Origin of the sequence: Paenibacillus tyrphae (assembly GCF_000722545.1) — a bacterium.
Taxonomy (GTDB): domain Bacteria; phylum Bacillota; class Bacilli; order Paenibacillales; family NBRC-103111; genus Paenibacillus_G; species Paenibacillus_G tyrfis.
In genome coordinates, this window is sequence record NZ_JNVM01000021.1 from 1 (window position 1) to 57,671 (window position 57,671).

Consider the following 57,671-nt stretch of genomic DNA (forward strand, 5'->3'; position numbering starts at 1 on the left):
CGACGACTCTTTTCGTGCTTTAGACGCTGTTCTACTTCCTGTAATGCTTCCGTGTTGGATTCCATGGTACTTTCACCGCCCGAATAGTGATTCTTACTTATTCGACGTCAAAGACATTGAAATCCTTTCCATAAACAACAGGAGTCTTTAGTTCAACTTATATAGATCTTCTTTGGACAAGGTCGATTTGTTTAAATCTTCAAACTGAACAACTTGGCTAGATGTGGAATCTTTCTTATAACTACTAGGGGGGCCAGCAAAGATAGAAGTAGAGTAGGAAAGAACAAGGGCCATAGACAGAACTGCAGTTACAATTTTCTTCTTCAAAATAACTCCTCGAATGGAAAATTTTAATAACATAATTATAGTATCATATATGGGTATAATTTACAAATTATTTAAGTGCAATTAACTGCGTTCAATATTTGTCTCAAAGCAGCCTAATTTGAAAACCATTTCTAACCGTACCTCGCCATCATCTCGGCCAGCCTCCGCTTGATGTCATCGATCAGCTTCGGCGGGGATTCCACGGTCGCATCGGCACCCAAACCGATGAAGAATTGCGCCAGAAACGGAATGTCCCCCTTCGGCATGCTGCCTTCCAGCCATCCGGTGCCGTCCTCGCGGCGGTGCAGCTTGGTCGCCGACCAATATTCGGCCTCGCATCGATGAACTCCCTCCTCGGTTAGCTCTACATACAGAGTGGTGAATTCCTGCTCCGACGGGAGCAGCGCCTCCCGGTTACCGAGGTGGAGATGCCGGAGGTCGAGCGGCTGCGTTCCGGAAGTGTCCTCCGCCGCGGACTTGATCCGGTCGCACCGGAACAAGCGGATATCTTCGCGAAGGAAGCAGTAGGCGGGACAGTACCATAAGCCGCTGCTGGCATAAATGCCGACTGGCTGGATGAGTCTGGCTGACACGCCTTCGCGCGATTCGTATTCGATGCGGATCACCTTTTGTCGGATGGTTCCGTCCAGCAGGATCGACAAATAGGGGAACTTCGCCTGTCTCGACGGGATCACAAAATCGATCCGGTTCTTCATCTCATCGATCCGGTCGCGGACATCCCCCGACATGTAAAAATAAAATTTGCTCAAGGCGGAGGAAGACTCCGTCTCGAAGGGCAGGTAGGCATAGTGGCGCAGCGCATGACACGCGAAAAAGATCGCGACCGCCTCCTCCTCGGTAAAGGCGATCGGGGGCAAAATCCGTTCGTTCAATACTTGATACCCGCCATGAGGTCCGACCTCCGAATACAACGGCACTCCGAGCTCGCTCAATTCCTGCAAATCGCGCAGAATTGTCCTCGTCGATACGTCAAACTCTAAGGCCAGCTCCTTGACGGTAAATTTCTTCTTTCGGTTGACGGTCATCATCAGATCCATCAGTCGTTTCGATTTGGACATGGCATGGCTCCGATTTATTTTTTTATTTGTGACAATAGTTGTCACTATTATAGGCTACAATAAGAATCAAGTCCAGCTGAATAGCTGTGTTGAACATATCCCAAAACCTAAAGGAGTTGTATTCACGATGACCGTGCAATTGACCGCCTTCTTAATGATGGACGGAAGAGCAAAGCAAGCCATTGAGTTTTACAAAGAAGCCTTGGAGGCAAGCGTCCTTTTCATCCAAACCTATGGTGACGCGCCGGAAAACCCCGAATCCCCTCTGCCAGCACATATGAAGGGTTTGGTGTCACACGCCGTTTTAAAAGTCGGCATGGCCAACATCATGGTTGCCGATATGGAGCCTAGCACCCCTCATCGAAGCGGAAACCAAATTCAAATCTGTATTACGACCGATGAAATAGAGAAAACGAGGAAGTTTTACGAATTGCTGAAGCAAGAAGGTCAAGTGAACATGCCGCTGCTGCAAACTCATTTTAGCCCTGGCGTTGCTGTCGTTACCGACAAATTCGGAGTAGTCTTTCAAATTGTCACGATGACCTCGGAAGAAGCGGTCATTCGAGGACATCAAAAGGACAGTTGATGTTCTAACACGAACGATAAGTAGAAGAAAAGCAGTTGCAGTCTAGGTCTTTCAAAGTGCCTAGTCCGTCACTGCTTTTTTCATCGGCCGAAACAGGGGTATTCAAATTACGCGAAAAGGCGGTAAATAAGTTGGCATCGTCTACGAAATGGATGGCTACCGTAAAAGGGTCAGACCATCAGCAATTAATCAAACGGGTTACGTGGGTCGTTGCGCTCGGCGTTTTACTCAATCCTTTGAATTCCTCCATGATCTCCGTTGCGCTTCTGAACATTGGGGCCGACTTCGGAATAAGCCTAGCGACTGTCACTTGGCTGATATCGAGTTTCTATTTAGCAGCGACGGTAGGCCAGCCACTGATGGGTAAACTTGCGGATTTATTCGGGCCTCGTCGCGTATTCAGCATCGGAATGGCTCTGGTTATCGTCAGCAGTATCCTTTCTGTGTGGGCGCCTTCATTCGGTTGGCTCCTGGTCTTAAGGATCGTGCAGGCATTCGGAACTACGGGCGCCTTTCCGGCAGGTCTGTCCATCTTGCGCTCTGTTTCCCGAACGGCGGACGATACCGAAGGAAAAAGTTCGGCTTCATCGCTCGGTTTAATCTCCATCGCTGCGAATGTCATGGCCGCGTTCGGGCCGACTTTGGGAGGTCTGCTTGTTGCCTATTCGGGATGGCAGTCGATCTTTTGGATCAACATACCGATTGCGTTGCTGGTGCTCCTCCTGGTTTTCAAGTGGGTCCCTGCGGACAGCAAAAATCCGCCTTCGGATGAACGAAAAAGCGTACTACACATGATTGATCTGCCGGGAATCGTCTTGTTCAGCGGGATGTTCACAAGCCTGATGCTTTTCCTGATTTCGCTGGGTAAAGGAACACAGTGGTGGCTGCTGATCATCGTTCCGATTGCCGCGGCACTCCTGATCCTGCGGGAGCTGCGCACGGATAAGCCATTTCTTGACGTAAAGATGCTGGCATCGAATATCCGGCTCACGTCCGTATTTGCCCAGTATGCCGGTCTGAACATGGTCTTCTATTCTCTCTTCTTTGGTTTGCCCTTGTGGTTAGGTCAAGTTAGAGGATATGACCCGCAGATGGTCGGATTATTAATGCTTCCTTTCGCAGGTATCGGTGTGCTTACGACGCCTCTTGCCGTCCGAATGATTGGCCGATCCGGCTATCGGCAGCCCATCATCGTCGGCAGTATCGTGCTTGCGATTGGAACGCTCCTGCTGCTCGTGCTTGGGCCCCATACCCCTATTACCATCATTCTATTTGTCTTTGCAGTCATCGGTATTTCGAATGGAATGAACAACATGGGGCTTTCTACGGCATTGTACAGCATTACAAAGCCGGAAGACACCGGCATTGCTTCCGGGCTGTTTCAGACCTTCCGTTCCGTAGGCAGCATCTTTTCTACAAGCTTGTTAGGGCTTATTTTCGGCGGCTCGGTGACGACTTCAGGTTTGCACATCATTGCCGTCGTGACGGCAGTGATTAGCGCGGGGCTCCTGGCTGTGGGTTGTTCCCGGAGACTTACTTAATTAGGCTTCCGGCTTTTAAACGTGTTTTAAACTGCATTTGCTAAACTGAACCTGTTAGCTACATTCAAGCAGGGAGGTTTATGAAAATGCACCGAAAACTGTTGCCCGCGGCGATTCTCTGCTCCGGGGCCGCGTATCTCATCGCTATGGTGGCCGAGAACCTGCTCTTGCGATGGATTCTGAAACCGGGGACGATGCTGCTCATTATCGCGCTTGCGCTGACAGCCGTTCCCTTTTCCCGCGTATACCGGGGCTTGATGCTTGCCGGGCTTGGCTTCTCCGTCATCGGCGACGCGCTGCTGCTCCTCCCCGGCAATCAATGGTTTGCGCTGGGCGTCGGCTCTTTCTTGATCGCCCACGTGTTCTACATCTTGGCGCTGCTGACCCGCCGCCGTCCGACTCTTGTACGCCTGCTGGCCCTGCTCCCTATTGCCATTTACAGCGTCGGGCTGCTGACCGGACTGCATGACGGCATGTTCGCCAGTCCCGGCAACGGCAGCCTGTGGATTCCTATCGTAGTTTATGTGGCCGTCATTTCCGTTATGGTCTGGGCGGCCGTCCTGAGCGGCAGCCGAAACGCTGCGATCGGCTCGATCCTATTCTTCCTCTCCGATTCGCTGCTCGCATGGAACAAATTCGTGACGCCGATGGCATGGGCCGGATACGGAGTCATGGTCACCTACTATCTGGCCCAATACTTGATGGCCCGAAGCGTGGAAGCGCCGCGCCGTATTCCGAGCAGCGTTCGGGTAATGGGAAGCCGCTAGGGCCGCCGGACATTTGCGCCCGTCCGAAGACGGGCCCGAATGGACAAGCTGTTGCCGGTCAGCGCCGCGGCTTCGTATTGCCGGAGAGCCCCACCTCTTGCTCGCTCCAGGCCCACAGCCTGCGGGCAAGCTCCATGTCTTGGGCCCTGGCCGATACCGGCGCAATCCGTTTGAGGCAAAAGTATTGCCCGCTGATGGAGCTTACCTCCGGACTCGAAGCGAGGTAAACGGTCGTGCGGGCGCCCTCCTCCGGAGTCAGGAAAAACGGCCGCAGCAAGGTGTGAATCCTACGGCCGAAGCCGGTGGTGCGGTCGACGCCGAGGTTGGTGCCGACGGCCCCCGGATGCAGTGAGTTGGCCGTCGCCTTCGTTCCTTTCAGCCGCTCCGCCAGCTCCTTCGTGAACAGAATGTTCGCCAGCTTGGACTGCGCGTAGCCTTTCCACACGCTGTACCCTTTCGTCAAATGCGGATCGTCGAAATGAATGTTTCCGATCTTATGGGCACCGGACGATACGGTGACGATCCGTCCTTGCGGTGAGCGGAGAAGCGGCTTCAGCAGCAGATTGGTCAGCAAAAAGTGTCCCAGATGATTCACGCCCATCATCGCCTCGAAGCCGTCGGCGGTCGTCTGCCGCTTGATTGCGACGACGCCAGCATTATTGATAAGCGCGTCCAGCGTGTCATGCTGTTCATCGAACGCCGCGGCGAAGGCACGGACGGAAGCGAGCGAGCCGAGATCCAGCTGCATCAGCCGCAGCCGGTCCGAGCCGCTCTGCCGCTGCGCTTCCTGCAGCGCCTGTTCGCCGCGTTCCCGGCTGCGGCAGGCCATAATGACATGCGCCCCCAGCCTTGCCAGCTCTACCGTCGCAGCGAGCCCCATTCCGGAGTTGGCCCCCGTTATGATCACGGTGCGGTCCCGCATCCGAATCCCTCCTTTTTTCTATTATTATAGTGCTTCGGCTATCGTTGTAGGTAAAGAATGTTCCGCCCGAGCCGGGTGAGGGGCATTCTTTTTTAGTCGAATTTGGATTTGACACGGACGAAAACCAAGCATAAAATTAAATTGTTTAATTAATATATATATAAAATATTCAACGGTCTATCTAACCGGCATTTTCTGGTGCCGGAGACGGGTCCAAGCGAGTGGAGATGATAATAAAGCATGTTGAAGTTGTTTGCTTATTTGAAGCCGTACCGTGTGCCTATCGCTATCGTGCTGGCTTTGATCTTCCTGCAGTCTTTATCCGACTTGTATCTGCCTACGCTCATGGCCGATATTGTCGATATTGGGGTTGAGCAGGGAGATACATCCTATATTTTGCAGATCGGAGGCTTTATGCTGCTGGTGGCGGCAGCCGGCACGGCCTGTTCCGTGGCGGCGAGCTATTATTCCTCCAAGGTGGCCGCAGGCTTCGGCCAGCGGCTGCGCGGCAGCGTGTTCGAGCATGTGGAGAACTTCTCGCTGCAGGAGTTCGACCGGATCGGCACGGCCTCGCTGATTACGAGAACGACTAACGATATTACGCAAGTACAGCAGGTGCTTACGATGATCCTGCGGATGATGGTCAGCGCGCCGATGCTCTGTATCGGAGGCATTATCATGGCCGTGTCGAAGGACGCCAAGCTGTCGCTTGTGCTGATCGTGATTATTCCCGTGCTGGTCGGAGCGATTTTCTTCATTGCGAGCAGAGGCATTCCGCTGTTCAAAGAGATGCAAAAGAAGCTCGACAAGCTGAATCTGGTGCTGCGCGAAGGACTGACCGGGATTCGTGTCATCCGGGCGTTCAACCGCGCCGGGCACGAGAAGCGCCGGTTTAACGACGCCAACCTCGACCTGACCGGAACGGCGCTGAAGGTGAACCGGATTATGGGGGCCATGATGCCCGTCATGATGCTGACGATGAATTTTGCGACCATCGCGATTATTTGGTTCGGCGGCTTCCGCATCGATAGCGGCGATATGCAGATCGGTTCGCTGATGGCTTTTCTGCAGTACGCGATGCAGATCATGTTCTCGCTGATGATGGTGTCCATGATGTTCGTCATGATTCCGCGTGCATCGGTTTCCGCCGCTCGTATTCGCGAGGTGCTGGACATGGTTCCTACGCTGAACGACCCCGAGCAGGCCAAAGACGGCGGGACGCTTAAAGGTCACATCGAGTTTCAACAGGTATCGTTCAGCTACCCGGGCGCGGAAAAACCGGCGATCGAGGACATCACGTTCAAAGCAGGTCCTGGCGAAGTAACGGCGATCATCGGCGGCACAGGCGCGGGCAAATCGACGCTGATTAGCCTTATCCCGCGGTTTTACGACGTGGCCGGCGGGCGCGTGCTGGTGGACGGCACGGACGTCAGAGAGATGTCGCAGGAAGCGCTGCGCGCCAAGATCGGCTTCGTTCCGCAAAAAGCCGTGCTATTCTCGGGAACGATCCGGGACAATATCCGGTACGGCAAAGAGGATGCGACGGAGGAAGAAACTCGCCATGCGGCCGACATCGCGCAAGCGACGGAATTCGTGAGCGAGATGAAGGACGGCTTCGATTCGGTCATCGCTCAAGGCGGCTCGAACGTATCGGGCGGCCAGAAGCAGCGTCTTTCCATTGCCCGCGCGCTGGTGCGGCAGCCGGATATTTACGTGTTCGACGACAGCTTCTCGGCGCTCGATTTCAAGACGGACGCGAAGCTGCGGGCTGCCCTTCGGGAAGAGACGGGAGAGGCTACCGTGTTGATCGTTGCTCAGAGGGTGAGTACGGTTATTGATGCCGACCGGATCATCGTCTTGGACGAAGGCCAGATTGCGGGCATCGGCCGACACCGGGAGCTGCTGGACACCTGTAAGGTGTACCACGAAATTGTTTCCTCGCAGCTTTCCGAAGACGAGCTTGCCGGAAGCGGCGCGGCCCAGGAACCGGGAAAACCGGATGAAGCCGCGGTCGCTTTGCGAGCCGGAAAGGAGGAAGCCTAATGAGTGAACAACGAAGAGCCCCGGGACCCGGCGGCGGAGGCCCATTCGGAAGAGGCCCGGGGATGCCGGTGCAGAAGGCGAAGGATTTTAAAGGCACCTTGAAACGGTTGACCCGGTATTTGCTGCCCCACAAATTTCAATTGCTGGCCGTATTTGTAGCGGCGATTATCAGCACCATTTTCAGCATTGTCAGTCCGAAGCTGATGGGGAATGCGACGACCAAGCTGTTTGAGGGCTTGATGCAGAAAATGAAGGGCGTGCCGGGTGCGCACATCGATTTCGGCTATGTTCATTATATTCTGCTGATGCTGGCGGTATTATATATCGTGAGTGCGGCGTTCGCTTATGTGCAGCAGTATTTGATGGCCGGCGTAGCGCAGAAGACGGTGTACGACCTGCGCAAAGAAGTGAACGAGAAGCTGGCGCGGCTGCCGCTCAAGTTCTTCGATTCGAAGACGAACGGCGAAATTCTGAGCCGCGTCGTGAACGATGTCGACAACATCAGCAGCACGCTGCAGCAAAGCTTGACGCAGCTCATTACGTCCTTGATCACCCTGGTCGGCGTCATCGTGATGATGCTGACGATCAGCCCGATTATGACGCTGATCGTGTTCCTGACGCTGCCGCTCAGCCTGATCGTGACCAAAGCGGTCGCCTCGCGCTCCCAAGGCTACTTCAAGGAGCAGCAAAAAGCGCTCGGCGAGCTCAACGGGCACGTGGAGGAAATGTACACGGGCCACAAAATCGTCAAAGCGTTCGGCCGCGAGCGCCAGTCGGTCGATACGTTCAACGGCATTAACGGGAAGCTGTACGAATCCGGCTGGAAAGCGCAGTTCATTTCCGGCATCATCATGCCGATGATGAGCTTTATCGGCAATGTCGGCTACGTTCTCGTCAGTGTCGTCGGCGGGCTGCTGGTCACGAAGAGGTCCATCGAGATCGGCGACATTCAGGCGTTTATTCAATATTCCCGGCAGTTCTTCATGCCGATCACCCAGCTGGCGACGATTGCCAACGTCATTCAGTCGACCATCGCTTCGGCGGAACGCGTATTCGAGCTGCTGGACGAATCGGAGGAAGACCCGGAGCATGCCGAGGGAAAACGTCTTGGCGCGGCGAAGGGAGAAGTCCGGTTCGAAGGCGTTCGGTTCGGCTACAAGCCGGATGACGTGCTGATCGAAAACATGAACATCGACGTCAAGCCGGGACAGACGATTGCGATCGTCGGCCCGACCGGCGCAGGCAAAACGACACTGATTAACCTGCTGATGCGCTTCTACGAGGTCGGCGACGGCCGAATTACCGTCGACGGCACGGATATTACGGAGATGAAGCGCGGCGACCTGCGCAGCTTGTTCGGCATGGTGCTTCAGGATACGTGGCTGTTCAACGGGACGATTCGGGACAACATCGCGTACGGCCGCGAAGGCGTAACCGAGGACGAAATCGTGCAGGCCGCACGGGCGGCGCATGCGGACCACTTTATCCGGACGCTGCCGGACGGCTACGATACGGTCTTGAACGAGGAAGCGTCGAACATCTCGCAAGGCCAGAAGCAGCTTCTGACCATTGCCCGTGCGATCCTCGCCGACCCGGCGATTCTGATCCTCGACGAAGCGACCAGCAGCGTCGATACGCGGACGGAGGTTCATATTCAGAAGGCGATGAACGAGCTGATGAAAGGAAGAACCAGCTTCGTCATCGCGCACCGCTTGTCCACCATCCGCGAGGCCGACCTGATTCTCGTCATGAACAAAGGCAGCGTGATCGAGCAGGGCACCCACGAGGAGCTTCTCGCGCAAGGAGGCTTTTACGCCGAGCTGTACCGCAGCCAGTTCACCGGCGGAGGACGGGGACAGGAGGCGGGCTGAGCCGAAGGCTCTACCTGAAGAAACAACCGCAGGCATGTCCTGCGGTTGTTTTTTTGCATGGTTCCACGAAAATCCAGACTTCAAAGTCCTTTGTCTCATTACTAGCTTTGTCTAAATAATGACCGTTAGGTCAAATATTCTTTATTTTTTTGCGCTTTTTCCTAAAATCACTTCCGCTATTTGGTTAGCATATTTCTCAGAATGAGCCTCATCATAATTACTCAATACCGCAATAGTCAAACGTTCTTCCGGGAAACGCATAAAGTGTGAAGCGTAGCCGGCCCAGCCTCCTGAATGCTCCAAGTAATGACGATCAAAATCTTTGCCAATCGACAAGCCAAAAGCATAATCTTCATTGTTAATAATCGCCTCTCCGGATGGAGAAGTTTCCGGACCTATTTCGCCCATTCTTTTAACAAGGTCTTTCCCGCCAACCGTACCTGTAGTGAAGTTTTGTCCCCATTTTACGAAGTCCTCAACATGGGTATGAACGGCTCCATCGCCCGTATGTTCCCAAGGGCTTTCAAAGATTTCATAGGCTCCTTGCCTATTCTTCGAGTAGCCGCGAGCAACGGGGAAATTGGTCGGATAGCGATCCACGATTGAGGTGTCGTTCATGTTTAAAGGTTTAAAAATACGCTCCTTCGAAAATTCACGAAGGCTGTTTCCGCTGGCTTTTTCCACGACTAAAGATAATAAAAAGTATCCTGTATTACTGTAATCATATTTTGTTCCGACTGGAAAATCTGCAATTTGATGATTTTTAAGGTGTTCTAGCGATTGTTCTACAGTTAATTTATCGGTATATTTAATATTCGCAGCTTCAGCCAATTCCATATAATCAACTAATCCGCCAGTGTGATGAATCAGATGCCTTAGTGTTACAGGCTTAGCATATGTTCCAAGAGAAGGCACATACTTTAAAATAGAATCATCCAGATTCAATTTACCTTCTTGCTCTAGCAGTAAAATGGCAAATGCTGTGAATTGTTTAGAGGCTGAAGCAATATTAAAAATTGTTTTTGTCGTTATCGGCAGTTTTTTTTCTATCGAATCTAAACCAACGGCTCCTTTATAAGTTGCGCCATCGTCGAAACTCGCAATATAAGCATAACCGGGTTCATTTGGCGAAATCTTGTTAAATAATTGTTTAATCGCTTCGTCTGTTGCTTGATTGTATCTAGGGTCTATACTGCCATTTGGCTGTTGATTTTGATTATTATTTTGAACAATCGGCATCGAATTTTTTTCCTCCTGCGTTTTTTTGTTTGAAGAAGTGGAACATGCAGATAAAATTAACGAAGACGACAACATAAGCGACACAGTGGATGTAACAATACTTTTTTTGCTCATAGCAAAAAACTCCTTAATTAGGAATATGTACAAATTAGTAGTACGAATATTTTATGTAAGAAGTTTCGCAGTTTTTTCGAGCATTCCCATTAATAAATAGGTGTGTGGTACTATGGCGGAAACAAATTTTTGCCCCTTAATTGTGGATTTGCTTAATTATAAAAGAGATAAATATATGAATGTTGAAGATTATACCTTCCCTGCTTATGAAAATGTGATCAGGCCTTTGTTTGACGCATCCATACAAGCTTTTGTCTACAGAGGGACTTCCAAAGAGCATGAAGGCGCATTTGGAGAGCTGGTGGGTAAGCCCTTAGATATGAAACAAGAAGACACCTTAATTCCCCACAAAGGAAAATATAGATTTGACAAAACAAAAGAATGTATAACAGGACATGAATATTTATGGCATGCAAGAAGCTATAAAAGAGGCTCTATCGTTTTAACGTCCCTCCGAAAGAAGTCTCCCGCTTCTAAATCTTGCGAAGCTTGATGAAAGTGGGAGATGAATTTCGGTAGGCAAAGCCTAAAGTCTTTTTATTGCCACATTTTTGTACGATGCGATATAATCAGTCTTAGATAAAAGAAAGGCTGTTATATTAATGAGATTAGACAACAATAATCATTCAGTGTTCCTATTGTATTATCATCTTGTTTTGGTTGTGAAATTTCGCAGAAAAGTGATGGATGACACCATATCTGACTATGTGAAAGATATGTTTGTTCGTTTGGGTGAAAACTACAATATATCCTTAGTCAAATGGAATCATGATATGGACCATGTGCATATTTTGTTCAAAGCACACCCGAACACCGAATTGTCAAAGTTCATCAATGCGTATAAAAGCGCAAGTTCGAGATTGGTCAAAAAAGAGTTTCCACAAGTAAGAAAGAAGCTTTGGAAAGAATACTTTTGGTCAAGAAGTTTTTGCTTACTTACAACGGGTGGCGCATCTATGGAAGTAATAAAGAAATATATCGAAAATCAGGGAATGAAGTGAGGTGACTGGGCATGGCAAACAAGGCATATAAGTTCCGTTTGTACCCAACGCCTCAACAAGAACAACTGCTTGCAAAAACCTTCGGTTGCGTTCGTTTTGTTTACAACAAAATGTTGGCTGAACGAAAGGAAACCTATGAGCAATTCAAGGATGATAAAGATGCATTGAGGAAACAAAAGTTACCTACACCTGCAAAATACAAGGGTGAGTATCCCTGGCTAAAGGAAGTAGACAGCCTTGCGTTAGCAAACGCTCAACTTCATCTGCAAAAGGCGTACCAAAACTTCTTTTCCGGACGTGCTGCATTTCCGAAGTTCAAAAGTCGCAAAGCAAGACAGTCCTATACAACAAACGTGGTCAACGGAAACATTATGCTCTTGGATGGCTGTATCAAATTACCGAAACTGAAACTTGTAAAAATGAAGCAGCATCGAGAAATTCCGTCATATCACGTCATCAAGTCTTGTACGGTTTTTCGAACAAAAACAGGAAAACACTATATTTCTATTCTTACCGAATACGAACATCAACCTGTACAAAAAGAAGTACAAGCTGTTGTTGGCTTGGATTTTTCCATGAATGGTTTATTTGTTGATAGCGAAGAGGGTAAGACAGCCAATTACCCTCATTTCTATCGTCAAGCCTTGGAAAAATTAGCGAAGGAACAGCGTATTCTATCACNNCAAATTAGCGAAACGGTATGATGGCGTGGTTATTGAAGATCTCAACATGAAGGGAATGTCACGAACCCTTAACTTCGGCAAAAGCGTTGCCGATAATGCATGGGGCATGTTCACGACATTTCTCCAATACAAGTTAGAGGAACAAGGGAAAAGGCTTATCAAAATAGATAAGTGGTTTCCCTCATCCAAAACTTGTTCATGTTGCGGTCGAGTGAAGGAGTTTCTATCTCTTTCTGAGCGTACATTCCACTGCGATTGTGGTTTTGTTGCAGATCGAGACTGGAATGCTTCGATCAATATCAAGCGTGAAGGATTGCGATTGTTAGCATAATCAATTATATAGAGCATGGAACAGGCTCGATAGCTAAATCAATTTCGTACCGCTAGGTACGATTACCTTAGAAGCCCCCACCCCTAAGCAAAGCGTAGGTGGCGGGTAGTTCACTTCTGCCGAATGATTTCGACTTTAGCGTTGTATTTAGATATTGTTACTTGCCAAGTTTTGATGAAACCCCCCATATGGGACAATCCCCCGGAGCCGTTAAATTATGCAGAGAAACAAAAAATACTCATATTGCAGTTATTTTTAGTGCGTCCAACGGTATTGAGAATATGGGAATATATGCTTCTGATGAAATACTAAACAAAATTGCCTATTTGTTATCAGCAACCGTGTCCGATGCAGTTGACTTTTGGATAAGCGTATGTTTCAATGGAACTAATTTGCGGGGGGACTACTTGGTAGTTGAGAAGGTTAAAACCTGACCCTTTGAACCTGTCGGTTAATACCGGCGTAGGGAAGCGAATCATTACATCTATATGTATATGATTAGGGCGCTTTCCACGAACGAGAGAGCGCTCTATTTTTGTACGCTAAAACTGAATATGGCTTATTGTTTGCGGGGGGACTACTTGGTAGTTGAGAAGGTTAAAACCTGACCCTTTGAACCTGTTAGTTCATACTGGCGTAGGGAAGCAAATAACGATTCATCGTGTTATTTTGCCCTTGTCGTAAATAGGATAAGGGCTTTTTATTTTATCAATGTAACGGAGCGGAGAGGATAGAATTGAAAAAAGTACTCACGATTGCCGGTTCGGATTGCAGCGGAGGTGCCGGCATTCAAGCCGACTTAAAAACGTTCTCGGCGCATGGCGTGTTTGGCATGAGCGTCATTGTTTCGGTGGTCGCCGAAAATACGAGCCGCGTCATTGACATTCAGGATGTCAGGCCGGATATGATCGAAAAACAAATCGACGCCGTGTTTGAGGATATTGATGTGGACGCGGTGAAGATCGGGATGCTTTCCCAGCCCGATTGCATGGAGGCCGTCGCAGGAAAGCTCAAGCAATACGCTCCCGCCAATATTGTTCTCGATCCCGTGATGTATGCCAAAAACGGCTGTCCGCTTATGAATCCCGACGCTATAGACACGCTGATCGAAAAGGTGATTCCGTTTGCCGACCTCCTGACTCCCAATATTCCGGAAGCGGAGAAAATCGCCGGTATGTCCATTCACAATGTCGAAGATATGAAAAAATCGGCTGAAGCGATTTACCGCATGGGTTGCAAAAACGTCCTTGTCAAAGGTGGTCATGCGTCAGGAAGTGCACTGGATATTTTGTTTGACGGGGAGCGGTTTTATACGTTCGACGCAGAGCGTATTGATACCAAAAATACGCATGGCACAGGCTGCACCTACTCAGCCGCTATTGCATCCAACCTCGCATTGGGGTGCAGCTTACAGGAAGCGGTGCAACGGGCAAAGGAATATATCACAACGGCCATTCGGCATTCCTTGTCGATCGGAAAGGGCAACGGGCCCACGCATCATTTTTACGAGCTTTACAAAAACGGATTAATGAAAGGATCTGAGTGAGATCGATGGACAATAACTTAACCTCAAGTATCGGCAATTTAGTGAACAGCGTCCGGCAAACCAAGCCTTTGGTTCATCATCTTACCAATTATGTGACGGTCAACGACTGCGCCAACGTTACGCTGGCCATCGGCGCTTCGCCCATTATGGCTGACGATATCGAGGAAGCCGCTGACATTACCGCGATATCCTCTGCGCTTGTGTTGAATATAGGGACATTGAATAGCCGAACCGTGGAATCTATGCTTGCCGCCGGGAAGCAGGCGAATGAGATGGGCATCCCCGTCGTTTTGGACCCCGTGGGCGCGGGCGCGTCGAAGCTCCGCAATCAGACGGTTAGGATGTTGCTTGAACAGTTACAATTCAGCGTCATCCGCGGCAATATGTCCGAAATTCGTTATATCGCCGGGCTCGTCGCAACAACGAAGGGGGTGGACGCTTCCGAAGCAGACTTGGAAAACGGTCTGCAAAGCGGCATCGATATTGCGAACGGATTGGCGGAGCAATATCACTGTGCGGTTGCAATCACCGGTGCGACCGATATCGTATCTGATGGCAAAAGCGTAATTTGCATTGAGAACGGGCATCCCATGCTCGGCTCTATAACCGGTACAGGATGTATGAGTACGTCCCTTATCGGCTCATTCTGCGGCGTTACGGCGGATTACCGCATGGCGGCCGTCGCCGGTCTTTTGTGCATGGGTATTGCAGGGGAGATCGCTTACGAAACGACCGGTCAACTAGGAAACGGCAGCTACCGTGTTGCTCTCATCGATGAGATAAGTAAAATGAACTCCCAGACGATGCACGAGAGGGCTAAAGTATACGAAGCCTGAGCAGGATGGCAGCCCTTGATTTGGTTACGATCGGGAGCCTCTAGTATTTTGTCAAAACTACAAAGCCCGCCATTCCCGAAGGGGAGCGGCGGGCTTTTGACCTTACGCCGCGCATCAGGCCAAGGACCGCAGCAGCCCGGCCAGCAGCTGGACGCCCTCGCGCAGCTGGTTTTCATTGGCATAGGAGTAACTCAAGCGAATCCGGTCGTCGAACTCCGCGAGCGGATCGCAGATCGTGCCGGGCACGAACGTGAGCGAGTGCTCCATACCCTTCGCCAGCAGCGGTCCCGCTTTGATTCCGTCGGGCAGCTTGATCCATAAGTTCAAGCCGCCCGCGGGCCTGGTCCACGACAAGCCGGTGCCGGACAACGCTTCCTCCATTATGCTCATCCGCACGTGCAGCGCGATGCGGAGCTTCTCCAAGTGCCGCTGCATCCGGTCGGAGAAGAAGAGGAGCAGAAAAATCTTTTGATTCAACAGCGGCGTCCCGTTATCGGCGAGCGACTTGGCGGTTAGCAGATTGCCGATGACCGGCTGTCGGGCCGCTACGGCGGCGATGCGCAAGCCGGGAGCGATATACTTGCTGAAGCTGCGAATGTAGGCGACATACCCTTCCGTATCGTAGGCGAACAGCGGCGGCGGCGGTGGCTGCTTGAAGTAAATATCGTGAAACGGATCGTCCTCCACCAGAAGGCAGCGGTGCTCCGCCGCCAGCTCGACCAGGCGCTTCCGCTGCTCTGCGGACACAGTATAGCCCGTTGGGTTATGGAATGTCGGGTTGAGATAAAAGAAGCGGGGCTTGCGCTCCTTCATCAGCCGGGCCACCTGCTCCAAATCATAGCCGTGCGGGTGAATGTCCACGGCGGCCAGCTGCGCGCCGTAGCTGCGGAAAATATCCATCGCCGCGCCGTAGGTCGGACGGTCTACGAGCACGACGTCCCGCGGCTTGAGCAGCGTTTTGGCCAGCAGGTCCAGCGCCTGCTGCGCCCCGGAAGTGATCAGCAGCTCCCCGGGCGTTAGAACAAGGCGGTGTTGTACAGCCAAGTACTCGGCCATCGCTTCACGCAGTTCCTCATCGCCTTGGACGGGGGCGTAGGTTCCGAGCACTTTGGGATACAGATCGAAGGCTTGCTTGACGTAAGCCGAGAGGTATTGATTCGGCAGCAGATTCGGATCGAGCAGCGCCTGGGAGAACTGGTAAACTACCGGAACCCGCTGAATATCCGATAGCGGATTTTGCTGAATATGAGAATGCACGGCAGGCATCGCCGTCAGGTCGGACGGCAAGCTGCCGGTGTTGAGATAATAGCCGGATTTGTCTTTCACGTATGCTTTGCCGCTCTGCTTCAACAGCTGGTAGGCTTTGAACACGGTCAGCCGGTGAACGCCCAGCTCCTGGGCGAGCTCGCGGATCGAAGGAAGCTTGCCGCGCTCGTTCCATTCCCCCCGGTCGATTCGTTTCAGGATGTCGTCGCAGACGCTCTCGTACAGCCGGGCAGGCTGGGCAGCGGATGGGTAGATTTTGCTCACGCGTCGTACGCTCCTTTCTTTATCTCCATTGTAGCACTTTTTTTGCCATCTGTTCTGCGATATTTGATCTGTTCTGCGCCCCTTCTTCTATGATGGAGAAATAGAAGGAGGAGAGAGACATGGTGTGGTTGGGCTATACTGTCATGTGTTTGATTTTCGGCACGACGTTTTTGATGATCAAGGTAGGGATCGACGCGGGACTTTCTCCGTTCTTCTCGGCCGGCTTACGGTTCCTGCTTGCGGGCGTCCTGATCTTTGTCTGGGCGTTGGCGACGGGAAAAGTGCGCTTCTCGCTATTGTGGCGCAAGGACCTGCTGCCGACGGGGATCGGGCTGACGTTCGGCACGTTCGCGACGTTGTATTGGGCCGAGCAGTATGTGAGCTCCGGACTGGCGGCGATTTTATCCGCGACGGGGCCGATTTTCTTATTGCTGATTCAAAGCATTGTGCTGCGGAGCAAGGCAAGCCGCAGCTCCGTTATCGGGTGCGTGCTTGGCTTTGCGGGAGTGGGGCTGCTGGTAGCACCTAACCTGTCCGTGGAGACGAATCTGTTCTGGGTGGTGGGCTGCGGCGCGATTCTGATCGGGGAACTGTTCTATGCGTCGGGTGCGCTCTATGCCAAGCGGGCGCTCGTGCGGTACCCGGAGACGTCGCCGCTGGCATTGAACGCTATACAAATGATGCACGGGGGAATTCTGCTGCTCGTTCTGTCCCTGTTCACGGAGCGCGAACCGATGACTGCTTTGACAACGGGGCAGGGAATCGGAGCGCTGCTGTATTTGACCGTGGTCGGGTCGATGATGGGGCACAGCTTGTTTTACTGGCTCGTGGCGCGGACGAATCCGTTCTTCCCGACCACGTGGCTCTATATTTCGCCGTTAATCGCCTTTGCGTTAGGCGCTCTGCTGTACGGGGAAGCGGTCACTTGGGAAGCTATCGCGGGAGGGGCTACGATCATCGTCGGCATTCTGCTGGTGAACCTCGACACCATCCGCGGGGCGAGGTCGGCCAAGAGGACGCAAGGAGCGGTTCGAGCGAAGCAGGCGGGGTAACGGGGGGCGGACGGGTGAGCGGTGTTCAGGCTGCACGAGGGACCGGAGTCTCTGACTGACAGGTTGAAGTTTCCCTCCTTTGATCTATTTTCTACCAGAAAATTGAAATCTATCATGGTAAATGGTATAATAGGGATGATTTTACAAATATCATCCATTGGAGGGAAATTATGAACAAGAAAATCGTATCTGCCGCATTATCGACGGCTCTGGTGCTGTCCTTCTCCGCCTCGATTATGGCAAGCAGTCCAACGGACATCGGTACTGCCGCACCTAGCAGCTATGCGAATTTGGAAGCAAGAGAGGTTGTAAAATATTACTCGCTGATTTCTTACGAGGAAACCGAGAAAGAAGCTTTTGTCTTGAAGAAAGGCGAAGAGCTTACCGTTTTCGTCTATAACTCGGGGTTCCCCATTACTTATACCGTGTATGACGCCGACGGTCAAGCGCTCGGCACGTATAATACGAATACCCCTTACGGACGTATTTTTACAGCGCAAAAGAACGGTACGCTGTACGTTCAGTTTAAGGCCGGGGCGAACAGCTCCTTTGTGAAAAAAATGAACTTCTCCGCTAAGTTTTCCATTTCGTAACGATACCCGTCTCCGGCACGCAGCTTGACCTTCACCGCCGGTCGTTCCCATGGTTATATTTTCCATCGAGAGCGGCCGGTTTCTTTGTTGTCCGCGTCCGTCACCTGTCGACACCATCGACAGGCCGTTTCGACATCCGGACTGCAAAAGAGCGGCCATGATGTCGATAATTAAGGATAAATTTACCATTTACCGAAAATGAACTAGTCAAGTCGTCGTATAAAATAATTGCTCCCTACTAGTTCTATCAACTCATCTCAGCCGCTAGGCCATCCCTTATACTAAAAGAGAAGTAAAAATGAGGGAGGTATGGTAAATTGAAGAAATTGACATGCGGTTTAATTATTTCAGCTTTGGCCTACTTCGGCACCGCATCGGTGAGCTTGGGGGTTCCGGCTTATGGCGGAACGGAAGTGTACAAGCAGCCGACAGGGGAGACGTTTCAAGCGGCTCTGCAGGGTGACGAATGGCTGAACTGGACGAAGGGGATGGATGACGAAGTATTAGTGCGGGACAAGAACGGTTTTTGGAATTATGCTGAAATTGATGGCATCGAATTGAAGCCGAGCGGGGCAAAAGTGAACATTGACCCGAAACCGGCGCAGGCGCTCAAGCAAGAGCAGCTGATGGAGTGGGCGAAGGAACAGCAGATCGTGGAGAAGATCAAATCCAATGTCGCGCCGTTTCTCGGCGAGCCCGATCCCGGCCCGTCCCTGGCGCCGATCAACACCGGTAGCTCCCGTAAGCTGCTTGTGCTGCTCGTGGATTTCACCGATATCGGTATGAAATATTCCGATAGCGAGTGGAGCGACCGCTTCTTTGGCGATAAGGAAGGCACGGTCAAGCACTACTACAAAGAGGTCAGTGCAGGTAAAATGACGATCGGCCCTGCGGAGGAATCCTACGGTGTAAAAGGCGACGGCATCGTTCATGTCAAGCTCGACTATCCGCATCCGAATACGGGAGGCAGCACCGGAGCAGCTAACCAAAAAATCGTCAGAGACGCCATAGCGGCTGCCGATCCGTACGTCAATTTTGCCAGCTTCGACACGAACAACGACGGCAAAGTCACAAGGGACGAGCTGTTTCTGGTTACCGTCACGGCTGGTTATGAAACCGCTTACGGCGGTGACCAAGCGCCGAGCCCGAGTCTGTGGGCGCACCGCTGGTCGGCGGGAACATGGCAGGGAGACGGCAAAACGGTGAATCTGGAATATATCCAGCAAGGCGAAATCCACAGTAAGCCCGGTAATGTCGACCATATGGCGACGATGGGCGTGCTCGTTCACGAGACCGGTCATTTGTTCGGTCTGCCCGATCTGTACGACACGAACTACAAGTCCATGGGTGTCGGTCCGCACAGCCTGATGGCCGGCGGGTCGTGGGGCTCATACGGGAACAACTACGCGGGCTCCACGCCGGTTCATATGGACGCTTGGTCCAAATACCGGCTCGGATGGGTGAAGCCGACGGAAGTGAGCACGAACGGCTCATATAACTATACGCTCAACACGGTTCAGCCGTCGAACCCGAATGCATACAACGTCGTCAAAATCAACACAAGCACGCCGGGACAGTTTTTCCTGCTGGAAAACCGCGGCTTTGTGGGATATGACCGGGCGCTGGAAAAGTCGCTCAATGGCGGCAAGCCGGGCATCGCGATCTGGCACGTGGATGAGACGCAGAGCGGCAATACGAATGTGCAGCGGAAGCTGGTCGATCTCGAAGAAGCCAATGAAGGCACGCTCGGCTACAGCCAGCTCGACACGAACAAGAAAGGGGAAAGATACGACCACTATTACGGAAGCGGTTTCAATACATCGTTCGGCCCGAAGACGAAGCCTTCGAGCGCGACTTACGAAGGAACCGATACGAAAATTTCCGTGGACGTGAATGTCCCCGGCAGCAGCGCCATGAAGGTTGGCGTCAAAATCGGCAATGCGAGCGGATCGGTGAAGGCGACCGGCGTTCCCGGTTCCCCCAGCTTAAGCCACAACAACTGGAACAACGAAAAGGACTATGCGATCACGATGAACATGTGGTGGGGTAATAACGGCGACACGTGGAGATTGTATGAAAACGATACGCTCATCTATGAGGAAGAGCTGACGGACAACAGCTCGCAAGCGCAGAAGGCGGTCAAAACCTTCACGAACCAAAAGCCCGGAACGTATACTTATACGTGCGAGCTGGTGAACTCTTTCGGTACCACGAAATCTTCCCCGCTTAAAGTCCTCGTAAAGTAAAACATAAGGGAGCCGGCTATGCCGCGCTCCCTTCCCCTCGTCACCGAACCGAATCTACAATCGAATGTCAATCGTTGTCCCACGGCCGACCTCGCTATGAATTGCTATCTCTCCACCGTGCTCTTGGATAATATCTTTGGCTATCGCCATGCCAAGTCCGGAGCCTTTATGCGCGTCTCCGGTGTTGGTGCCGCGGTAATAGCGATCGAAAATTTTGTCGAGCTCCTCTTTTCGGATGCCTTTGCCGTTATCTTGGATGACGATGTGAATCCGATCGGTCTTTTCAATCCGGACGGTGATGTTCACGTTGGCGTCATTATGGATAAGCGCGTTATAAATTAAATTGTGGATCGCTCTCCGCACGAGAATTTCATCCACCTCTGCCGGGATGTGCTCTTGATTGGCATGAAATTCTATATGCCGCTTGGCGTATTTCGGGTCGTTGACGATATCGATCACGATATCTCGCAATAACACGACCAGATTGGTCGCTTTTTTATTTAACGTCAGTTCTTTGTTCTTCAATCTTGTCGTTAAGCTTAAATCCTCAATGACCTCTTTGATATAAAGCGACTTTTTCTCGATAATGTCGGCGTATTCCCTGATTTCGTCTTCGGTAAAGCGGTAATCCGGGTCCTTCATCATTTCGGCAAAGCCTTGAATTGAGGCCAGAGGCGTTTTAATATCGTGGGAAATATTGGTGACCCATTCCTCTTTCATCTGGTCCAATTTTTTGCGTTCTGACTCATTCGCCTTAAGCTGATTGGACAAATGATTGATATTCGAGAATACTTGCTTAAAGACGCCAGCCGGCCGGGCATGAAAATATTCATTGCTTGCCAGTCGTTTGATCCCGTCGATTAGCGTATATAGCGGCTTGGTCAGCTGTTTACTCAAGAAATACCCGATCAGTAACGTAATTAAAATATCGATAATGAGAACGATGCCACCGACCTTCACCATGCCAAACAACGATTGATTATCGTACAAAATAAAATACCGGTTGATATCGCGGTTTTCCATCCCGATCAAATAGCTGTAGGCGCGGCCGCCCGCTTTCTTTTCTCCGACAAAAACCGTCGTCTCGCCATTCACTTCCTTGTACTTGTACATCTGCACAATTTCTGAGGGAGTGTAGCTTTTCTTTAACCCTCCCGGCGCCCTGTAGCTGAAGAGCTCCTTGCCGGTTTCATCCAAAATTTGAATCCACGCGTTCCTGCTGCTTAGCTCTTCCTTGCCTGCATCGGCAATCGTCGGTGCATCGCCGGAAATTACGATCTGCTCCTGAAACTGTCTTGTAAATTGCTCGGGAGAGTATTCCTCTTCTTGAAAGATGGGGATATTTAACACAGATTGAGCCGTGAACAGAGCAAGCGTAAGGAACAGGTTTACGAAAATAATGAAGATAACGACGAAGACAACCGAGATCAGATATCTTACTGTTAACTTCCATTTCATAACCTATTCATCCTCTACGGCCAGTTTGTAGCCCAAGCCTTTGACGGTAATTAAATAGCGAGGCTGCGAAGGCTGCTCTTCAATCTTTTCCCGCAGCCTCCGAATATGGACCATAACCGTATTGTCGATGCCGATAAAATCCTCCCCCCAGACAGCGTCGTAAAGCCTTTCTTTGCTGATCACTTTATTGACGTGCTGGAGGAAGTACTTCATTAATCCGAGCTCTTTCGGCTTTAATTCAATGCTAATCCCGTTCTTTAACAATTCTGCTTTTTGTTCGTTTAATGCAAAAGGGCCCGCCGTTAAGACAGTATCCTTCACAGCCTCCGGCAGCATGTAATCGGCTCGGCGCAATTGAGCCTTGACGCGGTAAGCCAGCTCTTTGGGGCTGAACGGCTTGGTGATATAATCGTCGCCGCCGATGGCAAAGCCTAAAATTTTGTCGATTTCCTCCGTCTTGGCCGATAGGAATAAAATTGGAGCCTTCGAGATCGCTCGAATTTGCCTGCACACGTCATAGCCTTCCCCATCCGGCAGCATAATGTCCAGCAGCACCAGATCTGGCTGCTTAAGCTGGAATTGAGCGAATCCGTCTTCCGCCGTCGCGGCCGTGATGACATGCTCGATGCCTTCTTTGCGCAGAACGGTTGCCACAAGCTTCAAAATCGCTTCCTCATCGTCTATAATCAAAACCTTTTTATTGATCGACATGTCATCGTGCCTCCTGGGAAGGGAAAGGTTTAATGTACCACTGTTTATGTGTGAGTATGCGGCACTTTTTTTCATTTATCAAGCGGGTATGAAACAAATGCGCAAGAAAGCCATGCTGCATCGGCTTTTTTGCGCATTATCGGGATTTATTTGGCGGTTTGTTTTTTGCCGTACGTCATGAACCGCCATGCTTTTTCCAACGGGCCCATCTTAAAATAGCGGAACCACAGGCTGCTGTAGACGAGCTGCACGATCATAATCAGGCAGGCGATGAGGACCACATTGACGGGAGATACCGTCTCCAGGCCCATGAGCGAGATGAACAACGATCCGATTAAGCTTTGCGCGACATAATTGGTCAGCGCCATCTGGCCCACCCGTGCGAAGGGCTGAAGGATCATCCGGGCTGTCCGGTGCTCAAGCAGCAGAAACATCGATGTGACATACAGTAAGACCCCGGGAATGGCGCTCAAGGAAATGATGAGCTTCAAGTCATCCGTTCCATGCTGAGCGGCCGTCCAGATCCAGACCGACAACCCGGCAAAGACCGGTAAGGACCCGAGCTGCACCAAGCGAAGCCGCTTTTTCAATTCTCCGATCCGTCTGATCCACTCGGCCTTCGCCGCCAGAAATCCGGCCAAGAACATGATGAAGATTAAAGTCATATCGGAGATCACAAAATCGACCACGCTAGATAGCGGAACTGCGGCTCCCAGAGCCAGTTTCGAGATGAGCGCAAGCAAGTACACTCCGGCGATTCCGCCAAGCCAATTGCGGATCGTCGTCACCTTGGCCCGGTAGAAAGGAAGCAGAAGCAGACCGATCAACGCGTAACCCGGCAGGATGGTGCCCCAGAAGATAAAGGCATGAATAATGCCGATGAGGAGGAGCACTAGCAAGCGGCGGGCAAACCGCCAAAGCGGCTTGTCCCCCCGGCGCTCGGCGCGCGAGGCGAAGATGTAAAATCCGACGCCGAACAGGAATGAGAAGATGGAGAAAAATTTCTTTTCCACGAGCATGAGAATCAGGGTGTCGATCACTTGATTAATTCCGGTGTACTCCGGTATGATCATCCCTTCGGTGAGGACGATATATCCTTTGATATTGATAAACAAGATTCCGAATAACGCAAGCCCCCGAATGATATCTAGGGCTGCGATCCTTTCTTGCTGTGGGATGGATGGGTTCATAGTGGTTGGCTCCTTACGATCGTTCGATTTACTGCAATTGCTGACTTGCTTTCCCGGGAAGCTCTTCTTTCGTTACTTCCTCGTAGGAGGTCACGCCTTTTCCGTCCTTCACAAACAAACTGAGGTACGCTTTCTCCCGAAGCTGCTTCGGGGCGGAGAACTTAAACGTCTTTTGCTGCCCATTTTTATCAAAAGCCGGCAGCTCGTATTCGTATCTGACCATGATTTCTCCGTTATCGATTTTATCTTCAAGCTTCTTTCCTTGCCCTTGAACCTGCGTATAATAGACGTCCGCTCCTAGCCGGTTCAGATTGACGTTCTGTAGGAAGAATAAGCCTCCGACTAAAAGAGCCGCGATGACAATGCAAGAAATGATGAGTTTTTTCATAGGTCCTCTCCCGTTCCATGTTATGCATTCGATTTGGTTACGATTTTGTAGTAGGTGTTGACGGTTAAAAAGTAATAAACGATGTACATGCAGGCGTAAGCGCCTATGCAGATCAAGACGGGAATCACCAGATTCGTTTGAATCAGTCTTGATAAAGCAGTTAATGCGACGGTGCAATGCGCGATTCCCGCGATTAACGGCAGGGCGAAGACGAATAAGATTTGTTTGGCGATCGATTTGCGAATTTCTCTTTTATTCACGCCGATTTTGTGCAAAATGACGTAACGGTCCTTGTCCGCGTTGGCTTCCGTGAGCTGTTTAAAGTAAATGATGCTTCCCGTGGCGGCGAGAAAAACTAACCCCAGGAACCCGCCCATAAAAATGATGAGCCCGCTTGATTCCATACCGGCGGCATAATCCGTGTAGAAGCTGGAAAAGTGCGCTTCCCGCGGCAGCATGGATTGAATCTCGCTCGTTAATGACTTCGCGTCGTCCTCGTGCGTAATCTTGTAAGCTTCCATATTCACGAGAGGGGTTTCCTTTTGCAATCTGGCAAAAACCTCATCGCTGACGACGACTGTCGTATTCGCTGTCCGAAGATTGAGGACGTTGTACCGCTTCAAGCTTGTGAAGGTAACGTTCTCCGCATGCTCCTTCGCCTTCAAGGACACCGTCGAGCCTACGTATTCGGGCGACAGCCCTTCGTAATACCCCGCATCCAATACGGCCGCTTCTTGTCCTTGCAGCGACAGCGAATCTTTTCGTTGCTGGACTTCCGCCAGTTTGTTAAAAGCTGTATTGGAAATGAGGGTATAGCTCACGATATCGCTGGAAATTTTACTGTTAAGGCTCGTAATATCTACCTTCATCTGCAGGCCCGGAATGCGCTCATGATAAACAACCTCATGCTTCTTATCGCGCGAAATCCGGTCTTGGACTTCATTTGCTATGCGTTGATCGTTCGCGATAAACATCATGCTGTTCGGATCGGCAAGTGCGACGCTGCTTCGGTTGTTGTAATAAAAGCTGTACGCCGTTCCGACGGCCGTCAGTGTCGTTGCGCTCAGGACGGCGATGATCGTTAACGTGCGTGCGTTTCCTTTCATGCGGTACAGAAGCTGGGAAGTGCTGATGAGTTGGACGCCGTTCCAAAATCTTTTTTTGTTTTTCCGGGCCATCTTCAGCAGGTACACGATGAAGGTGCTGTACAATAAATAAGTGCCGATGATCACGGCGACAACAATCACGAGCGGCGTCACCATGAAGCCCATTTTTCGCCAAGCGGTGGAGTCCAATATGTTTTGAAGCGCCAGCCAGTAGCCGATGCCAATGCACAGTACGGCTAACAGCGCCATCACCAAGGAGGCTTTCGGTTCTTGCTCCCCTTCTTTGTCCGCCTGGAACAGCTCGATTAATTTGAACCGGTAAATCAATCGGTACCCGTGGAACGACGTAATGACGGTAATCACGGTGAATACGATGATCGTATTGATTACCGCTTGCAGCGAAATATGAAAATTCGCCATCGCGTCATAGCCCATGACCTTCATCAAAAGCGTCACAAATCCTCGGGACAATAACGACCCGAGCAGGATGCCGATCACGAGAGCCAAGAGGCCCATCATCAAGTTTTCGTAGAACAGCATCCGGCCGATTTGCTTCTTCCGCACACCGAGCAGCGAGTACAGGCCGACTTCTTTTTTACGCTTGCGGGTGAAGAAGGCATTGGAGTACCAGATGAAAATGGCGACGAAAATCATTAAAACCGCCGAAGCCCCGGTAAAGGCGGAGCTGATTTTGGGCGACGTGTCCGACGTGGCCAAGATCGTCGAATCGTATTTTAACGAAACGAACGTAAGGTAGATGACGATGCTGAAAATCATCGAAGCAAAGTACAGAAAGTAGTTGGTGAAGTTTTTCCGGATGTTTTTTCCGGCAAGCTGAACTAACGTCATTTACTGCCCACCTCCAAGCGAAGCGAGGACATCCAATATTTTTTGGAAAAACTCCTGCCGCGATTGCTGGAGCTTATGAATTTCGGCATACATTTTGCCGTCTTTAATAAATACGATTCGTTTGCAGAAGCTTGCGGCGAACGCATCGTGCGTGACCATCATGATCGTCGATCGATGCCGTTCGTTGAGCAGAGTCAAGCTTTCGAGCAGGCTGGTGGCCGATTTCGAATCCAATGCGCCCGTCGGCTCGTCCGCGAGGATCAAGCTCGGATTGGCGACAATAGCGCGCGACGCGGCCGTCCGCTGCTTCTGGCCCCCGGAGATGTGATAGGGATATTTGTCGAGAATGTCCCGGATGCCGAACGTATCGGCGATTTCATGGACGCGCGCTTCGATTTCCTTGACCGGAACTTTCGATAGGGCAAGCGGCAGCAGGATATTTTCCTTGACCGTCAGCGTATCGAGAAGGTTATAGTCCTGAAAAATAAAGCCGAGCTGATTGCGGCGGAAGTCCGACAATTGTTCCTCGTTCATCTTGACGATATTTTGACCGGCGATGACGATTTCACCGGACGACGGGGTATCAATGGTGGACAAAATATTGAGCAAGGTGGATTTCCCTGCCCCCGAAGGCCCCATGATGCCGATAAACTCGCTTTCCTTCACTTCCAGATCGATATCTTCCAGCGCTTTGTATTGATTTTCCTTCGTGCCGTATATTTTTTGAACGTTGCTTGCTTGTAAGATAGTTTTCATAAAGCAATCCTCCTTGTATTTCTACAAGAACGATTATAGTTCGCCGTACCTTACAGCGTTTTAATAGGAACCTTACAGGAACCTTAAAAAAAGCAGGGGGGGGAAGAGGGGGAAACAAGCTGTGAAGGAATTTTTGGTAATTTGTCGAAAATAGTTTAGCATGTCAAACTTCGACAAAAAAAGAATAGGCGGGTCAAGAAAAATGCGGCGATATATTGTTATACTTATCATTTTCCTGATGTCGGTCATGCTTGAGGATTCGCTGCGAACGGCTCATGCGGAAGAACAGCGGATCGAGGTCATCCTGGACGGCGAGCGAATTACATTTCCTACGGACCCGGTGCTCATCGACGGTTCGGTGTTCGTCCCCATGCGCACTTTGTTCGAAAACCTCGGGTACCGTGTGGAATGGTTTCCGAAAATGCAGTTCATTTCCGCGGAAAAACAAGGCAAAACACTGGATATGGGAATAGATTTGCCCTATGCGTCTTTGGACAATCAACAAATAATTCCCTTGTCCTTGCCGCCGCGCTTGATCGATGGCAGCGCCTATGTGCCTTTGCGGTTTGTCGGTGAAGTTTCGGGCATGCGTGTGAAGTGGGACGCCGCATCGAAAACGGTATTCATTCAAGATATTACAGACGAAACACTCGGGGAGGCGCTGACCGACATGCTCAAGCCCGATTCGTACGAAGAGCAAGGTGTGCTTCCCTACCATAATCTAACGATGGACTTTGACAAACAAAAACGCTCGATCACGTTTACGATCGAGCTAAATGACGGTCGTCTGAAGTCCAGCTCCTCCGCAGGGGCGAGCCATCCGTTTGCTCAGTACATATCCCTTGCCGAAAAACGCTTGCCCGAAACAGCGATGTCTTTGTATCGAAAAGTATCAAAATGGGCGAAGGAAGTACACATTCGAGTCGTGTACGAGAACCGCTTGCTTCAGCAATATCCGGTCCCCAATCCCAATGAGATGAACGAGCCTGATCCTGGTTTTGTCGTCGAAGCGAACGGCGCCGGCCAAATCGAGCTAAAATATTTTGAAGAAGGAAGATGGCTCAGCCTCTCTCCTCCCGCAGGCATGGATCTGAGTGAGGAGTCCAAGATTGCTTCGACGGTCGCAGCTCACCTGAAGGCGATTCGTGAGGGAGATGCCGGCCTCTACCTGAGCACGATCAGTGATACAAGCGACCAGAAGGCTGCTAAGGCTAACGCCGACTATCTCCAGGCGCATCCAATAGACGTCACACCAGAGAAGATGGCCTTTCTTCACATGACCGATCGAATGGCAATCGTCACCGTTTCAGAGCAGTACCGGATCGGTTCAAAACTGCGAAAGCGCGAGCCGTATTACGTGCTGGTCCGGACGACAGATGGCGATTGGAAGATGGAAGGGAATGATTTCTCCCAACTTGACCCCTACTGGGACGGTGAAATTTCCAAAGACGGCTATGAACTTGAACCTTTTACCGATAAGGACAAGAGCGAGGTTAGCAAACTGCTTGAGGCAAGGTTATCCGCCATGAATGCCGAGGATATGAAAGCCTATGAAGCAACCAACGACCCTGCCTCCCTGAACTCCAACAGGATCCCGATGGCCGAACAGTTTAAAAAATCCGAGCTGGAGTACCAACTGTTCCCTGAGGACTTGACTTTTATCGGAACAAAAATAGCGCCAGTCAACCTTTTAGCCAGCACGGATACTGTCCGACTGTATTATGTGGTGGGGCATGTGCTGTATAAGACAAAACCATCGGACACTTCGTATTTCCGGAGCCAGCATCGGTTTGTGTTGTATGCGCTGAGCAAGAAGGAGGACGGCCGGTTCTACGTGTGGGAAACATCGGAGCTCGGAGTCCGCTACGCCAGCATGTATCCTCTGGAACCCGCGGCACGCTTGTTGGATCCGAATTACAATCCGTTGAAAGGGCACGAGATCAAGCAGTAACCGACGCAAGGATACGTCGGCAAGCATAACAGATAATTTCAAGTAAGCTTTTAAAGTATTAGACCGGAATCTCTTATGGTATAAGGAGTTCCGGTCTTCTAGCGAGGCCACCCCATTCATCCCCCATATGAACTCAATTGGAACAGTCGTGTGATTTCATCCAAACACGAAGTGGACCTATGGATGCCCACCCAGATAAGAGAGCTGCTGTAAGATCATCACCGTTTTCATATCCAACCATCTGTATCCCAGGGAAATAGCTTGAAACAATTGGAGCAATATCTGACCAAATGTTTTTATTGGTGTTTGAAAATACATTCGATATCCCCACTGCATTGGCACTCAAGTTAACAATGAATCCCGATAGTTCACCATTATTTTCGTGCAAAAAGAGTTTCACATCTTTCCGCTCTAATAGCTTTGGTTTTAATACTTTCTGCAATCCGCTTGCGCAGGTCCACTTTGCTAAATCTTCTTCAGTTGATACAACGGTCCATTCTGATTGAACGTGATCAACATCAGCAACCGGGTCATGACAAATCCATTCTGCATCAAATAATACTGTAAAACCATATGGCACCATATTAAGATTAGCAAAACTATCTTTTATACTGAATATTTCTCGATTACCAATAAAACGATGAACTTCATCACTTGTTGTATGCCTGCTTGAAGTAATGATATCGGGGTATAGTTCGGGTGCTTTAGAACGCAATCCCCATACACGTTCACTTGAAATTTGAATTAATCCATGTGACTCACAAACAATCCCACACCAAGCAATATTATTTAATACCGCATTATCTACTTCAATCAATGAAATTCCCCCCCCTATTACAAACATTCTAACAGTTAGCTTAATACGATTATTGTACAAAATGGCTACCAGTTTACAACTTTATTATCTCTACACAGGTGTCCCCAAAGCTATGAAAATGGCTGAGGGCACCTCTTTTGTGTCGAAAAAACGAAAATATTAATTTAAGTGTAAATATTTAACCATAGAATAATATGCCATTAATCTAATTTTAATGTCACTGCGCTAGAATAATCTTGTTCCGCAGGAAAAACGCACCAATCAGGCTCAACATCACACAATTCCTACAAGGAGGATTGAATTATGAAACTCTCGCTTCGAGAGCAAGAGAAATTAATGATTGTGGTAGCGGCTGACTTGGCAAGGCGCCGGAAGGAGAGAGGGCTTAAGCTGAATTATCCCGAAGCGATTGCGTTGATCACTTATGAAATTCTGGAAGGAGCGCGGGACGGGAAAACCGTTGCGGAGCTTATGAGAGAGGGCACGAAGGTGCTATCGCGTGAGGATGTTATGGAAGGTGTTCCCGAAATGATCCATGACGTGCAAGTGGAAGCTACTTTCCCGGACGGGACGAAGCTTGTAACGGTTCATGAACCGATCAAATAGTTTTTATCTAGCCATCCATCATTCAGAAGAGAAGGAGAAATGGATATGATCCCAGGGGAATATATTTTGCGGAATGATGACATCATTTGCAATGCGGGAAAAAAGAGTATCACCCTCGAGGTGCTTAACACGGGGGATCGTCCTATTCAGGTAGGCTCTCATTACCATTTCTACGAAGTAAACACAGCTCTCGAGTTCGATCGGGAAGCTGCATTTGGCATGCGGCTCAACATCCCGGCCGGTGCAGCCGTGCGCTTCGAGCCCGGCGATTCAAAAAAGATAGAGCTGATCCCCTTTGCCGGAGAACGCCGTGTGTATGGATTCAATAACAAAACCGAAGGCTCAGTGAACAGATAGACGTACGCGGTCAGCATCGCACAGTTTACAGCAGAAGTATAAGGGAGGAATAATGATGAGTTTCAGTATGTCAAGAAGACAATATGCAGATATGTACGGACCGACAACTGGAGATGCCGTCCGTTTGGCGGATACAGAGCTGTTCATTGAGATCGAAAAAGATTATACACAGTACGGGGAAGAAGCTAAATTTGGCGGCGGGAAGTCGGTACGCGACGGTATGGGACAGCATCCGCTGGCGGTGCGCGCAGAAGGTGTTATGGATGTCGTCATAACCAATGCGATTATCTTGGACTATACCGGGATCTATAAAGCGGATATTGGCATCCGCGACGGGAAAATTGCCGGCATCGGCAAAAGCGGCAACCCCTTGGTGATGGATGGCGTGGACCTTATCATCGGTGCAGGGACCGAAATCATTGCCGGCGAGGGCAAAATCGTAACGGCAGGCGGCATCGATACCCATGTCCACTTTATTAACCCGATGCAAGTCGAAGCTGCCCTATCTTCCGGTGTGACTACGCTGATCGGCGGAGGGACAGGCCCTGCGGAAGGCACGAAGGCGACGACGTGTACACCCGGAGAGTGGAACATCTATCGTATGCTTGAAGCTGCGGAAGGTTTCCCGATCAATGTCGGCTTCTTGGGCAAAGGGAACGGATCAGCCGAAGAGCCGCTGGCCGAGCAGGTGCGTGCCGGAGCGATCGGCTTGAAAATCCATGAAGACTGGGGCGCTACGGCCTCAACCATCGATCATGCGCTGCGTGTCGCAGACGAATATGATGTTCAGGTGGCGATCCACACCGATACGCTGAATGAGTTCGGCTTTGTCGAGGATACGATTGCTGCGATTAATGGCCGTGTCATCCATACTTTCCATACGGAAGGTGCCGGAGGCGGACATGCCCCGGATATTATCAAGATGGCAGGTTATGCCAATGTCCTCCCCGCCTCAACGAATCCGACCCGTCCGTTCACGGTCAATACGATCGACGAGCATCTGGATATGCTGATGGTCTGCCATCATCTAAGCCCCAAGGTGCCTGAAGATATCGCCTTCGCCGATTCGCGGATACGCAAAGAGACGATCGCTGCCGAAGATATACTGCATGATCTTGGCATTATCAGCATTATGAGCTCCGATTCTCAGGCGATGGGCCGGGTAGCGGAAGTCGTTATGCGGACCTGGCAGACCGCCGACAAAATGAAGAAGCAAAGAGGCAAGCTGCCGGGAGATGTCGGTGTTGGCGACAACGAGCGGGTCAAGCGGTATGTAGCCAAATATACAATTAACCCTGCTATCGCTCAAGGTATCGGCAGCTATGTAGGTTCCATCGAAGAAGGTAAAATTGCGGACCTCGTATTCTGGGAACCGGCCTTTTTCGGGGTGAAGCCGGAGATGGTCATGAAGAACGGCATGGTCGTCCACAGCCTGATGGGAGACGCTAACGCCTCCATTCCGACGCCGCAGCCGATTTTATACCGCCCTATGTTTGCATCCTACGGCAAAGCGCTGCAAAGCAGCTCCATCACCTTTGTATCCCAGGCAGCTTATGATCTTGGCGTTCATGAGAAACTGGGCTTGCAAAAAATGGTGCTGCCGGTTCACGGCATTCGCCATGTAAGCAAAAAAGATATGAAGCATAACGCCGAAACGCCGGAGATCACGGTTGATGCGCAAACGTATGAGGTGCGCGTGGACGGCGAGCTGTTGACCTGCGAGCCCGTTGATGTTGTACCGATGGCTCAGCGCTATTTCCTATTCTGAGGTGAACCCGATGATTATTGAACAAGTTGTAACCCATGTCGATCTGCTAAGCGGCGAAGAGCTGAAGAAGCGTCATATTGAAAAAGTATATCTGGAAAGCAGCGATCTGGTAAAAAGAATCCAACGCGTGACAACCGACCATGGCAAGGAGCTGGGCATTCGCTTGAAGGAAGCGAAAGACCTCGTAGCCGGAGACATTCTGTACATGGATGATCATAACCTCATCATGATCGATGTGGTTCCGGATGATCTTCTTGTCATCCGTCCGCGGACACTGCAGGAGATGGGCGATATTGCCCATAAGCTTGGTAACCGCCATCTGCCGGCTCAATTCGAAGGAGATGCGATGCTGATCCAATATGATTATCTGGTGGAAGAGCTTCTGCAGGAGCAGGGCATTCCATTTTCCCGCGAGAAGAGGCAGGTCAAGCGGGCATTCCGCCATATCGGCCACAGCCATGGATAAGCAATGGCTTACTTTGCTTCAATGGTGTGACTCGAATTTGCCGACCGGGGCGTTCAGTCATTCCTTTGGGCTGGAAACGTACATGCAGGAAGGCAAGGTTACGGACAAACACAGCTTCAAAAAGTGGCTTGAAGTCTACATTCGGGAGCAGCTCATCTACTCAGATGGGCTGGCTTTCCGCCTTGTATCCGAAGCGCTTCAGGCGGGCGAGCCGGAGAAGGTCTGGGAGATTGACCGCATCCTGTTCGCCCAGCTTCTTCCGAGGGAGGTTCGAGAGGCGAGCCAGCGAATGGGGGAGCGGATGCTGAAGCTTGGCAACGATCTGTACCAGGCGCCTTCTCTGGCTGACTACCAGCGGCGGGTCCGGGAAGGGCTTTCCTTCGGTCATCCGGCTATTGTATTCGCTCTGCTGGCAAGGCATTTTGAAATTTCACCATCCCAGGCGCTGCTGTCTTACTTATTCTCATGCACGACCAGTTTAATTCAAAATGGCGTCAGAGGCATTCCGCTTGGGCAAACCGACGGGCAGCAGCTCATTCATGAGCTTCAGGAAGAACTGTCCCAGGCGCTGGACAGAATCGGACAATTAGAGCCGGACGATCTGGGCATCGCATCACCGGGCCTTGAATGCTCGCAAATGATCCATGAGCGTTTGCACGTGCGATTGTTTATGTCCTAGAGGCATCGGCATTAACATCATACCATCACAGAAAGCAGGGAACGGATATGAAAGCAATCAGAATCGGAGTCGGCGGTCCTGTCGGCGCCGGAAAAACCATGCTTGTCGAGAAATTAACCCGGTACATGAGCGAAGACATTAGCATGGCTGTCGTCACCAACGATATTTACACCAAGGAAGATGCGAAGTTCCTGATGGAAAACGGCGTGCTGCCGACAGACCGGATCATTGGCGTGGAGACAGGCGGCTGCCCGCATACCGCGATCCGGGAGGATGCGTCGATGAACTTCGCGGCCATTGATGAGCTTGTGAAGCGGCATCCGGAGGTTCAGCTTATATTCGTGGAAAGCGGCGGCGACAACCTGGCGGCGACGTTCAGCCCTGAGCTGGTAGACTTCTCCATCTATATTATCGACGTGGCGCAAGGCGAGAAGATTCCGCGTAAAGGCGGACAGGGCATGATCAAATCCGATCTGTTCATTATCAACAAGATCGATTTGGCGCCTTACGTCGGCGCAAGCCTGGAAGTGATGGCTAAGGACACCCATACGTTCCGGGGGAACAAGCCGTTTGTATTCACCAATCTGAAGGACAACCAGGGTCTTGATGAAGTAATCCAATGGATCAAGGACAATGCTATGCTGGCAGGCTTGGAATAACAATGAAATGGACGGGATATCTGCGGCTGGCGGTTGCTCCTAAGCATGGGAAGACCATAGCGACGGATTTGTACTATGAAAATGCATTCAAGCTGACTCGCCCACTGTATCCCGATGAATCCGGACAGCCGCATTACTATATTTTAAATCCGGGTGGCGGGTATGTGGACGGTGACCGGTACAAGCTGGATATCGAGCTCGCCGAAGACGCCAAACTGCTGCTCACGACCCAATCGTCGACCAAAGTATACAAGACCCGAAATACGGCGCCGGTTCAGGATATGGAAATCCGGATGAAAAAGGGCAGCTTCCTTGAATATGTGCCCGATCCGCTCATTGCTTACCGGCATGCACAGTACAAGCAAAAGACAACGATTCGGATGGAGCGGGGCTCAACGCTCATCTTCAGTGATATCGTAACACCGGGATGGTCGCCGGATGGCGAATTATTCAGCTACGACAAGCTGAGATTGAAGACGGAAATTTATGTAGACGGTGATCTGGCCGTATACGATCAGGTGAGACTGAATCCTTCGGAGCAAGACCTGACAGGCATTGGTTTGCTGGAGGGGTATACTCATTTCGGGTCGCTGATCGTCGTTGGTGAGCAGATGACTTCGGATTTTCTGGATCAGCTCTATGAGGCCATGGACGCCGAGACAGTGCCGTGCAGAATGGGGCTGTCCATGCTTCCCGTCTCTGGGTTTTCGGTGCGTGTACTCGCTTCGTCCACACAGGATATTGAGCGGCTATTTGCGGCCTGCCAAAGGTTGGTTCGCGAGCAATGGCTGGGGCTTAAGCCTGTGTTTCTCAGAAAATATTAAATTTACGCCTGAGGAGCCGTGAAATGATGTTGCTACGACGTACACTATCAGGCAAACCCTGGATGAAATATTTTGGGAGCGTTGTGGGCCTTCATATCATCGGAATAGCATTCCTGCTCGTCACCCTTCCGCATCACCCGGCCATGCTGGGACTTGGCGTACTAGCTTATACCCTTGGGCTTCGTCATGCCTTTGATGCGGATCATATCGTGGCGATCGATAACACGGTTCGCAAGCTTATTGAGCAAAAGAGGGACCCGGCAGGCGTAGGCTTTTATTTTTCGCTTGGCCACTCTACCGTTGTCCTGTTGTTAACTGTCGGGGTTGTCTTCTCCATGAACTGGGTAAAAAGCAATTTGCCGATGATGGAGCAATGGGGAGGCGTGATCGGCTCAACCGTCTCCGGCATATTTCTGCTGCTGATCGGGCTCATCAACTTGTTCATTCTGGTGCAGATGTACCGGGTATTCAGGCAGCTGAAACAGATGCCCGGCCAGGAAGAGAAAATGGAGGAGCTTCTGGATTCAAGAGGCTTCATAGCTCGCTTGACCGGTCCTCTGTTCAAACTGGTTGGCCGCAGCTGGCATATTTATTTTATTGGCTTCCTGTTTGGTCTGGGCTTCGATACGGCTTCGGAGATCGGACTGCTCGCCATGTCCCAGAATGCGGCCAGCAGTTCCATTTCGTGGCTCGGCGTCCTGTCGCTGCCGATTTTATTTGCCTCCGGCATGAGTTTGATGGATACGGCGGATGGCGTGTTTATGACGTCCAGCTACCAATGGGCTTTTAACAAGCCGATACGCAAAATGTATTATAACCTGACGGTTACGGCCATGTCCGTTATTGCCGCCCTGTTCGTTGCATTCGTTGAAATTATGCAAACCTCGGCAGAGCAATTCAGCCTGGAGGGCACTTTCTGGAGCTATATGCAAAATCTGGACCTGGGCTCGGTCGGTTATATCCTGGTCGTCCTTTTCATTCTGACGTGGTCGGTCTCGTATGGCATATGGAGGGTATTCAGAATTGAGGAGAAGTGGGGTTAGAAAGGAGGAATTTATATACTGAACAGACAGCTTCAGGCTGATGCGCTAAATCTGAAATGGAACCCGGTTCCTTTTATCCTTGCATCCTTAAAAGGTGTCTCCCAAGTGATCCTGATCGAGAATGCCTGGACAGGCCTCATTATTGTCATCGCCTTGGCGACTGTTCATGTCAAGCTGGGCGTGATCGCCCTTCTGTCCGCCATGATCGGCACCTTGGTCGCCTATCTGGGCGGGGCCGACAAGTCGGCCGTTCATCAGGGATTGTTCGGATTTAATGCCGTTCTGACCGGACTTGGCTTATCCGTCTTCCTGACGGCCAATCTCGCCACGGTGCTGGGGGCAGCCGCTCTCGGCACGTTATGTACGGCTGCGTTCATGCATTTGTTCAAGCGTACCAACATACCGGTCCTTACCTTCCCATATACGGTGGTGACCTGGCTCTTCCTGCTGGCATCGTATCATTTGAATGCGCTTCGGCTTGACCCGGGGCTGATTCCCCAGGATCTCGCCCACTGGCATATGAACACCGCCGGGATGATCGATCTGGCTTCGGGCTTGCTCAACGGGATTGATCAGGTCTATTTCCAGACGGGCTTCTTGTCCGGAATTCTCATACTTCTTGGCATATTCTTGGCAAGTTGGCGCTTGGGGCTATTGGCGGTCGTGGGAACCGCCATCGCCTGGCTGACGGCCTACTTGATGGGAGCGGAAATTACGAATCTAAACCTCGGGATATTCGGGTATAACGCAGTTTTGACGATGATGGCGGTATCCTCTGTATTCCACACCAGGGAGCGTCCGGCGCTGCTGGTTGGCCTATTGGCTGCCGTCAGTACCGTACCCGTGACGGCTGGATTGAATACGTGGTTTCAGGCGTATGGACTGCCGATCCTGACGCTGCCTTTTGTTATTGTGACTTGGATTTTTCTCGGTGCCCGACAGGTGCTGCCGAAATTATAACGGGCAGTAAAGCCCGACAACAGACATTTGATGCAATGGTGCTGTTGCCGGGTTTTTCCAAGTGCAAATAAAGTAAATAATTGTAAACAAAACCAAATTATATAGGAAAATGAGCCTATTCTTATTTTCAATCTCTTATGCTATTTTTAATTAGGATAAAAATTATTTATTTGGATTTAATTACATTTATTGGTTCGGGCGTTTCGCAGCCTCGATGGGATAGGGGGCGTTTTAAGGTTGGAACAAACAAGAGCGGCGGTAAATCTCCAAGAAGTTACCAAACGATACGGGTCAGTGACTTCCGTTGAAAATCTTACCTTGCGGATTGAGGAGGGAGAAATTTTCGGCATTCTCGGTCCGAACGGGGCGGGAAAGACGACGACGCTCGAGAGCATCGTCGGCATGAGAAACCCGACCAGCGGAACCATTCGCATTTTTGAATGGGATGCACAGTCGGACCGCAAAGCGATCAAAAAAATAATAGGCGTACAGCCCCAGGAGGCCAGTCTTTTGCCTCATTTAACGGTGAAGGAGACCTTAAAGCTTTTTTCAAGCTTTTACGGACATGGCCCGGATTACCGCGAACTGATTCCGCTAACCGGTCTGGAAGATAAAGCGGACACCTTAGTCAAAAATTTATCGGGCGGACAGAAGCAAAGAGTGCTGATTGCCGTTGCTTTAGTTTCCGACCCGAAAATTTTATTTTTGGACGAGCCCACCAGCTCGCTCGACCCCAGAGCAAGACGCGATCTATGGGAGGCGATTTTGGCGTTTCGAAAGAGAAAGCGGACGGTCGTTTTGACCACCCACTCGATGGAAGAAGCCGAAGCGCTGTGTAATCGGGTGGCGATTATGAATCAAGGGAGGATGATCGCCTTAGGCACGCCGGACGAGTTAATCCATACCTACTGTTCTGAAAAAATCGTTCAGTTCTACACGGAAGACGAGTGCGATATGAAATGGGTTGAATCGTTTCCCGAAATTAGCTCAGCCGATCAGGACCGCGCTTCCGGCAGGACAAGGGTATCTTTGGTCTCGACGAATTCGGACGCTACCGTAGCGCGCTTGTGCAGTGGCCAGTTCCATATCGGGAGCTGGATGCATTTGCTGATCAAACGGGGAAATCTGGAGGACGTCTTTTTGGAGCTGACGGGCAAATCTCTTACAGGAGAGGGAGCATGAACAAAGCGAATATCAAGACGAACTGGAATGCATTTATCCAACTGTTTCTTATGAATTATCGGGAATTGGTACGCGATAAGACGACGTTTTTCTTTGTGCTGGTCTTTCCCTTTATGTTTATTGCTTTATTTGCTTTCATTTCTTATCAATCCCAGCCTGCCCCTATCAAGGTAGGGATCGTTATGGAATCCGGCAGTGACGCGAGGGTACAAAGCGTGACGGAACAGCTTCGGCAGCATGACCGGTTTCAGGTATCGAATGTCGAAGAAGCGGAGCTGAACGCCAAATTTGCGAAGAAAGAGCTGGATGCCGCCGTTGTATTGCCGCGCACGCTGGACGCGCAAGGATCGGTCAGACTGGTCTACGACCGGAATAAAGAAGATCTCGTTCTGATTTTGAAAAGCCTATTGTACGATAAGCTCCATCCGACCGGCGGACCGCAGATGGTAACAGAGCCGATAGGGGATGAAAGGAAGCCGTTCGACATATTGAAGTTTACCTTCCCATCCGTCTTGATTCTGGCTTTTCTTTCCTTAAGCCTTACGGGAACTTCCGTTCCGATTATTCAAATGAGGCAAAGAGGGAGCTTGCGGTTGTTTGCCCTGACGCCGGTGAACCGGTTTAACCTGATTGCTTCGCAAATTTTGGTCAGGGCCGTCATTGCAATGATTCAAGTGGCCATCATGCTGGTCTACAGTTTTCAAACCGGCATTTTGACCGCCGATGCGGTGCCCGGAATATTAATGGTCTCCGGTTTTGGGCTGCTGATGTTTTTTTCTTTGGGCTATATGCTCGGAGGAATGCTCCGCTCCCAGGAAGCGGTTAACGGCGTCATCGGACTGATTATGGGACCTTTAATGATTGTTTGCGGGTTATTTTACCCGCTGGAATGGATGCCGCCTTTGATTAGAACGTTCTCGCAGTACGTGCCCTTAACTTATTTCGGCGACGGCTTAAGGAAATTCGTCAATACCGGGACGGAAGCGATGGCATCTTTATTTGTCGATTGTTTGGTGATGACGGCGACGGCAGCGCTGTTTCTGGTCATCGCCCTGTATACTTTTCAGTGGGACGACCGTTCCAATCAAGAAAGAGCCCGTCGTAAGGACGCCCGCAAAAATGCCAAAAAATTGTTCCGGATCGGAGGATGACCATGGATTTTGTCGAAAAGCTCGTTCAACCCATCGGCGGGCTGCTGCAAAACGTGATTTCCTTACCCGCGCTGCCGGGTGAACCTTCTTATGAAGTGTATAGCGGATTAACGGGAAATATATCCGCCGTAATTCCTACGATGGCTTTCTCCGCCGACGGTGCGGGCAGCGGCTTGACCGGGGAGGAGGCCAGATTAAGAGCGGTTGCTGAAACGTTGGAGCGTTATGCGAGCTGTGTCTACGACGAGAAGCAAATGATTTGGGCGACGGGCCTGGAGCTGGAAGGAGAAGCTTTGGATTTGGACCGTATCCCTAGGTGCTCGGATTCGGAGCTGCGCCATCCGCGATGTCCGCTGCAAAAGCCTGATAAGAATCTCCCCATCCGATGGGTGCGGGGCCTTTCCTTAACCGACGGGCGATTGGTTTGGCTGCCGGCGATTATGGTCTATCTTAACTTCGATACGATGAGTGCGGGGGAGAAAATATGGCTGCCGATCTCTACCGGCTGTGCGGCCCACAGGACTCTGGAACAGGCGCTGCTAGGCGCCATCTGCGAAGTGATCGAGCGCGATGCGATTGCGGTCACTTGGCTGCAGCAATTGGAGCTGCCCAAGCTTCGCCTGGATGCTTATCCGGAATGGGTGCAGCCCTATCTGGACAATTTGAAGCGAAATCGACACGTTCAACAAATTTTTTTCGATGCCACGACCGACATTGGAATCCCTACGTTTTACAGCGTTCAGCTTGCCCCTCACAATAAGCAATTAGCCGCCATGGTTATGTGCTCCACTGAACTCAATCCCTATCAAGCTTTGACAAAATTAATGAGAGAATCCGCATCATCCCGCATCGCGTTGCAAAACGGAATGAAGCACCCGGAACATCTGGACGATTTTATGAAAGTGTACGATGGCGCCACCTATATGGGTAGTCATGAAAGATTATCGGCCTATGACTTTCTGCTCCAAAGCCCAGCAAGCAAGAATTTGTCCGGAATTCGCGCGCTGGATACAGGGCATCCGGGAACCGATCTTGCGAATCTGGTGAACCGGCTGAAGTCCAAAGGACACGAGGTGTTTGCGGTAGATTTGACCACGGATGAAGCCAAAAGAGCGGGATTATATGCCGTACGGGTGATTATTCCGACCTTGATGCCCCTGTCGTTCAGCTATCGGGCCCGCTTTTTAGGAACTCCCCGTTTATATGACGCACCCAAATTCATGGGGCATGCCGTACGAGGGGAACAAGAACTTAACGCTTGGCCGCAGCCATTTGCGTAAGGAGTGAAGCGGAAAATGGAAACGATTCATATCATAGCTGTGGGCGCTTTTGGAATGGAAGTCGCCCGGAGGCTCGAAGCCAAAATGCAGGATATCGTGATTACACAAGCGGACGAAAACGGGATGTATTACCCTGCCAGTTGGCCGCATGCCCGGCTCCATATCGTAGCTTCATGGCGTCCGGTATCCTCGCTTGGCCGATTAATGGACAAGCTGTCTGGCGCTTGGAAAACGCCATGGGTCCCGATCATCATGGATCACCCCGCCCTAACGATCGGTCCGGTCGTCGTCCCCGGACAAGAAGGATGCTACGCCTGTTTTACCAAACGGCAAATTCAGCATGCTCCATACGGGAAATATATCCTTGAATCCCAGGATATATATGTCCGAGATTTCCGGTTGGGTCCCCAAGGCTTCCTGCAGGCGCATGCCGGAATGGCGGTCCACTTGTTTTTGGATATAGAGCGCCGGATGCGGTGCGACACGAAGAATGAGGCGGGTACCGTCTACGAGATTCATGTGATCCGGGGAACGACCCGCAAAGGAAAAGTGACAGGGTTCCACGGCTGTCCACATTGCGGCTTGCAAAGGGAGGAGGCGACGCGAAGCTATGACGTGCTGCTGGATAAGTATGAGTCCATATTTACTCAAGGGTGAGGTGCCGAGCCAATGATAACAGCCCATAAGATTGATGCGGTGCATATGGCCAACGCCATTCGGAACGATATGCAATTTCGTGTGCCGGTTTACCCGCGGTTTCTTCAGGAAGTCGCGATGCTTCCGCTTTCCGGCCAGAAATTTCTCTTTGAAGGGACGGAGGAACGGCAAGTTTTGGGCGGCAAATCGACCGGTACCCTTTTGCCGATTTTATTGCCGCTGCTGGACGGAACCCGGACTCTGGACGACCTGCAAAATGCGCTTCCTGCTTGCAGCAAGGATATTTTGTATCAAACCGTTGTTTTTTTGTATGCGCGGGGGTTATTGGAGGATGCGGCGGCAGATCACGCTATCGATACAAGCCGATACGACAAGGAGACGCTGGACTATTTCCGGCGGCATGTGGATACGACCCGAGTCAACCGAAGCGGGGCCGAGGCCATATACCGACTGTCGCAAGCGAAACTGGAAATCTTCGCGCCTTCTCCATGGGGGGGCCTGCTTGAACAGGAGCTCAGGCAGATCGGATTGACCGATGTTCGCGTTCGTTTGCCGGAAGAAGCCGTTCCTCTGAAGGGGGAGGCTTCGCTGATGGTTGTGTTTAACGACGGCTCTTTTCAGCCGGAGCGGTTGCGGGAGCTGGATCAATTTTGCGCCGAGCATCGTATTCGCTGGCTGCTTAGCGAAGTATCCGGGGAAAAAGGGGAGCTGTTTTACTTCGAGCGGGGAGAGACCCCTTGTTATTGCTGCGTTGAGAAGGTTCACCCGCGCATGCATCGGACGATCAGGCAGGAATCCGACATGACGGAGTTCTGGGTCTGCGTCACCCTCCAGGAAATCATCTACTGCCTCAGCCGGATCAATTCTCTATTTTCCGGCCAGTATGTTTATGAGCTCGATTTCAGGAATTGGGAAGCCTGTCAGCTTCGACTGCCTTTTGTTCCCGGATGCCGCTGCCGTCCCATCGATCGTTTCATATGCGAAGAAGTGCCTCTGGCCGTCGTCTATGAACATTCGGTCGCATTTCCATCGCACAACCTGACCACGCCCAAAAGTCATCAGATCCACTATAGAGTGAGCAATACTGAGCTGATACGAAGCTTTAAGCGAGTCACGAATTTTCCCACGATAGACCTGCCGCCTTACCGCGAGCTTCCAAAGCCAGAGAAAAGAACGCTGCCAAGCTTGGCGAACGGACAAGCCTCGTCAACACTGTCGCCACCGGTTACGCTGCCTCAGCTTGCACTGCTCGCCCTGTACGGCGCGGGGATCAAATCACAGGAGAACGGACAGGTCAATCGATGGTCCGCCACAGGTGGCAATTTAGGCTCGGTCGAGCTTTATCTGATCGTTCGCCGCGTGGAAGGGGCGGGGGCGGGAATATATTTTTACGAGTCCGAGAAGCATTTGCTAGCCTGTATCGAGGTGTTGTCCGGAGAACAAGCGGAGGCCCTGATTAGGGAAGCGGTTGAAACCGCAACGGTAAATGCGCCTGCCGTATTGCTCGTCGCGGCTTCCAACGTAGGAAAGGTATCCGTGAAATACAACTCCTTTAGCTATCGCATCGCATGCCTGGACGCGGGAGTCGCCTTGGCTCAGATGAGCGTAACCGCCAATGGCTTGGACTTGCCTAACGAAGTGATTACCCGATGGGACGATTACGTTCTTGCCGACCGCTTGCGGCTTATGCCGAAAAGCGAGACGGTTTCGGGAGCGCTGGCGATCTATTAGAAGGAGGTGTTTTTTACTTGCGTTTCGAACCTTACCGGATTGTTACGGACTTGATCGAGGATACGAAAACGGCCTTGCCCAAACAAGCCTTTTCCGAAATCCCTCCGGCTTTATTGGGCCGCGGAGAAGCGCGTTCGTTGGGGGATCTGACTGCTGACGCGCCGATTCGTGAAGGCTCTTCCGTCTATCGGGCGATCGAAGCCAGAGAAGCTCTCCGCCATTGGAGCGACAGGCCTGTCGAAAAAGCGGATCTCTTAACGATCCTGCATTCCGCTTATCAGGGAGACGCTGCCGATTGGCGGGAAGAGCACGAAGCCGGATTGGACATTGGCTTTGTCGTATACGTTAGCAATGTGGAAAATGTCGCCTCGGCGCTTTACCGGTACTGTCCGTATCGTCAGGAATTGGAGAGGGCTGGAGCGATGGAGCCGGGAAAGCTGGAGCACATGGTTTTGCAGCGGGAATTTTCGTTAGCCCCGGCGATTGTCGTCATTACCGGAAAACTGGGCGCGGTCTTATGCCGGCAGGGCAGCTCGGGACATCGCCAACTGCTGGTGCGGGGAGGAATGGCAGCCCAACGGATGTGGTTGGCCTCCATGTCGTTAGGCTATGGCGGATGCATCTTTGCGGGGATCGTTCAAAAATATCTTTATGAAACCGCGAAAATCGACGGGTATCAAGAAATGCAGCTTGTCGCCTACGCTTTTGGCAATCTCCCTCGGGAAAGGAGGTGAGAACATGGAGAAGGAGCTGGAACTGGATCTGTATGCGGAGGAGCTCTCCGAGCAATTGGATACGGCTATCATTCTAGGTTGTTTGGGTACGGCGGGTACTCTCGGTACCGGAGGCGGATGCTTTGGTTCCGTAGGGACTTACGGCTGCCACGATTTTTAGGCGAACCGACGACAGGAAGTTTGAATAAAGGGAGGTGAGAACTATGCAAAAGGAAATGGATCTGGAATTGGATCTGTATGCGGAAGAACTCCCGGAGCAACTGGATGCCGCCGTCATCCTCGGTTGTTTGGGGACGGCGGGCAGTTTGGGGACGCTTGGGGGCTCCTTTGGCACCGCCGGTACTTACGGTTCCTGGTAACGGTTGCTTTAAGAAAAGAGCGGCTTAATCTTTGAATGAAGTTTTCGAAACGGTGCTTCCAGGATGATAAAGTTCTGGAGGCACTTTCCTTGTTCGTTTTTTATTCTCCGGACAGGAGGGGGGACCCTAAGGAATGCAGGCGCAAAAGGTTCGGGAGCAGGCCGACGATCAGACCCGACTGGCGGATGGCGTTGAGCTTGTCTATGGAATGAATGATCAGCCCATGCTCTACAATCCCAACGCAGGAAATTATGTGAGAATATCTCCTTTAGGCATAAAAGTAGTGGAATGGATCAATCAGTCGCTTACCGTTGACGAGGTAATCGAGCGGTTGACGAAAGATTACCGTAAACCCTCCGAGGAGGTTAAGCCTGCGGTCGATAAATTTTTCGAACAGCTCAGACAGGCCCACATGTTGAATACGGACCCGATTCCCCAGGAAGGGGTACGTCGTTCCGTCGGCTGCTTGCAGAGGCGGCCTGTGCTTCGAATTCCGCTCATTACTTCCGCCAGAGCATTCCCCGCTCCGCTCGCGAATAGGCTGGAGCTTATACCGAGAAACTTACTTTATTTGGCTTGCGGCTCTATCGCGTTGCTCGCGGTTTGTATGGTTGCGTTTTATTTCGGTTACCGCGGTTTTCCGGTAGTATCCGGTAGTCTGTCTTGGCCGGTTATTATTCCTGCGCTCATGTTTCACTTGTGCTTACATGAAATGGCGCATGCAGTCGTTTTGCAAAAATTTGGAATCCAAATTCGCCAAGCGGGTATCGGGCTGTTGTACTATATTTTTCCTATTGCCTATGTGGATACAACGGATACCTACCGATTGCGGAATAAATACGACCGGGCCATGGCAGCGTGGGTCGGACCCGTTTTTGACCTGGCCGGAGCGGCAATATCCGCGGTAATTTCTCTTTCGAGCAGCGGTTGGTGGGGGGATCAGTTCCAGGTATTGCTGGGTATTCAATTGACGATCTTTTTGTTTAACGTCAATCCGCTGCTGCCCAGTGACGGACTCCGCGCGATCGAAGCCCTGATGGGCGAATTCAATTTGCGAAGAAGGGCGCTTCATTATTTGCTCTGTAAGGCCGCCTTCCGACCCTTGCCGAATTATTTAGTTCATCTCCCCAAATCCAAAAAAATCCAGTACGCGCTTTATTCGACCTTGAGCATCGCCTACTTTATCGGCTTATTGTACATGATCGCCTTGTATTCCATGAAAGCCTGCCTATCTTTTCAATGAACACGATTACTTTCTGCAGGACGGCCGGCTTCTTTTTTTCGGATCGCCGAATAAAAGAAGCGGACAGCCAATAAATTGATAAAGAGAAGATGGACATGGCCCCGGGGAAGACTGCTTGTCTCGCGGGCCGCTGTCGAGAACCGAAGCGTCCGACAAGGAGGGAACTGCCGATGCTTCACTTGGTCGCCTGTATCAAGCAGGTGCCGGATACGAAAATCATCAAGATGAACCCGAAAACGAACACGATGGACCGCTCCAGCGCGCCGGCCATCCTCAATCCGTACGATGCGCATGCCGTCGAAGAAGCGGTGCGACTCAAGCAGCGGTACGGAGGAACGGTATCCGTCGTGACGATGGGGCCGCCGCCCGCGGTCAAGGCGATCCGCAAATGCATCGAGATCGGCGCGGACGAAGGCTACCTGATCACCGACCGCGCATTCGCCGGGGCGGATACGCTGGCGACCAGCTATTCGCTGACGAAGGCGATCGACAAAATCGCCAAGATCAAGCCGATCGATATGATCCTCTGCGGCAAAATGACGATCGACGGCGACACCGGCCAGGTCGGTCCGGGCATTGCCCGCAGACTGGATATTCCACCGCTGACGAACGTCCGCAAGATCGTCGAGATTAACAAGGACGAAGGCTACGTCATCATCCACCGCAAGCTGGAGGACGGCTACGAGGTCGTCCGTTCGACGCTGCCGTGCCTGTTCTCCGTCGAAAAGGACATCAACGACATCCCGTATTCGCCGCTGCCCAACATGCTGCGGGCGGCGCGGTACCAGCCGGTCGTCTGGTCCGTGGACGATTTGGAGGGGGTGGACCGCACGAAGCTCGGCCTCAAAGGCTCCCCGACAATCGTCGCCAAAGTATGGCCGCCGGAGAAGCCGAAGGGCGGAGAGCTGCTGGAGGGAACCCCTGCGGAGCAGGCGGGCAAGCTGCTCTCGATTTTGCTGGAGAAAAAAGAGCTCTTCCGCGTCCAGAACGGAGGTGAAAGCGGATGAACCTTCAGGATTACCGCGGCGTGTGGGTGTTCATCGAGCAGAAGAACGGCGCGATTGCGCCGGTGTCGCTGGAGCTGCTGGGGGCCGGGCGGAAGCTCGCGGATAAGCGCGGTGTGCCGCTGGCGGGCATCCTCATCGGCGACGGCGTCCGGCCTCTGGCCGCGGATGTCATCGCTTACGGGGCGGACACCGTGTACTTGTACGATGATCCGATTTTCCATCATTACCGGACGGAATCGTTCATGCGGGCCGTCATCGAGGCTTGCCAGAAGCACAAGCCGGAAATTTTCCTGTTCGGCGCAACGTCGACGGGCAAGGATCTCGCCAGCGCCGTGGCGACGGATCTCGCGACGGGGCTGACGGCGGATACGACGCAGCTGGACGTCGATGCGGAGACCGGACTGCTGGAAGCGAGCCGTCCGGCGTTCGGGGGCAACATTATGGCCACGATTTTGTGCAAAAAGGACCGCCCGCAAATGGCTACCGTTCGCCCGAAGGTCATGAAGCGGCTGGCCCCGGATCTGAAGCGCAAGGGGGAGATCGTCGAGGAAGCCGTCTCCGTCCGCGAAGAGGACCTGCGCACGAAGGTGCTGGAGATCGTCCGCGATACGACGCAGCGGGTACGGATCGACGAAGCGGACGTGATCGTCGCCGGAGGCAAAGGGCTCGGCGGCCCCGCCGGCTTCGAGCTGATTCACCGGCTGGCGGAGACGCTAGGCGCTTCGGTCGGGGCGAGCCGCGATGCGGTGGAGGCCGGCTGGGTTGAGCATCATCATCAGGTGGGGCAGACGGGCGTCACCGTGACGCCAAAAATTTATTTTGCCATCGGCATTTCCGGGGCGATCCAGCATTTGGTCGGGATGCAGAACTCGGGGCTCATTATCGCCATCAACAAGGACCCCGCCGCGCCGATCTTCGGGTCCTGCCATTACGGCATCGTCGGCGATGCGTTCGTCATCGTCCCGCTGCTGATCGAAGCGTTCCAAAAAGCGCTGCAAAGCGAGGTGCCTCAATATGGCTGAAAAATTCGACGTCATCGTGGTCGGCGCAGGTCCGGCCGGGACTTCGTGCGCCTATACGTTAGCCAAGGCCGGTGTAAACGTTCTGCTCATCGAAAGGGGAGAGTACCCCGGCTCGAAAAACGTCATGGGCGGCGTCCTGTACCGGAAAACGATGGAAGACATCGTTCCGGGATTTTACAAGGATGCGCCGGTGGAGCGGCCGATCGTCGAGCAGCGGTTCATGATGCTGGATAAAGAATCGGCGGTTACCTTCAGCTACAAGGGGATGGAGTGGGGGCAGGAGCCGTACAACAATTTCACCGTGCTGCGGGCCAAGTTCGATCAATGGTTCGCGGAGAAAGCGGTGCAGCAGGGCGCGCTGCTGGTCAACGAGACGGTCGTGCTCGAATGCATCACCCAAGACGGGCGCGTCGTCGGCGTTCGTACCGACCGCCCGGATGGGGACCTGTATGCCGACGTCGTGGTGCTCGCGGATGGCGTCAATTCGCTGCTCGCCAAGTCGCTCGGCTTCCATAAGGAATTTCGCCCGGATGAAGTGGCGCTGGCGGTCATGGAAGTGCTGAAGCTGGACCGCAAAATTATTGAAGACCGGTTCAGCTTGGAAGGCGACCAAGGCTGCACGTTCGAGATTTTCGGCGATTCGACCCATGGCATTCTCGGCACGGCGTGGCTGTATACGAACAAAGACAGCTTGAACATCGGCGTTGGAGCGATGCTGTCTGGGCTGATCAAGCGCAAGCTGAAGCCGTATGAGCTGCTGGAGTATGTCAAGACGCATCCGATCCTGCGGCCGTATATCCAGGGCAGCGAGCAGCAGGAATATTTGGCCCACTTGATCCCGGAGGGTGGCTACCGCTCCATGCCGAAGGTCGTCGGAGACGGCGTGATCGTAATCGGGGACGCGGCTCAGCTCGTCAACGCCATTCACCGCGAGGGCTCGAATATGGCGATGGCATCCGGCGTGCTGGCGGCGGAGACGATTCTGGAAGCGAAGGAAGCGGGTGATTATTCCGCCGCGCGGCTCGATAAGTATCGGGCCCGGCTGCTGGACGGCTTCGTCGGCCAAGACTTGAAGAAGTACAAGGACGCCACGCATCATTTTGAGAAATACCCGCATTACTTCGAAAAATATATCCCGCTCATGAACCGGACGGCGGGCGAGCTGTTCACCGTCGACGGGACGAGCAAGAGAGAGAAGCAGCGCAAAATCTGGCAGGGCATCGGCACCGCCGGCGAGAAGTTCAAGATCGCCCAAGATTTGTTCAAGGCATGGAGGGTGATGAAATGAGCGACCAGCCCAAGGGAAAAGGGCAGACCATCGAAGAGAAGCAGTACTTGATCCGGTTCAAGGCGGATACGAACTCCCATCTCCACGTGCTCGACTACGATATCTGCGCGACGAAGTGCCCCGACAAGATTTGTACGATTTTTTGCCCGGCCGAAGTGTACAAATGGGAAGAGATCCGGATGCATGTCGGATACGAGGGCTGTCACGAGTGCGGAAGCTGCCGCATCGGCTGTCCGCATCAGAACATCAAGTGGGAATATCCCAAAGGCGGCCACGGGATCATCTTCCGGCTGGGGTAACTGCACATGTTTGCGGTGGGGGACTGCGTCATCTTTATCCCGGATGGGGCGAGGGGAACGGTGATCGCCGTCAACGGGTCGTTCTGTCACATCGTTTGGGAGGATTGGTTCACGAGCTGGGAGAAAGCCGAGGAGCTGCGGAAAGAAGAAGAATGAAGCATCAGATATGGGTCGATCTACGGAGGAAGAGAAGGAGCTTTCCTTCTCTTTTTTACTTGGGCAGCGTTTTATAAATGATATTCCCGTCTTTATTTTTGGCTTGAATATCAATCGGTTCTCTAATATCCTCCGACAAACTGTAGAACATTTTCTCATGATTATATTGTATTATTTTTAGGTCTTGTGATTTAGTTCCATTTACCTTAAGAGATTCGATCGCATCGTTCAATCTCCCAGATAATAGAAAATAATTTAACTGCGGGTTCTTAGAAATTTGCCAATCAACAATCTTTTCATTCAAGGGTGCATTTACAAACGATGTGGAAGTAAGAACTTTATTGTTCTTTAGTAGAAAAATGTGAGTTTTTTGCATTTTATCAGTACAGACAACAACTTCAAATTTATCTTCCGGATATGTCTGAAGAGAGTCTTTGTCAAAGGTTACGTTAGTGTTAACATAGGCGGCAATAATATCGAATTTATCGTTCTGGTTGAAATTTAAATACAGTATGGTAACGATGCCCACGAATAGTAAGCCCCAAATAATCCAAGCTTTTCTTTTATTCATGTGCCCTCCTAAAAGATCGTTCGAACCAGAGCAGTCTTTTGTTTGCTTTAGTTACCTAGACACTTTTATTTACGGTCCCCGGTTACAACCTGAAGGCCTTACTGGGGATCGCCGTCCTTCAGAATAGCTTTGTCGAACAGGCTTATCAGTTCGGCGCTGTAGGACTCCAAGTTGATTTTACCGGAAATGCCTGAAGTCATCGTATATTCCCCGATCGCTCCCCGGATCGCGGTTGCCATGACTTGAACGTTGAACTCGCGGAATTCACCCTTCATTTGCCCGTCAAGCAATAGCTGTTGAAGCTCGAGGACAAGCGGCTCCTCTTCGTCGTCGCCCAGCTTGTAATATGGAACGTTATCCGGCGTCCGGGCATGAAAAACAATCTCGATTAACGCCGTGTTGTGCTTGGGACGGGTGCCCTGGTAACCGAGGCTGGCTGCGATGTAGGCGTGCAGCTTTTCCCGGGGAGTTGCCGCAGCCCGTGTTTTTGTCAATACGTAGGAGGCGGTGTCGGCGACCAGCATCATCAGCATCTGGTCCATCAGATCGGTTTTGTCCTTAAAATGGTAAGAGATTAAAGCGGTGCTGATTCCGGCTCGTTTGGCGATCTGAGCGAGACTCGCATGAACATATCCGATTTCGTCCAGTGTCGAGATGGCCGCTTCGATGATCTGCGCACGTCTGGCCTCGGCAATGAACGTTTGCTTTTCGTCCGCTTTTTTATCACTCATTGGTTTTCTCCTTCGGTGGTTTTACGAATTTACCGGCTCCGGATGCCGGCAAGCGCCATCAGAGGGACTGTAACCAATCATACCAGCGAAGCCTGACATCGTCCAATGCATCGTTGCGGTAAAGCCGGCCTTGCTCGAAAGATGACGGCGTCTTCTGCCGCACGGATCGGCATGACTATGCTCATACGCTTTCCTACGACTCGATTCTACGCGTTTTGCGAGCAGCCAACATCAGCAATACGATCGCGCCCAAGGAAAAAATGATGTTGCCGATCCGGTCGATCGGACCCGTGTTGCCGACGAAGGTCGCACATACGAACCCGCCCCAGACGTAGGTGAGCAGCGTACCGCCGGTCAGGGCGAACCGATGGCGCGCTCCCCAACCCGCTTGGCCGGACCATAGCGTAACGGCAACCGCCATTGCGGCGATGAGCCCTGTCTTCACCGCGACGTGCTGCCAATTCCCGCCGAGGAGGAAGAAGAGGCCGGACGCGATGAACGCAGCCACGCCGACCAGCCACGGATTCGGAGCCGGGCGGTCGGATGTCCTGCGCGGCAGCCGCCGGACGGCAAAGGCGGCCCCGACCAAGCCGAGCACTACGGCAATCGAGACGGCAAACTGCGGCATGGATGGGAGAAAGCGCTGCGAGTTCACCGCCCACAGGAAGACGATCGCACCGCCCAAAAGGTACAGCACGCCGGTAACCGTCAGGCCGATTCGACCCAGCCAGGGCGTCTTCCTCCGGTCGGGCACGAGCATCTCGACGATGGCGATCGGCACGCTAATACTCCAAACCGCATGTCCTACGCAGAAGGCTAAGGCATTCGAAACGCTGATACCAAGAGCGGGAACGTACGTAGCGTCCCCGAAGTCGTAACCCTCGAACGACGCATTGAAAAGCGAGTGGTCGAACAGCGCCGGCTCGGCCACGCCGTAAGCCAACGCAAGCAGCAGGATGGTCGGCCAGCCGCGCCCGGTGCGGCGCACGACCTCCCGGATGAGGAGCGCGCCGCCGCCGTACATCGGAGAGAGGAGCAGCAGGGCCATGGGCTCCTTGATCGAAATGCTGCCGAGCAAGTACTCCCCGACCAGCGGAGCAAGGAGGAACAGCCCGAGAGCGGGGGCGATGCGTAACCAAAAGCTTCGGCGCCGATCCACCCCGTTCTCCGGCGGTATTTTGAGTGAAAGCTCGTTTTCCATTGGGATTCCTCCTTATATTGAATGACTGATTGTTTGATCAAAAATATGATTGTTTGATCAAATTATAGCTTTCGGGTGAAATCATGTCAAATGGCGAAGCGAAAAAGCCGTGAAGATGGACTCCATGCTGTCGAACGGGGGAGGCAGGTAAAGTTGAAAATGAAAATAGGCTGTAACCCCATGAAAAAAGAGAAGGAGCGTCGCGCATCCTTCTCTTTTTTTGCACAATTTTATCCCCTAAAAAATGGAATGTATCCCTTACTGCCCTGCCGAAGCCATGGTTAAATGAGAGTACGAGCCCAGTTCGAAAGGGGGTGAACCTGCCGCAGTCGTCGTCGTTTGATGGAGGATGTTCCGGTAGTTTTTATCCATATTTCAGGAGGGATTGATGAATGAGCTTTGCGCAAATCGCGCTTCGGCGCACGTTTAGGAAAGCGTTTTCGTTGACCATAATCGCTGTGCTCCTGCTTAGTCTGATTCCGGCGATGGCGCTCGGCGCGGCCGAGTGGCAGCCGAACACCGCCTACAAAGCGGGCGACGTAGTTACCTACTCAGGACAGACGTACACCTGCTTGCAACCGCATACATCACTGACCGGCTGGGAGCCGCCGAACGTCCCGGCCTTGTGGAAGGCCGGCGGCAGCGGCGGAACGGATACGCAGCCGCCGACCGCTCCGTCCGGCTTGAAGGCGACCGGCAAAACGTCCAACAGCGTGACCCTCGCGTGGAATGCTTCGACGGATAACGTAGGCGTCACCGGCTACGACGTGTACAACGGGTCTGCGGTCGCGGCGAGCGTGACGGGAACGACCGCCACGATTGGCGGGCTGTCGGCGAACACGGCGTATACGTTTACGGTGAAAGCGAAGGACGCAGCAGGCAACGTGTCTGCTGCAAGCCAAGCGGTCACTGTGACGACGGACCCGGCGTCCGGCGATACGCAGCCGCCGACGGCACCGACGAATCTAACCGTTACCGGGAAAACGTCGTCCAGCATCTCGCTGTCCTGGACGGCTTCCACGGATAACGTGGGCGTCACCGGTTATACGGTGGAGTACGGCTCCGGCAGCCTGAGCGTCGCGGGTACTACGGCGACGGTAGCCGGGCTTGCTGCCGATACGACGTATACGTTTACCGTGAAGGCGAAGGACGCAGCCGGCAACGTCTCGGCCGGAGCGAGCGTGCAAGGGAAGACCGAACCGGCGCCGTCCGGAGGCGGGGGCAAGATCGTCGTTGGCTACTGGCACAACTTCGATAACGGTTCCTCGGTGCTCAAGCTGCGGGACGTCTCGAATAAATACGACGTGATCAACGTCGCTTTTGCCGAGCCGGTTTCTCCGGGCAGCGGTACGATTGCCTTTACGCCATTCAATGCGACGGTGGACGAATTCAAAGCGGATGTCGCGTATTTGAAGAGCCAAGGTAAAAAGGTGCTGATCTCCCTGGGCGGCGCCAATGGCACGGTTACGCTGACCGATGCGACGAAGAAGCAGCAATTTATCAGCACGATGACTTCGATTATCCAGACGTACGGTTTCGACGGGATCGATATCGACCTGGAAGGCAGCTCGGTCGCGCTGAACGGCAGCGATACGGACTTCAAAAACCCGACCACGCCGGGAATCGTGAACCTGATCGACGCGGTCCGCACGCTCAGCGGCACGTTCGGCAGCGGCTTCGTGCTGACGATGGCGCCGGAGACGGCGTACGTGCAAGGCGGGATGGGCGCTTACGGCGGTCCTTGGGGCGCGTATCTGCCGATCATCCATGCGCTGCGCGACAAGCTGACGTATATTCATGTTCAGCATTACAACAGCGGCTCGATGACGGGGCTTGACGGCCGCTCTTACGCTCAAGGCACGGCCGACTTCCACGTCGCCATGGCCGAGATGCTGCTGAAGGGCTTCCCTGTCAATAACAATGCGAACAACGTATTCCCGGCCCTGCGTCCGGAGCAGGTCGCCATCGGCGTACCTGCGGTGCCGAGCGCGGCGGGAGGCGGATATACATCGGCGGCCGAGGTGCAGAGGGCGATCACGTATCTCGTCAAGGGCACGTCGTTCGGCGGCAGCTACAAGCTGCAAAACCCGGCCGGCTATCCCGGCTTCAAAGGACTGATGACTTGGTCCATCAACTGGGATGCGGCAAGCGGCTACGGCTTTGTCAACAGCCACCGTCCTTTCTTGGACGGCTTGAAATAACGTAACTTAAAAAAGCCTCCGGCTCCTATGGACTCAGCATCCATAGGCTCGCCGGAGGCTTTATTCGTGCGACCGATCAATGACCGGCGGTATAAGTGTCGGGGGAAGCGCCGTCCAGAAACGGGCTCCGACGGCCGATATGGTACACGTACAGCTCGTGCATCGCCCGCGTGCAGGCCGTGTAGAACAGCTTGCGCTCGGCTTCCCGGCCGTATTGCTCCATCGAGGCGTTGTAGATGACGACCGCGTCGAACTCGACGCCCTTGGCCAAGTACGACGGGATCACCAGCACGCCGGGCTCGAAGGAGGCTGTCTCCGTCCCGACGAGGCGAAGCGGGACCCCTGCGGCTTGCAGCGCATCGTAAGCTTCCCGGCTCTCCGCCGCCGTCTTGCAGATGACGCCGATCGTCTTGTGGCCGTCCGCCAGCAGGACCTGGATGCGCCCGGCGACCTTGGTGCCCAGATCGGCCCGATCCGCCGCTTCCGTGACGACCGGCAGGCTGCCGCCGCGGTTGAACGGCTCGATAGCCGTGCCGTCCGCCAGCAGGCCGCGGGTGAATTCGACGATCTCCCGCGTCGAGCGGTAGCTTCGCGTCAGCACGTTCGTCTCCGTATGCTCCGGTCCGTATAGCGAGGTCAGCGGCGCGAAGCCGTCCGTATTGGCGGAGGCGTGCGCGTAGATGGCTTGGTTCCAGTCGCCGAGCACGGTCATTTTGCTGCGCGGGAACAGCCGCCGGATGAATGCGAATTGGAACGGCGTGTAGTCCTGTCCTTCGTCGATGAAGACGTGGCGGACCGTGTTGTTCGTCTGGAAGCCCTCGATCCGCTCTTTCAAGTACAAGTACGGCGCCCCGTCCTCGCTGGCCAGCTCGCCGCGCTCCAGCTTCTCCGCCGTCTGCTTGCATATATCCTCCCAATGCGGCGGCAGGCCGTCTTCGGGCGCGAGGTCCGCGAAGCGTCCCGGCTCGGCGAACAGCTGCCGGTACACGGCGGGGATGTCGATGAATTTGAGCCGCTTGGCGCTCACGCGGAGCGGCTTGAAATGTTCTTGGACGACCATGACGGACAGCAGCTCCTGCTCGCGCTGGAAGTCGTTGAACGTGTCTTCGGCATACTGTTTTTTGCGCTGCAATTGATGGTAGGCTTGCAGGTACGCTTCCTTGTCGAGCAGCTCGATCTCGTCCTCGACCCACGGCTTGGATCGCTCCCGCCGCCCCAGCCGCCTCAGCTCCTTCAGCAGCCATTCGGAGGTCAGGATCATCCGGTTCGGAATCGGCAGCGCCGGATCGAGGCTGTAGAAATAGTCTGCGATCTGTCCGCCCGCGACGATAGGCTCCCCGCGGAAGCTCACGTCCTTGAATAGCAGACCTTCTCTGCCGAGCCGCTCCGCATACCGCTCCAGCATATGCATGAAGGAAGTGCCCGCTTTGAACAAAATCCCTTCGATTCGCGCGTCATAGCCGGAGTCTCCGGCCGTCGTCAGCGTGTATTCCGCTTGCTCGAACGGGTCTTCCACCCGGAACGTATCGCCGAGACGGTGCTCCAAATATTCCTGGAACGTCGTCTGCTGCATGTTTTCCTCTCCGAGCTCGGGCAGCACGGTAGAGACGTAGCTGTTGAACATCGGATTGGGCGAGAAGAGCACGATCTGCTCCGCGCTCAGCGTTTCCCGGTACCGGTACAGGAGGTACGCGACCCGCTGCAGGGCGGCCGACGTTTTGCCGCTGCCCGCCGCGCCTTGCACGATCAGCAGCCGGCTGCGCTCGTTGCGGATGATCCGGTTCTGCTCCTTCTGTATCGTGGCGACGATGCTCTTCATCTGGGCATCCGAATGCTTGCCGAGCACTTCCTGAAGCAGCTCGTCGCCGATGGTGACGCCGGTGTCGAACAAGCTGCGGATGACCGCGTCGCGAATAATATATTGCCGCTTCAGCTCCATCTCACCGGAGATGAGGCCGCCGGGTGTCTCATACTGCGCCGGCCCCGGCGGGTAGTCGTAGTAAAGGCTTGATACGGGAGCGCGCCAGTCGTAGATCAGGAACTGCTCGCCGCTCTCGTCCAGGAACGATCCGATGCCCAAGTACACGGCTTCGGCACGCTGCTCCCCGTCTTCCAGAAAATCGATGCGCCCGAAATACGGGGTCGTCTGCAATCGTTTCAGCTTCGTCAGTTGCTTCTGGGCGTGCCGGTGGCTGTGCTCGCGGCCGGTGAGCACCTCCGCTTGCTGCTTCAAGCTTGCGTACGTTTCTGCGACTTCGTCGGGAGCGTCCAGATTGACGGTCACATCGTCCCAAAAATGCTTGCGGATATCGACGATATCCGACCTCAGCTCGCCGACCTCCCGCTGGAGGGTATCGATGCGCTTGCCGATGTCCCGGGTTACCCGTTCGACCCGCTCCTGCTCTTCCTGCCACGCTTGCTGCATGTTAACCACGTTACCGCCCCTTTTTTCAAAAGATTTGACAAATCGCCGATGCATGTGTTAATATGATAGTGGGTAAATTTAAAGAGTGGAACCACAATATAGGTGGCGACCAATCTCCATTTTAGCATGGATCTGCATGCAATTCAATAGAAGTACATCATCGCACGCTAACAAACGGAGACGCACATGACGCCTCCGTTTTTTTGTTGCAGTCCCCCGCGCACCGCCAAGACGGAGAACCAGCCCGAACAAGGCAAGCGGCGAGGTGCCGTACCTTCCGCTTTCGCTAAGCCACTTCAACGCGCCATCAGAATAAAGCGAACATGAAAGTTAGTTTCCCTATTCACTATCGCCGCTCTTGTGGCGAAGTATACTATATACATATCGTTGTACAAGGGAATCGCACATTCCTTATGTCACGTTGGAAGAGGGTGGGGGTATGTCGCTAAGTAACTACATTATGGAGTCCAAGTCATTTTGTGATCATGCGGGGATGAATCCGAAAGAGATTCCGTTTCCCAGAGTCGTGATGACGCCGAAAGAGCTGGAGGACAAGCGTCAGGACTACGAGGAAATCTTGTCCGTCGTCCAGTTTTTTGGAAACAAAATTTTGGATTCGATGAAGGGCACGCCGATCTTGTTGTCGGTTGCCGACGCACGGGGATTCATCCTGCATATGATGGGGGATGAAACCATCAAGAACATGATCAATCAGCTCGGCATCCGCACCGGCATTCAATTCTCCGAGGAAGTCATGGGCACCAATGTGGTGAACCTCTCTTTGAAGCACAGCGGCTACGCCATCCAATTGATCGGCCCCGATCATTACCACGAATACCTGCATCAAACCGCCTGCTACGCCGTAGCTTTTCATTATACCGATGCCAACAATCTGCTCGGAAGCCTCATCATTATGACGGCGCTCGAATATCAGAATCCGCTGATGGTGACCATGCTGTCCACCACCGTGGACTCGATCGAGAGGGAGCTGATGCTTCGCAAGCAGAACCGCAAGCTGGACATTATGAATCAGATTCTGATGGACAATACGCGCAACGGCATTATTATCACCGATAAAGAGGGGGAAATTACGGATTTTAATCACTTTGCTCAAGATCTTACAGGTCTGTTTAAAGAGCAAACGCTAGGGAGGTCGGTGCTGTGTCTTGAACCCATGGGGCAATACATCTACGATGTGATCCGCCACGGGAAAAAGTACGAAGATATTCAAATCAGCTTCGAGCGCAAGGGGAGCGGGACGCGCACGGTGTGCCTGTTCGACGCGTTCCCGATCTATGACGAGTACAAACGGCTCATTGGCGCCTTCGGCCAGTTCCGGAACATTACGGACCGGTACGAGGCGGAGGAGAAATACAATTATTTGGCCAACCACGACGATCTGACCAAGCTGCCCAACCGCAGGTACTACAAGCAAGTGCTTGTCCCTCTGCTGGAGCGGGCGAAGCGGGGGCTGCATCCGTCCGGTATCGCCATTATGTATCTGGATCTCGACCGCTTCAAGCTGGTCAATGACACGT

53 protein-coding genes, 1 pseudogene and 2 riboswitches (1 of these 56 running past the window's edge) are annotated in these 57,671 nt (G+C 52.4%); of the genes and pseudogenes, 39 read left to right on the plus strand and 15 right to left on the minus strand.

Features of this window, described 5'->3' with window-relative positions:
* Window positions 1–458: 458 nt before the first annotated feature.
* Window positions 459–1,406 carry a helix-turn-helix transcriptional regulator gene (locus ET33_RS23975; protein ID WP_036687845.1) on the minus strand — a complete coding sequence of 316 codons (948 nt, stop codon included), beginning with the start codon at window positions 1,404–1,406 and terminating at the stop codon, window positions 459–461.
* Between the two features lie 127 nt (window positions 1,407–1,533).
* Between ET33_RS23975 and ET33_RS23980 the strand changes: the two genes are divergently transcribed.
* From ET33_RS23980 to ET33_RS23990, 3 genes are all read left to right on the plus strand, one after another.
* A complete protein-coding gene (locus tag ET33_RS23980) occupies window positions 1,534–1,992 on the plus strand; it encodes a VOC family protein (protein ID WP_036687846.1) in 459 nt (152 codons plus the stop codon).
* Window positions 1,993–2,123: 131 nt separating this feature from the next.
* The gene (locus ET33_RS23985) at window positions 2,124–3,533 is read left to right on the plus strand and encodes an MFS transporter (RefSeq protein WP_051775564.1); all 1,410 of its coding nucleotides are present in this window, start codon (window positions 2,124–2,126) and stop codon (window positions 3,531–3,533) included.
* A gap of 86 nt (window positions 3,534–3,619) precedes the next feature.
* The gene (locus ET33_RS23990; RefSeq protein ID WP_051775565.1) at window positions 3,620–4,300 is read left to right on the plus strand and encodes a lysoplasmalogenase; all 681 of its coding nucleotides are present in this window, start codon (window positions 3,620–3,622) and stop codon (window positions 4,298–4,300) included.
* A 58-nt stretch (window positions 4,301–4,358) separates the two neighbouring features.
* Here ET33_RS23990 and ET33_RS23995 read toward each other — a convergent pair whose 3' ends face one another.
* Window positions 4,359–5,222 (minus strand): SDR family oxidoreductase, encoded by an 864-nt coding sequence (locus ET33_RS23995; protein ID WP_036687848.1) that lies wholly within the window; start codon window positions 5,220–5,222, stop codon window positions 4,359–4,361.
* 240 nt (window positions 5,223–5,462) lie between these two features.
* On the opposite strand from ET33_RS23995, the gene ET33_RS24000 reads away from it, so the two are divergent.
* Together ET33_RS24000 and ET33_RS24005 are read left to right on the plus strand one after the other, a co-directional pair.
* The gene (locus ET33_RS24000) at window positions 5,463–7,265 is read left to right on the plus strand and encodes an ABC transporter ATP-binding protein (protein WP_036687851.1); all 1,803 of its coding nucleotides are present in this window, start codon (window positions 5,463–5,465) and stop codon (window positions 7,263–7,265) included.
* Window positions 7,265–9,136 carry an ABC transporter ATP-binding protein gene (locus tag ET33_RS24005; RefSeq protein ID WP_036687852.1) on the plus strand — a complete coding sequence of 624 codons (1,872 nt, stop codon included), beginning with the start codon at window positions 7,265–7,267 and terminating at the stop codon, window positions 9,134–9,136. Before ET33_RS24000 ends, ET33_RS24005 begins: the two co-directional genes overlap by 1 nt.
* A 141-nt stretch (window positions 9,137–9,277) precedes the next feature.
* Here the strand turns inward: ET33_RS24005 and ET33_RS24010 are convergent, their stop codons facing one another.
* Window positions 9,278–10,375, minus strand: coding sequence for a serine hydrolase domain-containing protein (locus tag ET33_RS24010; protein ID WP_407668112.1), 1,098 nt, complete (start codon window positions 10,373–10,375; stop codon window positions 9,278–9,280).
* A gap of 226 nt (window positions 10,376–10,601) precedes the next feature.
* On the opposite strand from ET33_RS24010, the gene ET33_RS24015 reads away from it, so the two are divergent.
* From ET33_RS24015 to thiM, 5 genes and pseudogenes are all read left to right on the plus strand, one after another.
* Window positions 10,602–10,982 carry a hypothetical protein gene (locus ET33_RS24015; protein ID WP_036687855.1) on the plus strand — a complete coding sequence of 127 codons (381 nt, stop codon included), beginning with the start codon at window positions 10,602–10,604 and terminating at the stop codon, window positions 10,980–10,982.
* Window positions 10,983–11,091: 109 nt separating this feature from the next.
* Complete coding sequence (tnpA, locus tag ET33_RS24020; protein ID WP_036687858.1) at window positions 11,092–11,490, plus strand: IS200/IS605 family transposase; 399 nt, start codon at window positions 11,092–11,094, stop codon at window positions 11,488–11,490.
* A 5-nt stretch (window positions 11,491–11,495) separates the two neighbouring features.
* Window positions 11,496–12,504 (plus strand): annotated as a pseudogene (locus tag ET33_RS24025) (RNA-guided endonuclease TnpB family protein).
* Between the two features lie 386 nt (window positions 12,505–12,890).
* Window positions 12,891–12,991, plus strand: a riboswitch (TPP riboswitch).
* A gap of 73 nt (window positions 12,992–13,064) precedes the next feature.
* Window positions 13,065–13,165, plus strand: a riboswitch (TPP riboswitch).
* A 75-nt stretch (window positions 13,166–13,240) separates the two neighbouring features.
* On the plus strand, window positions 13,241–14,050 hold the full coding sequence (gene thiD, locus ET33_RS24030) for a bifunctional hydroxymethylpyrimidine kinase/phosphomethylpyrimidine kinase (RefSeq protein WP_036687860.1): 810 nt from the start codon (window positions 13,241–13,243) through the stop codon (window positions 14,048–14,050).
* Between the two features lie 5 nt (window positions 14,051–14,055).
* The gene (gene thiM / locus ET33_RS24035; protein WP_036687862.1) at window positions 14,056–14,886 is read left to right on the plus strand and encodes a hydroxyethylthiazole kinase; all 831 of its coding nucleotides are present in this window, start codon (window positions 14,056–14,058) and stop codon (window positions 14,884–14,886) included.
* A 114-nt stretch (window positions 14,887–15,000) separates the two neighbouring features.
* On the opposite strand, the gene ET33_RS24040 is transcribed toward thiM, so the two are convergent.
* A complete protein-coding gene (locus ET33_RS24040) occupies window positions 15,001–16,416 on the minus strand; it encodes an aminotransferase-like domain-containing protein (RefSeq protein ID WP_051775566.1) in 1,416 nt (471 codons plus the stop codon).
* A gap of 119 nt (window positions 16,417–16,535) precedes the next feature.
* On the opposite strand from ET33_RS24040, the gene ET33_RS24045 reads away from it, so the two are divergent.
* The 3 genes from ET33_RS24045 to ET33_RS24055 all read left to right on the plus strand — a co-directional run bounded on the left by ET33_RS24045 (window position 16,536) and on the right by ET33_RS24055 (window position 20,307).
* Window positions 16,536–17,468, plus strand: a complete 933-nt coding sequence (locus ET33_RS24045) for a DMT family transporter (protein ID WP_036687865.1) — start codon at window positions 16,536–16,538, stop codon at window positions 17,466–17,468.
* A 236-nt stretch (window positions 17,469–17,704) separates the two neighbouring features.
* On the plus strand, window positions 17,705–18,061 hold the full coding sequence (locus ET33_RS24050; RefSeq protein ID WP_407668113.1) for a hypothetical protein: 357 nt from the start codon (window positions 17,705–17,707) through the stop codon (window positions 18,059–18,061).
* A gap of 317 nt (window positions 18,062–18,378) precedes the next feature.
* Window positions 18,379–20,307: a M6 family metalloprotease domain-containing protein gene (locus ET33_RS24055; RefSeq protein ID WP_051775567.1), complete on the plus strand. Its 1,929-nt coding sequence runs from the start codon at window positions 18,379–18,381 to the stop codon at window positions 20,305–20,307.
* 54 nt (window positions 20,308–20,361) lie between these two features.
* Here the strand turns inward: ET33_RS24055 and ET33_RS24060 are convergent, their stop codons facing one another.
* The 6 genes from ET33_RS24060 to ET33_RS24085 form a co-directional block, all read right to left on the minus strand.
* On the minus strand, window positions 20,362–21,765 hold the full coding sequence (locus tag ET33_RS24060; protein WP_036687870.1) for a sensor histidine kinase: 1,404 nt from the start codon (window positions 21,763–21,765) through the stop codon (window positions 20,362–20,364).
* A gap of 3 nt (window positions 21,766–21,768) precedes the next feature.
* Window positions 21,769–22,476: a response regulator transcription factor gene (locus tag ET33_RS24065; protein ID WP_036687873.1), complete on the minus strand. Its 708-nt coding sequence runs from the start codon at window positions 22,474–22,476 to the stop codon at window positions 21,769–21,771.
* 146 nt (window positions 22,477–22,622) lie between these two features.
* The gene (locus tag ET33_RS24070; RefSeq protein WP_036687875.1) at window positions 22,623–23,666 is read right to left on the minus strand and encodes a DUF418 domain-containing protein; all 1,044 of its coding nucleotides are present in this window, start codon (window positions 23,664–23,666) and stop codon (window positions 22,623–22,625) included.
* A 28-nt stretch (window positions 23,667–23,694) separates the two neighbouring features.
* Complete coding sequence (locus tag ET33_RS24075) at window positions 23,695–24,054, minus strand: YxeA family protein (protein ID WP_036687877.1); 360 nt, start codon at window positions 24,052–24,054, stop codon at window positions 23,695–23,697.
* A gap of 20 nt (window positions 24,055–24,074) precedes the next feature.
* Window positions 24,075–26,009, minus strand: coding sequence for an ABC transporter permease (locus ET33_RS24080; RefSeq protein ID WP_036687881.1), 1,935 nt, complete (start codon window positions 26,007–26,009; stop codon window positions 24,075–24,077).
* Window positions 26,010–26,765 carry an ABC transporter ATP-binding protein gene (locus ET33_RS24085; RefSeq protein ID WP_036687883.1) on the minus strand — a complete coding sequence of 252 codons (756 nt, stop codon included), beginning with the start codon at window positions 26,763–26,765 and terminating at the stop codon, window positions 26,010–26,012.
* 247 nt (window positions 26,766–27,012) lie between these two features.
* On the opposite strand from ET33_RS24085, the gene ET33_RS24090 reads away from it, so the two are divergent.
* Complete coding sequence (locus tag ET33_RS24090; protein ID WP_161783565.1) at window positions 27,013–28,716, plus strand: copper amine oxidase N-terminal domain-containing protein; 1,704 nt, start codon at window positions 27,013–27,015, stop codon at window positions 28,714–28,716.
* A 133-nt stretch (window positions 28,717–28,849) separates the two neighbouring features.
* Here ET33_RS24090 and ET33_RS38565 read toward each other — a convergent pair whose 3' ends face one another.
* Complete coding sequence (locus tag ET33_RS38565; RefSeq protein WP_152570694.1) at window positions 28,850–29,533, minus strand: hypothetical protein; 684 nt, start codon at window positions 29,531–29,533, stop codon at window positions 28,850–28,852.
* 303 nt (window positions 29,534–29,836) lie between these two features.
* Between ET33_RS38565 and ET33_RS24095 the strand changes: the two genes are divergently transcribed.
* The 23 genes from ET33_RS24095 to ET33_RS39325 all read left to right on the plus strand — a co-directional run bounded on the left by ET33_RS24095 (window position 29,837) and on the right by ET33_RS39325 (window position 49,004).
* Window positions 29,837–30,139: an urease subunit gamma gene (locus ET33_RS24095; protein ID WP_010500693.1), complete on the plus strand. Its 303-nt coding sequence runs from the start codon at window positions 29,837–29,839 to the stop codon at window positions 30,137–30,139.
* Window positions 30,140–30,184: 45 nt separating this feature from the next.
* On the plus strand, window positions 30,185–30,496 hold the full coding sequence (locus tag ET33_RS24100) for an urease subunit beta (RefSeq protein WP_036687891.1): 312 nt from the start codon (window positions 30,185–30,187) through the stop codon (window positions 30,494–30,496).
* Window positions 30,497–30,551: 55 nt separating this feature from the next.
* The gene (gene ureC, locus ET33_RS24105; RefSeq protein ID WP_036687894.1) at window positions 30,552–32,264 is read left to right on the plus strand and encodes an urease subunit alpha; all 1,713 of its coding nucleotides are present in this window, start codon (window positions 30,552–30,554) and stop codon (window positions 32,262–32,264) included.
* Between the two features lie 10 nt (window positions 32,265–32,274).
* The gene (gene ureE, locus ET33_RS24110) at window positions 32,275–32,730 is read left to right on the plus strand and encodes an urease accessory protein UreE (RefSeq protein WP_036687897.1); all 456 of its coding nucleotides are present in this window, start codon (window positions 32,275–32,277) and stop codon (window positions 32,728–32,730) included.
* Window positions 32,723–33,409, plus strand: a complete 687-nt coding sequence (locus tag ET33_RS24115; protein WP_036687900.1) for an urease accessory protein UreF — start codon at window positions 32,723–32,725, stop codon at window positions 33,407–33,409. The genes ureE and ET33_RS24115 overlap by 8 nt, the downstream gene beginning before the upstream one ends.
* Window positions 33,410–33,456: 47 nt before the next feature.
* Window positions 33,457–34,068: an urease accessory protein UreG gene (gene ureG / locus ET33_RS24120; protein WP_036687902.1), complete on the plus strand. Its 612-nt coding sequence runs from the start codon at window positions 33,457–33,459 to the stop codon at window positions 34,066–34,068.
* A 2-nt stretch (window positions 34,069–34,070) separates the two neighbouring features.
* Window positions 34,071–34,892 (plus strand): urease accessory protein UreD, encoded by an 822-nt coding sequence (locus ET33_RS24125; protein WP_036687905.1) that lies wholly within the window; start codon window positions 34,071–34,073, stop codon window positions 34,890–34,892.
* Between the two features lie 62 nt (window positions 34,893–34,954).
* Entirely contained in the window at window positions 34,955–35,935 is a 981-nt protein-coding gene (locus tag ET33_RS24130) for a HoxN/HupN/NixA family nickel/cobalt transporter (RefSeq protein ID WP_235206803.1), read from the plus strand.
* Window positions 35,936–36,010: 75 nt separating this feature from the next.
* Window positions 36,011–36,895: an urea transporter gene (locus tag ET33_RS24135; RefSeq protein ID WP_081890465.1), complete on the plus strand. Its 885-nt coding sequence runs from the start codon at window positions 36,011–36,013 to the stop codon at window positions 36,893–36,895.
* A gap of 237 nt (window positions 36,896–37,132) precedes the next feature.
* On the plus strand, window positions 37,133–38,077 hold the full coding sequence (locus tag ET33_RS24140; RefSeq protein WP_036687911.1) for an ABC transporter ATP-binding protein: 945 nt from the start codon (window positions 37,133–37,135) through the stop codon (window positions 38,075–38,077).
* Window positions 38,074–39,228 (plus strand): ABC transporter permease, encoded by a 1,155-nt coding sequence (locus ET33_RS36645; protein ID WP_051775569.1) that lies wholly within the window; start codon window positions 38,074–38,076, stop codon window positions 39,226–39,228. Before ET33_RS24140 ends, ET33_RS36645 begins: the two co-directional genes overlap by 4 nt.
* A 2-nt stretch (window positions 39,229–39,230) precedes the next feature.
* Window positions 39,231–40,508 (plus strand): YcaO-like family protein, encoded by a 1,278-nt coding sequence (locus ET33_RS24150; RefSeq protein ID WP_036687917.1) that lies wholly within the window; start codon window positions 39,231–39,233, stop codon window positions 40,506–40,508.
* Window positions 40,509–40,523: 15 nt separating this feature from the next.
* Complete coding sequence (locus tag ET33_RS24155; RefSeq protein ID WP_036687920.1) at window positions 40,524–41,165, plus strand: TOMM precursor leader peptide-binding protein; 642 nt, start codon at window positions 40,524–40,526, stop codon at window positions 41,163–41,165.
* A gap of 12 nt (window positions 41,166–41,177) precedes the next feature.
* A complete protein-coding gene (locus ET33_RS24160) occupies window positions 41,178–42,896 on the plus strand; it encodes a SagB family peptide dehydrogenase (protein WP_036687923.1) in 1,719 nt (572 codons plus the stop codon).
* 17 nt (window positions 42,897–42,913) lie between these two features.
* The gene (locus ET33_RS24165) at window positions 42,914–43,630 is read left to right on the plus strand and encodes a nitroreductase family protein (RefSeq protein ID WP_036687927.1); all 717 of its coding nucleotides are present in this window, start codon (window positions 42,914–42,916) and stop codon (window positions 43,628–43,630) included.
* A 4-nt stretch (window positions 43,631–43,634) separates the two neighbouring features.
* The gene (locus ET33_RS38570; protein WP_010500570.1) at window positions 43,635–43,790 is read left to right on the plus strand and encodes a thiocillin family RiPP; all 156 of its coding nucleotides are present in this window, start codon (window positions 43,635–43,637) and stop codon (window positions 43,788–43,790) included.
* A gap of 43 nt (window positions 43,791–43,833) precedes the next feature.
* Window positions 43,834–43,989, plus strand: a complete 156-nt coding sequence (locus ET33_RS38575) for a thiocillin family RiPP (RefSeq protein ID WP_152570695.1) — start codon at window positions 43,834–43,836, stop codon at window positions 43,987–43,989.
* Window positions 43,990–44,122: 133 nt separating this feature from the next.
* Window positions 44,123–45,232 carry a PqqD family peptide modification chaperone gene (locus tag ET33_RS24170; protein WP_036687932.1) on the plus strand — a complete coding sequence of 370 codons (1,110 nt, stop codon included), beginning with the start codon at window positions 44,123–44,125 and terminating at the stop codon, window positions 45,230–45,232.
* 170 nt (window positions 45,233–45,402) lie between these two features.
* A complete protein-coding gene (locus ET33_RS24175; protein WP_036687935.1) occupies window positions 45,403–46,239 on the plus strand; it encodes an electron transfer flavoprotein subunit beta/FixA family protein in 837 nt (278 codons plus the stop codon).
* Entirely contained in the window at window positions 46,236–47,261 is a 1,026-nt protein-coding gene (locus ET33_RS24180; protein WP_036687938.1) for an electron transfer flavoprotein subunit alpha/FixB family protein, read from the plus strand. The genes ET33_RS24175 and ET33_RS24180 overlap by 4 nt, the downstream gene beginning before the upstream one ends.
* Window positions 47,254–48,549, plus strand: coding sequence for an FAD-dependent oxidoreductase (locus tag ET33_RS24185; protein WP_036687941.1), 1,296 nt, complete (start codon window positions 47,254–47,256; stop codon window positions 48,547–48,549). The genes ET33_RS24180 and ET33_RS24185 overlap by 8 nt, the downstream gene beginning before the upstream one ends.
* Window positions 48,546–48,848, plus strand: coding sequence for a ferredoxin family protein (locus ET33_RS24190; protein WP_010500576.1), 303 nt, complete (start codon window positions 48,546–48,548; stop codon window positions 48,846–48,848). The genes ET33_RS24185 and ET33_RS24190 overlap by 4 nt, the downstream gene beginning before the upstream one ends.
* Window positions 48,849–48,854: 6 nt before the next feature.
* Complete coding sequence (locus tag ET33_RS39325) at window positions 48,855–49,004, plus strand: hypothetical protein (RefSeq protein WP_167336445.1); 150 nt, start codon at window positions 48,855–48,857, stop codon at window positions 49,002–49,004.
* 55 nt (window positions 49,005–49,059) lie between these two features.
* Here ET33_RS39325 and ET33_RS24195 read toward each other — a convergent pair whose 3' ends face one another.
* The 3 genes from ET33_RS24195 to ET33_RS24205 all read right to left on the minus strand — a co-directional run bounded on the left by ET33_RS24195 (window position 49,060) and on the right by ET33_RS24205 (window position 51,507).
* Window positions 49,060–49,575, minus strand: coding sequence for a hypothetical protein (locus tag ET33_RS24195; protein WP_036687945.1), 516 nt, complete (start codon window positions 49,573–49,575; stop codon window positions 49,060–49,062).
* 98 nt (window positions 49,576–49,673) lie between these two features.
* Complete coding sequence (locus ET33_RS24200) at window positions 49,674–50,306, minus strand: TetR family transcriptional regulator (RefSeq protein ID WP_036687949.1); 633 nt, start codon at window positions 50,304–50,306, stop codon at window positions 49,674–49,676.
* Between the two features lie 193 nt (window positions 50,307–50,499).
* A complete protein-coding gene (locus tag ET33_RS24205) occupies window positions 50,500–51,507 on the minus strand; it encodes a threonine/serine exporter family protein (RefSeq protein WP_051775570.1) in 1,008 nt (335 codons plus the stop codon).
* A 392-nt stretch (window positions 51,508–51,899) separates the two neighbouring features.
* Here ET33_RS24205 and ET33_RS24210 point away from each other — a divergent pair, with 392 nt between their 5' ends.
* Window positions 51,900–53,708 carry a fibronectin type III domain-containing protein gene (locus ET33_RS24210; RefSeq protein WP_036687954.1) on the plus strand — a complete coding sequence of 603 codons (1,809 nt, stop codon included), beginning with the start codon at window positions 51,900–51,902 and terminating at the stop codon, window positions 53,706–53,708.
* Between the two features lie 76 nt (window positions 53,709–53,784).
* On the opposite strand, the gene helD is transcribed toward ET33_RS24210, so the two are convergent.
* The gene (gene helD, locus ET33_RS24215; protein ID WP_036688438.1) at window positions 53,785–56,133 is read right to left on the minus strand and encodes an RNA polymerase recycling motor HelD; all 2,349 of its coding nucleotides are present in this window, start codon (window positions 56,131–56,133) and stop codon (window positions 53,785–53,787) included.
* 439 nt (window positions 56,134–56,572) lie between these two features.
* Here helD and ET33_RS24220 point away from each other — a divergent pair, with 439 nt between their 5' ends.
* Window positions 56,573–57,671 carry the start of a putative bifunctional diguanylate cyclase/phosphodiesterase gene (locus tag ET33_RS24220; protein WP_036687957.1) on the plus strand. The gene runs 1,154 nt beyond the window's last position, so the window shows 1,099 of its 2,253 coding nt (coding positions 1–1,099); it begins with the start codon at window positions 56,573–56,575; the stop codon falls past the right edge of the window.

Coding starts and splice junctions, on each gene's coding strand:
- ET33_RS23975 (WP_036687845.1), bottom strand. CDS start 1,406: ATGTCCAAATCGAAACGACTGATGGATCTGATGATGACCGTCAACCGA.
- ET33_RS24160 (WP_036687923.1), top strand. CDS start 41,178: ATGATAACAGCCCATAAGATTGATGCGGTGCATATGGCCAACGCCATT.
- ET33_RS24075 (WP_036687877.1), bottom strand. CDS start 24,054: ATGAAAAAACTCATCATTTCTTGCATTGTCATCGCGGCTCTTTTAGTC.
- ET33_RS24095 (WP_010500693.1), top strand. CDS start 29,837: ATGAAACTCTCGCTTCGAGAGCAAGAGAAATTAATGATTGTGGTAGCG.
- ET33_RS24080 (WP_036687881.1), bottom strand. CDS start 26,009: ATGACGTTAGTTCAGCTTGCCGGAAAAAACATCCGGAAAAACTTCACC.
- ET33_RS24060 (WP_036687870.1), bottom strand. CDS start 21,765: ATGAAATGGAAGTTAACAGTAAGATATCTGATCTCGGTTGTCTTCGTC.
- ET33_RS36645 (WP_051775569.1), top strand. CDS start 38,074: ATGAACAAAGCGAATATCAAGACGAACTGGAATGCATTTATCCAACTG.
- ET33_RS24210 (WP_036687954.1), top strand. CDS start 51,900: ATGAGCTTTGCGCAAATCGCGCTTCGGCGCACGTTTAGGAAAGCGTTT.
- ET33_RS24050 (WP_407668113.1), top strand. CDS start 17,705: ATGGCAAGCAGTCCAACGGACATCGGTACTGCCGCACCTAGCAGCTAT.
- ET33_RS24090 (WP_161783565.1), top strand. CDS start 27,013: ATGCTTGAGGATTCGCTGCGAACGGCTCATGCGGAAGAACAGCGGATC.
- ET33_RS24130 (WP_235206803.1), top strand. CDS start 34,955: ATGAAATATTTTGGGAGCGTTGTGGGCCTTCATATCATCGGAATAGCA.
- ET33_RS24100 (WP_036687891.1), top strand. CDS start 30,185: ATGATCCCAGGGGAATATATTTTGCGGAATGATGACATCATTTGCAAT.
- ET33_RS24005 (WP_036687852.1), top strand. CDS start 7,265: ATGAGTGAACAACGAAGAGCCCCGGGACCCGGCGGCGGAGGCCCATTC.
- ET33_RS24175 (WP_036687935.1), top strand. CDS start 45,403: ATGCTTCACTTGGTCGCCTGTATCAAGCAGGTGCCGGATACGAAAATC.
- ET33_RS24070 (WP_036687875.1), bottom strand. CDS start 23,666: ATGAACCCATCCATCCCACAGCAAGAAAGGATCGCAGCCCTAGATATC.
- ET33_RS38570 (WP_010500570.1), top strand. CDS start 43,635: ATGGAGAAGGAGCTGGAACTGGATCTGTATGCGGAGGAGCTCTCCGAG.
- ET33_RS24190 (WP_010500576.1), top strand. CDS start 48,546: ATGAGCGACCAGCCCAAGGGAAAAGGGCAGACCATCGAAGAGAAGCAG.
- ET33_RS24195 (WP_036687945.1), bottom strand. CDS start 49,575: ATGAATAAAAGAAAAGCTTGGATTATTTGGGGCTTACTATTCGTGGGC.
- ET33_RS24010 (WP_407668112.1), bottom strand. CDS start 10,375: ATGCCGATTGTTCAAAATAATAATCAAAATCAACAGCCAAATGGCAGT.
- ET33_RS38575 (WP_152570695.1), top strand. CDS start 43,834: ATGCAAAAGGAAATGGATCTGGAATTGGATCTGTATGCGGAAGAACTC.
- thiM (WP_036687862.1), top strand. CDS start 14,056: ATGGACAATAACTTAACCTCAAGTATCGGCAATTTAGTGAACAGCGTC.
- ET33_RS39325 (WP_167336445.1), top strand. CDS start 48,855: ATGTTTGCGGTGGGGGACTGCGTCATCTTTATCCCGGATGGGGCGAGG.
- helD (WP_036688438.1), bottom strand. CDS start 56,133: ATGCAGCAAGCGTGGCAGGAAGAGCAGGAGCGGGTCGAACGGGTAACC.
- ET33_RS24000 (WP_036687851.1), top strand. CDS start 5,463: ATGTTGAAGTTGTTTGCTTATTTGAAGCCGTACCGTGTGCCTATCGCT.
- ET33_RS24115 (WP_036687900.1), top strand. CDS start 32,723: ATGGATAAGCAATGGCTTACTTTGCTTCAATGGTGTGACTCGAATTTG.
- tnpA (WP_036687858.1), top strand. CDS start 11,092: ATGAGATTAGACAACAATAATCATTCAGTGTTCCTATTGTATTATCAT.
- ET33_RS24065 (WP_036687873.1), bottom strand. CDS start 22,476: ATGTCGATCAATAAAAAGGTTTTGATTATAGACGATGAGGAAGCGATT.
- ureG (WP_036687902.1), top strand. CDS start 33,457: ATGAAAGCAATCAGAATCGGAGTCGGCGGTCCTGTCGGCGCCGGAAAA.
- ET33_RS24205 (WP_051775570.1), bottom strand. CDS start 51,507: ATGGAAAACGAGCTTTCACTCAAAATACCGCCGGAGAACGGGGTGGAT.
- ET33_RS24125 (WP_036687905.1), top strand. CDS start 34,071: ATGAAATGGACGGGATATCTGCGGCTGGCGGTTGCTCCTAAGCATGGG.
- ET33_RS24155 (WP_036687920.1), top strand. CDS start 40,524: ATGGAAACGATTCATATCATAGCTGTGGGCGCTTTTGGAATGGAAGTC.
- ET33_RS24150 (WP_036687917.1), top strand. CDS start 39,231: ATGGATTTTGTCGAAAAGCTCGTTCAACCCATCGGCGGGCTGCTGCAA.
- ET33_RS24170 (WP_036687932.1), top strand. CDS start 44,123: ATGCAGGCGCAAAAGGTTCGGGAGCAGGCCGACGATCAGACCCGACTG.
- ureE (WP_036687897.1), top strand. CDS start 32,275: ATGATTATTGAACAAGTTGTAACCCATGTCGATCTGCTAAGCGGCGAA.
- ET33_RS24015 (WP_036687855.1), top strand. CDS start 10,602: ATGGCGGAAACAAATTTTTGCCCCTTAATTGTGGATTTGCTTAATTAT.
- ET33_RS23990 (WP_051775565.1), top strand. CDS start 3,620: ATGCACCGAAAACTGTTGCCCGCGGCGATTCTCTGCTCCGGGGCCGCG.
- ureC (WP_036687894.1), top strand. CDS start 30,552: ATGAGTTTCAGTATGTCAAGAAGACAATATGCAGATATGTACGGACCG.
- ET33_RS24180 (WP_036687938.1), top strand. CDS start 46,236: ATGAACCTTCAGGATTACCGCGGCGTGTGGGTGTTCATCGAGCAGAAG.
- ET33_RS23995 (WP_036687848.1), bottom strand. CDS start 5,222: ATGCGGGACCGCACCGTGATCATAACGGGGGCCAACTCCGGAATGGGG.
- ET33_RS24045 (WP_036687865.1), top strand. CDS start 16,536: ATGGTGTGGTTGGGCTATACTGTCATGTGTTTGATTTTCGGCACGACG.
- ET33_RS23980 (WP_036687846.1), top strand. CDS start 1,534: ATGACCGTGCAATTGACCGCCTTCTTAATGATGGACGGAAGAGCAAAG.
- ET33_RS24085 (WP_036687883.1), bottom strand. CDS start 26,765: ATGAAAACTATCTTACAAGCAAGCAACGTTCAAAAAATATACGGCACG.
- ET33_RS24200 (WP_036687949.1), bottom strand. CDS start 50,306: ATGAGTGATAAAAAAGCGGACGAAAAGCAAACGTTCATTGCCGAGGCC.
- ET33_RS24185 (WP_036687941.1), top strand. CDS start 47,254: ATGGCTGAAAAATTCGACGTCATCGTGGTCGGCGCAGGTCCGGCCGGG.